Source organism: Wolbachia endosymbiont of Kerria lacca (assembly GCF_051602725.1).
Taxonomy (GTDB): domain Bacteria; phylum Pseudomonadota; class Alphaproteobacteria; order Rickettsiales; family Anaplasmataceae; genus Wolbachia.
Map to the genome: position 1 here is coordinate 749726 of NZ_CP192272.1, position 57671 is coordinate 807396.

At 35.0% G+C, this 57671-nt stretch carries 51 protein-coding genes, 3 tRNA genes and 1 pseudogene (2 of these 55 running past the window's edge); 22 read left to right on the forward strand and 33 right to left on the reverse strand.

The window, feature by feature from the left end; translation table 11 throughout:
- Positions 1-758: the 5' end (the start) of an isoleucine--tRNA ligase gene (gene ileS / locus ACQ4M0_RS03340; protein WP_438456221.1), read on the reverse strand. The gene continues 2413 nt to the left of window position 1, outside the view; 758 of the gene's 3171 nt are visible here — the first part of the coding sequence; the start codon lies at positions 756-758; the stop codon falls past the left edge of the window.
- 138 nt (positions 759-896) lie between these two features.
- On the opposite strand from ileS, the gene ACQ4M0_RS03345 reads away from it, so the two are divergent.
- Complete coding sequence (locus tag ACQ4M0_RS03345; RefSeq protein ID WP_010402600.1) at positions 897-1130, forward strand: hypothetical protein; 234 nt, start codon at positions 897-899, stop codon at positions 1128-1130.
- A 64-nt stretch (positions 1131-1194) separates the two neighbouring features.
- Here the strand turns inward: ACQ4M0_RS03345 and miaB are convergent, their stop codons facing one another.
- Entirely contained in the window at positions 1195-2517 is a 1323-nt protein-coding gene (gene miaB / locus ACQ4M0_RS03350; protein WP_438456222.1) for a tRNA (N6-isopentenyl adenosine(37)-C2)-methylthiotransferase MiaB, read from the reverse strand.
- Positions 2518-3183: 666 nt separating this feature from the next.
- On the opposite strand from miaB, the gene recJ reads away from it, so the two are divergent.
- Positions 3184-4923 carry a single-stranded-DNA-specific exonuclease RecJ gene (gene recJ, locus ACQ4M0_RS03355; protein ID WP_254229516.1) on the forward strand — a complete coding sequence of 580 codons (1740 nt, stop codon included), beginning with the start codon at positions 3184-3186 and terminating at the stop codon, positions 4921-4923.
- 18 nt (positions 4924-4941) lie between these two features.
- Here the strand turns inward: recJ and ACQ4M0_RS03360 are convergent, their stop codons facing one another.
- On the reverse strand, positions 4942-6114 hold the full coding sequence (locus ACQ4M0_RS03360; protein ID WP_438456223.1) for an NADH-quinone oxidoreductase subunit D: 1173 nt from the start codon (positions 6112-6114) through the stop codon (positions 4942-4944).
- A gap of 265 nt (positions 6115-6379) precedes the next feature.
- On the opposite strand from ACQ4M0_RS03360, the gene ACQ4M0_RS03365 reads away from it, so the two are divergent.
- The 6 genes from ACQ4M0_RS03365 (at position 6380) to ACQ4M0_RS03390 (ending at position 15117) form a co-directional block, all read left to right on the forward strand.
- The gene (locus tag ACQ4M0_RS03365) at positions 6380-6901 is read left to right on the forward strand and encodes a cytochrome b (protein ID WP_265024884.1); all 522 of its coding nucleotides are present in this window, start codon (positions 6380-6382) and stop codon (positions 6899-6901) included.
- Between the two features lie 5 nt (positions 6902-6906).
- Positions 6907-7902 (forward strand): NAD(P)H-dependent flavin oxidoreductase, encoded by a 996-nt coding sequence (locus ACQ4M0_RS03370; protein ID WP_438456224.1) that lies wholly within the window; start codon positions 6907-6909, stop codon positions 7900-7902.
- A gap of 132 nt (positions 7903-8034) precedes the next feature.
- Entirely contained in the window at positions 8035-9396 is a 1362-nt protein-coding gene (locus ACQ4M0_RS03375; RefSeq protein ID WP_149168655.1) for a DUF350 domain-containing protein, read from the forward strand.
- A 104-nt stretch (positions 9397-9500) separates the two neighbouring features.
- On the forward strand, positions 9501-9866 hold the full coding sequence (locus ACQ4M0_RS03380) for a hypothetical protein (RefSeq protein WP_007302058.1): 366 nt from the start codon (positions 9501-9503) through the stop codon (positions 9864-9866).
- 51 nt (positions 9867-9917) lie between these two features.
- The gene (locus ACQ4M0_RS03385; RefSeq protein WP_007302059.1) at positions 9918-12272 is read left to right on the forward strand and encodes a type VI secretion protein; all 2355 of its coding nucleotides are present in this window, start codon (positions 9918-9920) and stop codon (positions 12270-12272) included.
- Positions 12253-15117, forward strand: a complete 2865-nt coding sequence (locus tag ACQ4M0_RS03390; RefSeq protein ID WP_438456225.1) for a hypothetical protein — start codon at positions 12253-12255, stop codon at positions 15115-15117. Before ACQ4M0_RS03385 ends, ACQ4M0_RS03390 begins: the two co-directional genes overlap by 20 nt.
- Before the next feature lie 244 nt (positions 15118-15361).
- On the opposite strand, the gene ACQ4M0_RS03395 is transcribed toward ACQ4M0_RS03390, so the two are convergent.
- The 10 genes from ACQ4M0_RS03395 to ACQ4M0_RS03440 all read right to left on the reverse strand — a co-directional run bounded on the left by ACQ4M0_RS03395 (position 15362) and on the right by ACQ4M0_RS03440 (position 24301).
- On the reverse strand, positions 15362-16318 hold the full coding sequence (locus ACQ4M0_RS03395) for an IS5 family transposase (protein ID WP_213863789.1): 957 nt from the start codon (positions 16316-16318) through the stop codon (positions 15362-15364).
- Between the two features lie 16 nt (positions 16319-16334).
- Positions 16335-16460: a hypothetical protein gene (locus tag ACQ4M0_RS03400; RefSeq protein ID WP_438456226.1), complete on the reverse strand. Its 126-nt coding sequence runs from the start codon at positions 16458-16460 to the stop codon at positions 16335-16337.
- Positions 16461-17534 carry an ankyrin repeat domain-containing protein gene (locus tag ACQ4M0_RS03405; protein ID WP_438456227.1) on the reverse strand — a complete coding sequence of 358 codons (1074 nt, stop codon included), beginning with the start codon at positions 17532-17534 and terminating at the stop codon, positions 16461-16463.
- A 90-nt stretch (positions 17535-17624) separates the two neighbouring features.
- On the reverse strand, positions 17625-18404 hold the full coding sequence (locus ACQ4M0_RS03410; RefSeq protein ID WP_438456228.1) for an SDR family oxidoreductase: 780 nt from the start codon (positions 18402-18404) through the stop codon (positions 17625-17627).
- A 5-nt stretch (positions 18405-18409) separates the two neighbouring features.
- Positions 18410-19054, reverse strand: coding sequence for an alpha/beta hydrolase (locus ACQ4M0_RS03415; protein WP_213863965.1), 645 nt, complete (start codon positions 19052-19054; stop codon positions 18410-18412).
- A gap of 97 nt (positions 19055-19151) precedes the next feature.
- Positions 19152-19517: a hypothetical protein gene (locus ACQ4M0_RS03420; protein WP_213863964.1), complete on the reverse strand. Its 366-nt coding sequence runs from the start codon at positions 19515-19517 to the stop codon at positions 19152-19154.
- 94 nt (positions 19518-19611) lie between these two features.
- Positions 19612-21408 (reverse strand): M24 family metallopeptidase, encoded by a 1797-nt coding sequence (locus ACQ4M0_RS03425; protein WP_438456229.1) that lies wholly within the window; start codon positions 21406-21408, stop codon positions 19612-19614.
- A gap of 1 nt (position 21409) precedes the next feature.
- Positions 21410-23458 (reverse strand): tRNA uridine-5-carboxymethylaminomethyl(34) synthesis enzyme MnmG, encoded by a 2049-nt coding sequence (mnmG, locus tag ACQ4M0_RS03430; protein ID WP_019236692.1) that lies wholly within the window; start codon positions 23456-23458, stop codon positions 21410-21412.
- A gap of 89 nt (positions 23459-23547) precedes the next feature.
- Positions 23548-24078 (reverse strand): hypothetical protein, encoded by a 531-nt coding sequence (locus ACQ4M0_RS03435; protein WP_007302066.1) that lies wholly within the window; start codon positions 24076-24078, stop codon positions 23548-23550.
- Positions 24079-24225: 147 nt separating this feature from the next.
- Positions 24226-24301, reverse strand: a tRNA-His gene (locus ACQ4M0_RS03440).
- A 131-nt stretch (positions 24302-24432) separates the two neighbouring features.
- On the opposite strand from ACQ4M0_RS03440, the gene murJ reads away from it, so the two are divergent.
- A complete protein-coding gene (gene murJ, locus ACQ4M0_RS03445) occupies positions 24433-25929 on the forward strand; it encodes a murein biosynthesis integral membrane protein MurJ (protein ID WP_007302067.1) in 1497 nt (498 codons plus the stop codon).
- Positions 25930-26304: 375 nt separating this feature from the next.
- Positions 26305-28788: an AsmA-like C-terminal region-containing protein gene (locus ACQ4M0_RS03450; RefSeq protein ID WP_438456230.1), complete on the forward strand. Its 2484-nt coding sequence runs from the start codon at positions 26305-26307 to the stop codon at positions 28786-28788.
- A gap of 69 nt (positions 28789-28857) precedes the next feature.
- Here the strand turns inward: ACQ4M0_RS03450 and ACQ4M0_RS03455 are convergent, their stop codons facing one another.
- The 3 genes from ACQ4M0_RS03455 to ACQ4M0_RS03465 form a co-directional block, all read right to left on the reverse strand.
- On the reverse strand, positions 28858-29307 hold the full coding sequence (locus ACQ4M0_RS03455; protein WP_438456231.1) for an ankyrin repeat domain-containing protein: 450 nt from the start codon (positions 29305-29307) through the stop codon (positions 28858-28860).
- Between the two features lie 127 nt (positions 29308-29434).
- On the reverse strand, positions 29435-30436 hold the full coding sequence (locus ACQ4M0_RS03460; protein WP_438456232.1) for an ankyrin repeat domain-containing protein: 1002 nt from the start codon (positions 30434-30436) through the stop codon (positions 29435-29437).
- A gap of 51 nt (positions 30437-30487) precedes the next feature.
- On the reverse strand, positions 30488-31663 hold the full coding sequence (locus ACQ4M0_RS03465; RefSeq protein WP_438456233.1) for a phage portal protein: 1176 nt from the start codon (positions 31661-31663) through the stop codon (positions 30488-30490).
- 350 nt (positions 31664-32013) lie between these two features.
- Between ACQ4M0_RS03465 and ACQ4M0_RS03470 the strand changes: the two genes are divergently transcribed.
- The 3 genes from ACQ4M0_RS03470 to ACQ4M0_RS03480 all read left to right on the forward strand — a co-directional run bounded on the left by ACQ4M0_RS03470 (position 32014) and on the right by ACQ4M0_RS03480 (position 34644).
- Complete coding sequence (locus ACQ4M0_RS03470; protein WP_213863789.1) at positions 32014-32970, forward strand: IS5 family transposase; 957 nt, start codon at positions 32014-32016, stop codon at positions 32968-32970.
- Between the two features lie 97 nt (positions 32971-33067).
- Positions 33068-33685, forward strand: a complete 618-nt coding sequence (gene lipB / locus ACQ4M0_RS03475) for a lipoyl(octanoyl) transferase LipB (protein WP_052264792.1) — start codon at positions 33068-33070, stop codon at positions 33683-33685.
- Complete coding sequence (locus ACQ4M0_RS03480; protein ID WP_052264793.1) at positions 33685-34644, forward strand: LD-carboxypeptidase; 960 nt, start codon at positions 33685-33687, stop codon at positions 34642-34644. The genes lipB and ACQ4M0_RS03480 overlap by 1 nt, the downstream gene beginning before the upstream one ends.
- Before the next feature lie 131 nt (positions 34645-34775).
- Here the strand turns inward: ACQ4M0_RS03480 and ACQ4M0_RS03485 are convergent, their stop codons facing one another.
- The 9 genes from ACQ4M0_RS03485 to ACQ4M0_RS03525 all read right to left on the reverse strand — a co-directional run bounded on the left by ACQ4M0_RS03485 (position 34776) and on the right by ACQ4M0_RS03525 (position 44280).
- Positions 34776-35732 (reverse strand): IS5 family transposase, encoded by a 957-nt coding sequence (locus tag ACQ4M0_RS03485; protein WP_213863789.1) that lies wholly within the window; start codon positions 35730-35732, stop codon positions 34776-34778.
- Positions 35733-36230: 498 nt separating this feature from the next.
- Positions 36231-36302: transfer RNA gene (locus ACQ4M0_RS03490), tRNA-Met, on the reverse strand.
- A complete protein-coding gene (gene purB, locus ACQ4M0_RS03495) occupies positions 36293-37594 on the reverse strand; it encodes an adenylosuccinate lyase (RefSeq protein ID WP_007302075.1) in 1302 nt (433 codons plus the stop codon). Before purB ends, ACQ4M0_RS03490 begins: the two co-directional genes overlap by 10 nt.
- Before the next feature lie 130 nt (positions 37595-37724).
- Positions 37725-38279, reverse strand: a complete 555-nt coding sequence (rplI, locus tag ACQ4M0_RS03500; RefSeq protein ID WP_438456234.1) for a 50S ribosomal protein L9 — start codon at positions 38277-38279, stop codon at positions 37725-37727.
- A 3-nt stretch (positions 38280-38282) separates the two neighbouring features.
- The gene (gene rpsR / locus ACQ4M0_RS03505; RefSeq protein WP_015587948.1) at positions 38283-38561 is read right to left on the reverse strand and encodes a 30S ribosomal protein S18; all 279 of its coding nucleotides are present in this window, start codon (positions 38559-38561) and stop codon (positions 38283-38285) included.
- Entirely contained in the window at positions 38561-39334 is a 774-nt protein-coding gene (rpsF, locus tag ACQ4M0_RS03510; protein WP_052264806.1) for a 30S ribosomal protein S6, read from the reverse strand. Before rpsF ends, rpsR begins: the two co-directional genes overlap by 1 nt.
- Positions 39335-39383: 49 nt before the next feature.
- Positions 39384-42704 carry a DNA polymerase III subunit alpha gene (gene dnaE, locus ACQ4M0_RS03515; RefSeq protein ID WP_438456235.1) on the reverse strand — a complete coding sequence of 1107 codons (3321 nt, stop codon included), beginning with the start codon at positions 42702-42704 and terminating at the stop codon, positions 39384-39386.
- Between the two features lie 474 nt (positions 42705-43178).
- Complete coding sequence (locus ACQ4M0_RS03520) at positions 43179-44135, reverse strand: IS5 family transposase (protein WP_213863789.1); 957 nt, start codon at positions 44133-44135, stop codon at positions 43179-43181.
- 16 nt (positions 44136-44151) lie between these two features.
- Positions 44152-44280: a hypothetical protein gene (locus tag ACQ4M0_RS03525; RefSeq protein WP_438456236.1), complete on the reverse strand. Its 129-nt coding sequence runs from the start codon at positions 44278-44280 to the stop codon at positions 44152-44154.
- A gap of 158 nt (positions 44281-44438) precedes the next feature.
- On the opposite strand from ACQ4M0_RS03525, the gene ACQ4M0_RS03530 reads away from it, so the two are divergent.
- The 4 genes from ACQ4M0_RS03530 (at position 44439) to ACQ4M0_RS03545 (ending at position 47400) form a co-directional block, all read left to right on the forward strand.
- The gene (locus ACQ4M0_RS03530; protein ID WP_438456237.1) at positions 44439-44756 is read left to right on the forward strand and encodes a hypothetical protein; all 318 of its coding nucleotides are present in this window, start codon (positions 44439-44441) and stop codon (positions 44754-44756) included.
- Between the two features lie 29 nt (positions 44757-44785).
- Positions 44786-45535, forward strand: a complete 750-nt coding sequence (locus ACQ4M0_RS03535) for an IS5 family transposase (RefSeq protein ID WP_438456238.1) — start codon at positions 44786-44788, stop codon at positions 45533-45535.
- Positions 45523-46245, forward strand: a complete 723-nt coding sequence (locus ACQ4M0_RS03540; protein ID WP_438456239.1) for an ankyrin repeat domain-containing protein — start codon at positions 45523-45525, stop codon at positions 46243-46245. Before ACQ4M0_RS03535 ends, ACQ4M0_RS03540 begins: the two co-directional genes overlap by 13 nt.
- 198 nt (positions 46246-46443) lie before the next feature.
- The gene (locus tag ACQ4M0_RS03545; RefSeq protein ID WP_213863789.1) at positions 46444-47400 is read left to right on the forward strand and encodes an IS5 family transposase; all 957 of its coding nucleotides are present in this window, start codon (positions 46444-46446) and stop codon (positions 47398-47400) included.
- Between the two features lie 192 nt (positions 47401-47592).
- Here the strand turns inward: ACQ4M0_RS03545 and ACQ4M0_RS03550 are convergent, their stop codons facing one another.
- Positions 47593-48840: an iron-containing alcohol dehydrogenase gene (locus ACQ4M0_RS03550; protein ID WP_213863793.1), complete on the reverse strand. Its 1248-nt coding sequence runs from the start codon at positions 48838-48840 to the stop codon at positions 47593-47595.
- A 42-nt stretch (positions 48841-48882) separates the two neighbouring features.
- On the opposite strand from ACQ4M0_RS03550, the gene dapE reads away from it, so the two are divergent.
- The 4 genes from dapE (at position 48883) to ACQ4M0_RS03570 (ending at position 51906) form a co-directional block, all read left to right on the forward strand.
- Positions 48883-50079 carry a succinyl-diaminopimelate desuccinylase gene (gene dapE, locus ACQ4M0_RS03555; protein WP_438456240.1) on the forward strand — a complete coding sequence of 399 codons (1197 nt, stop codon included), beginning with the start codon at positions 48883-48885 and terminating at the stop codon, positions 50077-50079.
- Between the two features lie 201 nt (positions 50080-50280).
- Positions 50281-50418, forward strand: coding sequence for a hypothetical protein (locus tag ACQ4M0_RS03560; protein ID WP_438456241.1), 138 nt, complete (start codon positions 50281-50283; stop codon positions 50416-50418).
- 16 nt (positions 50419-50434) lie between these two features.
- A complete protein-coding gene (locus tag ACQ4M0_RS03565; RefSeq protein WP_213863789.1) occupies positions 50435-51391 on the forward strand; it encodes an IS5 family transposase in 957 nt (318 codons plus the stop codon).
- A gap of 224 nt (positions 51392-51615) precedes the next feature.
- Positions 51616-51906, forward strand: a complete 291-nt coding sequence (locus tag ACQ4M0_RS03570; RefSeq protein ID WP_007301973.1) for a hypothetical protein — start codon at positions 51616-51618, stop codon at positions 51904-51906.
- Here the strand turns inward: ACQ4M0_RS03570 and ACQ4M0_RS03575 are convergent.
- The 4 genes from ACQ4M0_RS03575 to ACQ4M0_RS03590 all read right to left on the reverse strand — a co-directional run bounded on the left by ACQ4M0_RS03575 (position 51903) and on the right by ACQ4M0_RS03590 (position 54101).
- Positions 51903-52331 (reverse strand): hypothetical protein, encoded by a 429-nt coding sequence (locus tag ACQ4M0_RS03575; RefSeq protein ID WP_227738357.1) that lies wholly within the window; start codon positions 52329-52331, stop codon positions 51903-51905. The two genes, ACQ4M0_RS03570 and ACQ4M0_RS03575, sit on opposite strands and share 4 nt — an antisense overlap.
- A gap of 138 nt (positions 52332-52469) precedes the next feature.
- Positions 52470-52541 (reverse strand) — tRNA-Gln (locus ACQ4M0_RS03580).
- Positions 52532-52867 carry a divalent-cation tolerance protein CutA gene (gene cutA, locus ACQ4M0_RS03585; protein WP_082241857.1) on the reverse strand — a complete coding sequence of 112 codons (336 nt, stop codon included), beginning with the start codon at positions 52865-52867 and terminating at the stop codon, positions 52532-52534. Before cutA ends, ACQ4M0_RS03580 begins: the two co-directional genes overlap by 10 nt.
- Positions 52868-53144: 277 nt before the next feature.
- Positions 53145-54101, reverse strand: coding sequence for an IS5 family transposase (locus ACQ4M0_RS03590; protein WP_213863789.1), 957 nt, complete (start codon positions 54099-54101; stop codon positions 53145-53147).
- Positions 54102-54460: 359 nt separating this feature from the next.
- On the opposite strand from ACQ4M0_RS03590, the pseudogene ACQ4M0_RS03595 reads away from it, so the two are divergent.
- Positions 54461-55363, forward strand: a pseudogene (locus ACQ4M0_RS03595) (PGAP1-like alpha/beta domain-containing protein).
- Between the two features lie 278 nt (positions 55364-55641).
- Here ACQ4M0_RS03595 and ACQ4M0_RS03600 read toward each other — a convergent pair.
- The 3 genes in view from ACQ4M0_RS03600 to ACQ4M0_RS03610 are tightly spaced (each overlapping or abutting the next) and all read right to left on the reverse strand, a layout consistent with a single transcriptional unit that may run on beyond the window.
- Positions 55642-56121, reverse strand: a complete 480-nt coding sequence (locus ACQ4M0_RS03600; RefSeq protein WP_007302111.1) for a dihydrofolate reductase — start codon at positions 56119-56121, stop codon at positions 55642-55644.
- Positions 56118-57371: a dihydropteroate synthase gene (gene folP, locus ACQ4M0_RS03605; RefSeq protein WP_438456242.1), complete on the reverse strand. Its 1254-nt coding sequence runs from the start codon at positions 57369-57371 to the stop codon at positions 56118-56120. Before folP ends, ACQ4M0_RS03600 begins: the two co-directional genes overlap by 4 nt.
- Positions 57368-57671, reverse strand: partial view of a dihydroneopterin aldolase gene (locus tag ACQ4M0_RS03610; protein WP_438456243.1) — the 3' portion only. The gene runs 83 nt beyond the window's last position; the window shows 304 of its 387 coding nt (coding positions 84-387); its start codon lies beyond the right edge, outside the window; the stop codon is at positions 57368-57370. The genes folP and ACQ4M0_RS03610 overlap by 4 nt, the downstream gene beginning before the upstream one ends.

Genomic DNA, 57671 nt, shown 5'->3' on the forward strand with positions numbered 1-57671 from the left:
ATATCCTCCCCTACTGCCAGTGCAAGATTGCTCGGCAACGTCCAAGGCGTTGTAGTCCAAGCAAGTAATCTACATTTTTGTTTAAATTGCTTTGGATTTTCTAAAAGTTCAAAAGCAACAGTTACAGCTTTGCTAATTTTTTCTCTATATGCATTATCAAGCCTTGTTTCAAAATTAGAGAGTGGAGTTTCACACGCCCAGCTATAGGGAACAACGCGTATTGATTCATACACCAGACCTTTATCATAAAGCTGCTTAAATGCCCACATGACCGACTCCATGAATGACTTATCCATAGTCTTATAGTCATTGTGAAAATCTACCCATCTTGCTTGTCTATTTACATACTTCTCCCATTCTGATGAAAATTTCATCACAGAAGTACGGCAATTATTATTAAATTTTTCAATGCCAAATTTCTCTATCTCAGTTCTACCAGATATTCTAAGTTCCTTTTCCGCGCCCATCTCAGCCGGTAGCCCATGGCAATCCCAACCAAATCTGCGTTCAACCCTTTTTTGCAGCATAGTTTGATATCTTGCAAATGCATCTTTTATAAAACCAGTAAGCAAGTGTCCGTAATGCGGAAGTCCATTTGCAAACGGAGGCCCATCATAAAATACAAAACAATGATCCTTGGAACGTTTCTCGACTGACTGCTCAAAAATTTTATTTTCCTGCCAAAATTTTATGATTTCCTTTTCTAGCAATGAAAAATCAGGACTGCTGCTTGTATCAGGATAATACTTCATATTCATTTTAACTGGATAAAATCAAAGAATATAGAGCTTTCTGGAAAATTACAAATCCAAAAACTCTGTTTCTATAAACATTGATAGGTATTGACATTATTATACAGCATATTAATAAATCAGACTTATTTACTTAAGTTAAAGATGAATAAAGACAATAACAGTTGGCCTTATCAGAAATTTCACGATGCTAACAAAAATAATAGTAAAAGCAGCGTTATTTGGAGATCGCTTTCTTATGAATATAATAATTCTGGAAAGGTTGAAAAAGTACACTATCAGTGGGAAAAGAAAAAAAATCCCGCAAATCTATTATATCAAGTCTCATATGATTGCGTAACAGAGAGTTGTAGTCCCTTAAGGATTAAATCTAGATAGCTTATAAACTTATAAAAACACACAAAGTGCTTCTACATGAGAGCATAGGAGCACTTTTCTCTAATTAGGCAGCGCATCCCAACAAACTATTTTGCCGAGCTTCCAATATCCTTACATTTACTATTTTATCTTTGTATTTGTCGTCAGGATCATCAACGCATACTGATTGCATGTATGGGCTTTTACCAATAATTTGATTTTGGTGTTTACCTTTTTTATCACTGAATAGAACAGGAATAGTTTTTCCTATCATACTCTGATTAAATTCAAGTTGTTGCTTGCTAATTAATTCCTGTAAACGAAGAAGACGCTCTGTTTTAACCTCTTCTGGTACTTGATCTTTTCTTTCCGCCCCTGGCGTTCCTGGCCTTGGGCTATATTTAAAACTATAAGCCTGAGCGTACTTTACTTTTTCTACTAACTTCATAGTTTCTTCAAAATCTTTTTCAGTTTCTCCAGGAAACCCAACAATAAAATCAGAAGAAAATTCGATTTCAGGTTTCAATTTGCGCAATCTGTCTATTATTTCCAAATACTCCTCTGCAGTGTGTTTCCTGTTCATTGCATGCAATATTTTATTCGAACCTGACTGCACAGGTAGGTGAACAAACGGCATGAGTTTTGATTCCTCCGCATGTACCAAGTAGAGAGATTCGTGCATATCTCTTGGATGAGAAGTTGTGTAGCGGATTCTTTCTAGCTTTTCAATTTTAGCAATGTGACTAATTAATTTTCCTAAATCCCACACCTCTCCTTCGCACTCTCCATGATAAGCATTAACATTTTGACCGAGCAAATTGATTTCCCTTGCCCCATTTGCAACTAACTTCAATGTTTCACGGAATATTTCATTTACTGGTCGTGAATACTCAGCCCCGCGTGTATATGGTACCACACAAAACGTACAAAATTTATCACAACCTTCTTGTATGGCAAGAAACGCAGAAGACCCCTGGCTATTGCCATAGCATTCATCTGGCAATTTATCAAACTTCGCAACTTCTGGAAAATCAGTATTTATTACATGACCTTTACTTCTGCTTGCTTTGACTATCAGCTCCGGTAAAACAGCGATACTCTGCGGACCAACAACAATATCAACAAAAGGAGCCCTTCTGAACACTTCTTCTCCCTCTGCTTGCGCTACACATCCAGCCACCACTATGGTCATTTCCTTATTTTTTTGTGATGAATGGATTCTTCCAAGCTCTGAGTAAAGCTTTTCTGCTGCCTTTTCTCTAATATGACAAGTATTTAATATCACCAAATCAGCTTGTTCTACATCACTAACAACGTTGAACCCTAAAGGCTTAACTATATTCTCCATTAAAATGGAGTCATAAACGTTCATCTGACAGCCGTAAGTTTTAATATATAGGCCTTTCATATTTAAAATTCTTCACACAAATTCTAGCAAATTATACGAAAAACTGAATTCTAGTACAACAGCCAATAAAGATTGCTTGACAAACCTTCTCGCTTTCCTTACTCTAACAGTAGAGGTATTTTAAGAGCTCAAAAATCTATCTTCGTCTGCAGACTTTTCAGTCAATTTTTCAAAAAAAAACGTAGTGTATCTTCTTCAGCACGTGTTCAAATTCTGTTGTATATGCGCTGCATTTTCTTTCTAATCTTTCAGGAGGATTTTATGTCCAGAATTCCAGATACTTAACCTTTATTCTTAAGCTAAAAACCGATTGGTACCTATGGTTTTTATAAAGAAAGTGCAAAAAATACTTTAAAGAATATGAAATAAAGGTAGAAAAGGTTTGAGTAACCAAAAACTGTTTCCAGGCATAAATTTGTTATGTATACCAAAAAGTAATTACACTAATATAATATTCACACTTATATGCTAATATAGATATAATACTAATTAAAGAGCATGTTATGCAAGAAGAAGTATCAGATTTTACAGATGCTCTTTGTCAAAATAAATGTGATTCCTTTCGAGTGACACTCTCCTATATCTTTCTTTAGGTTATACAGAAGTCTAACACAATTATAGAACAAGCGTAAAAGTTCTGGTAAAGTAGTTTTATTTACAAAAAATATGCTACTTGATATTGAAAAACGCAGCATAACAAATGCACTGTGGAAGTTACAAGAAGCAGATCAAAGGGAGATTTTTACTCTTATACAGAGATTTGAGTTGCCAGAAATATTAGCAAGAATATTAGTTGCTCGTGGTGTTAACATAGAAAATGCACATGACTTCTTACACCCACTAATCAGATCGCTATTACCAGATCCCTTTCACCTCCTTGATATGGATAAAGCTGTTTCTCACATAGTAAAAGCAATAAACAATAATGAGAATATTGCAATATTTGGTGATTACGATGTTGATGGTGCAACGTCATCAGCATTGATTAATAGGTACCTAAGAGCGATTGGGACACACTCTATAATCTATATTCCAGATCGTGTTGATGAGGGCTATGGATTGAACACAGATGCTTTATTACAACTTAAAAAGAATGGTATTGATTTATGTATTTCTGTTGATTGCGGTACGCTTGCATATCAACCAATAGAAGATGCAAAAGTCTTTGGACTTGATATTATAGTTGTCGACCATCACCTTGGAACAGAAAAATTACCAAGTGCTGTAGCAGTTGTTAATCCCAACCGCCTTGATGAGAGCTCTCCTTATAATAACTTAGCAGCAGTTGGAGTGTCATTTCTGCTAATTGTTGCTCTTAACAGAATCCTACGTGAGCAAGGATTTTTTACCAACAAAAAAGAACCAGATTTATTTGATCTACTGGATTTGGTTGCTCTTGGAACTGTTTGCGATGTTATGCAGATTACAGGCCTAAATAGGGCTTTTGTTTTACAAGGATTAAAAGTTATGTCAGCAAGAAAAAATGTTGGCTTACGTGTTTTGTTTGACGCTTTGGGAATCCTTGAAAAACCAAGTGTTTCACGATTAGGGTTTAGTATTGGGCCATGTATAAATGCCGGAGGAAGAATTGGAGAAGCATCGCTCGGTGCAAGGTTGCTTTCCACCGATGATGATGATGATGCACATTCAATCGCGCTAAAACTAATAGATTTGAATAATGCAAGAAAAATGCTAGAAAATGAGGCTATTTTGGAAGCCACAACACAAGCGGAAAATTTTGCCCACTTAGGTGTAAATTTTATAATGGTAAGTGGTAATTGGCACCAGGGAATAATTGGTATCATTGCATCAAGACTAAAAGAGCAGTTTCACTTACCAACGATAGTGATATCTTTAAACAATGGAATAGGAAAAGCAAGCTGTAGGTCAATTTCTGGAGTAGATATTGGTGCTGCGGTTCTTTCTGCAAAATTTACCAACCTAATCATTGAAGGTGGTGGTCACAGTATGGCAGCAGGATTTTCGATTGAAGAAGATAAAATAAGTGATCTACATGATTTCTTTACTGAAAGATTTGCAAACTCTACAAATGACAAAATCATAAAGGCTGATGGTATAGTAACAGCTAAAGCAATAAACTTATCCTTGTGGAATCAATTGCAACGCTTAGAGCCATTTGGTGTTGGCAATCCTGAACCGAGATTCATCATTCAAGGAGCAAAGATAAGAAAGCCGGAAGTTATAGGAGTTGACCATATAAAATGTTTTATTGCTGACGATAATGTTATGGTCAAAGCTATTGCGTTTCGCTGTGCAAATACTGAGCTTGGCTCTGCTATTATGCAGGGTAATGTTAAAGCCATTTTGGGTAAAATCTCTATGAATTACTGGAATGGCAATGAATTTGTGCAGTTTTTAATAGAGGATGTATTGACCATTAGTTGAGTTACTATTTTACAATAATTACCTATCAATCTCACCAAAGACTATATCGAGTGAACCGATAATTGCTGCAATGTCAGCAAGCATGTGTCCTTTTGCCATGAAATCTAAGGCCTGTAAATGCGCAAAGCCAGGTGCTCTTATTCGACATCTATAAGGTCTATTGGTACCATCTGAAACTATATATACTCCAAACTCGCCTTTTGGCGCTTCAACAGCCACATAAGCCTCACCTTCTGGCACATGATATCCTTCTGAATAAAGCTTAAAATGATGAATCATAGCCTCCATGGATTCTTTCATTTCTGCTCTTGGCGGTGGAGAAATTTTTCTATCTTCAGTTTTTATTGACCCTTCAGGCATCTTCTCTATGCATTGCTTCACCAAGCTAACAGACTGCCTAATCTCTGCCATTCTTACTAAATAACGATCATAACAGTCACCATTTTGGCCGATAGGTATATCAAAATCTAACTGATCATATATCTCATATGGCTGGCTTTTTCGCAAGTCCCAAGCAAGTCCAGCAGCACGGAGCATTGGTCCACTAAAGCCCCAATCAAGCGCCTGTTTTATTGATATTTCACTAATTCCTACAGTGCGTTGCTTCCATATCCTATTTTCCGTTAAAAGTTCATCAACATCATCTATATACTTTGGAAATTGCGCTATAAATTTTGCAATATCCTCAATCAAACCTTCTGGGATATCTGCTGCAAGTCCACCTGGCCTTATATAAGCTGCGTGAAATCTTGCACCTGAGGCCCTTTCATAGAACTCGAGTATTTTTTCTCTCTCTTCAAAGAGCCATAAAAGAGGAGTCATCGCCCCAACATCAAGCGCTTGGGAAGAGATATTTAGTAAATGATTTAGTATTCTTGTCAGCTCACAAAATAGAACACGCAAATATTTTGCCCTAATCGGAACTTCGCACTGCAATAATTTCTCTACACATAACGAATATGCATGCTCTTGTGACATTGGTGACACATAATCAAGGCGGTCAAAATAAGGCAGAGCTTGAAGATATGTTTTATGTTCTATCAATTTTTCAGTGCCACGGTGCAAAAGCCCAATATGGGGGTCTGCTCTCTCGATCACTTCACCATCCATCTCTAAAACAAGTCGTAGCACCCCATGTGCAGCTGGGTGCTGAGGACCAAAATTTAGCATCATTGTCTTTAGATCAGGCATGCTTTGGTAGCTTAAGGTATTGGAATTGTATAGGGTAAAATGTGCTTAAAGTCAATAGGCTTCTTGTACAAGCTATAACTCATCGTTACAATAGAAAAACTCTCAAAAACTTCACCACTTCTTCATGATCTGATAGACAATGTTTATGTGTCACATACAATTATTGCACTTATGTTGATCAAGGCAGCGAAATTATGTATAGATAATTTTGATTGAGAAATAGTTTTTCTACTATATAAATTCTACTTTAGAGTAATCAAAATTAATGAAAGACAATAAATATAGTTTAGGTTTAAGGATCATTCATTGGTTAATGTCTGCTTTTATTATTGGCATGCTTTGTTCTGGACTATACATGAAAAATTTGCCGATTAGCAGTGAAATTAAATTCAGCATATACGCTATTCATAAGGCTTGTGGTATCACCGTTCTTGGATTAATTATAGTACGTATATTTTTTCGCGTCTTTACTTATGTTCCGCCATTACCAGCCAATTTTTCTCGATTTGTAATCAATGCGAGCAAAACGATACACTTTGGTTTATATGCTTTGATGGTGCTAATGCCACTATCTGGTTATGTCATGTCTTCTGCTTCTAGCAAAGAGATCAAATATTTTTTTCATATCCCTTTATTAATTAACCATAATGAAGATCTAGCTAGTGCAGCTAATCAGTTACACTCGATACTTGCATATTTTATGATACTCTTTATAGCCTTGCATATAATTGGTGCTTTAAAACACACATTTATAGATAAACAAAACATTTTTAAACGTATGATATAGGTTGTATGTTAAGTAGCCTCTGGAAAAAAGGAACAAATTTTCTCGGTAGTGAGTTTGCCATAATGGGTGGCGCTATGAGCTGGGTTTCAGAGAGAAATTTAGTTTCAGCAATCTCAAATGCTGGTGGATTTGGCGTGATTGCTTGCGGTGCAATGTTTCCAGACTTACTGAAAAAAGAAATCATAGAGACACAGAAATTAACTAACAAACCATTTGGTGTAAATCTAATTACTATGCACCCAAAGTTGAGTGAGTTGATAGATGTGTGCATTGAAACGAAAGTAAGCCATATAGTGCTTGCAGGTGGACTACCAACGAAGCCTAATATAGAAAAAATCAAGAGTGCGGGCATTGAAGTTATGTGTTTTGCACCAGCATTAAGCCTCGCGAAAAGGTTAGTAAAAATGGGAGTAGATGCGTTAATAATAGAAGGTATGGAAGCAGGAGGACATATCGGTCCTGTTAGCACTTCTGTTCTCGCACAAGAGATATTACCTCATTTTAAAAATGAGAAAACACCGGTGTTTGTTGCAGGTGGAATAGGAAGAGGCGAAATGATAGTGAACTACCTAGAAATAGGAGCAAGTGGCTGTCAAATAGGTACATTATTTGTCTGCACGAATGAGTCAATCGCTCACAAAAATTTTAAAGAAGTATTCATCAAATCAGCTGCGCGTAATGCTGTATCTTCTGTGCAGATTAGTGCTGATTTCCCTGTAATTCCAGTAAGGGCTATAGTTAACAAAGCAAGTGACGATTTTATGGAGCATCAAAGAGACATTATTGATAAATATCAAAATGGAGAAATCTCAAAAGAAGATGGGCAGCTTGAAATAGAAAAGTTCTGGGCTGGAGCTTTAAGAAGGGCAGTAATTGATGGAGATGTTGAAACAGGATCTTTAATGGCCGGTCAAAGTGTTGGCATGGTTGATAGAGAAAAGCCTGTAAAAGAAGTGATAGATATGTTAGTTCAACAGGCAAGCAATTATGTTGAAATGTAAAATCAGTAATCAGCAAAGAAAATAGTTAGCAAATTGCTATAATTATCCGCAATAAGGCATAACTGCCCAGTTTTAATGTAAAATTAACGCTAAAGAGGTATTCATACATTTTGTTATGTATGGAGAAATGTTATGCTAAGTCGTTTTGCAAAACATCAGAAGAGTGAAGATATTAATCAACAATTGTACAATGCTATATACAAAAAGGTCACAAAAAAAACACATAATCATGGAAATCTAAAAAAGGGAGATGGAACTATCGCAAAATGCATAGAGTTGTTTAACAAAGGAGCTGATCCCAACGTATTAATTGAATTAGAAAAGTCATTGAGAAAACAAGAAGAATATTATAAATATTATATTGACAACTTCCTTCCAGCATTGAAAACAAAAGTGATAGAGTCAGAGGAATTAATGAAATCTTCAGTACTTAACAATGAAGAAAAATCATCACAAAGATCACCAACAAGAAGAGGAAAAATATTAGAAATAATTTTAGAGATTACAGGGATTACTAATAAAAGTAGTGACAAAGATCATTCTAGTAGCACTATTCAAAATCAGAAAAGTCTTAGAAGTAATCAAGCAAATAGACAAAATAATACTATGGAACTATTTAACAAAAAAAGTCTTTCTGGTGAAGTTGAAATTCCCAAAAATTCAGGTATTAATCCTCTGGAAAAGGATTCTTTAGCTAAGGGTGTAAGTGGAAAAGGAACCCCTGGAAAATACAATACCTTGAGAAATTCAGGTTATTATGGTGCTTCAGCACATCCTACATCAAAACAATCGCAAGCAAGAAAGGAGATCGCACAATCACAATTGAATAGTCAATCTGATCTTTCGATTGATAGTAAAGATTTAAAAAATGAAAAGCCTAATATAACTGTGAATGCTGTAGAAGTGCCAAGCGGTGCAAATACTTCTAAACTCAGTAGTAGCAGTGACTTAGATAGTGGAATAAATTCATCTAGCTTGGCATCAAGTAGCAGAAGGAACAGCTTAACTTCAGTAACAAGCATTTCATCTGAGGAAAGTGTACACTTAAAATTAAACCCTGCTGAGAAAGATAATAGTTTGCAACTAGAAGATGAAGGAAAAACAAAATTAGCACATCCGAACAAAACAAGGCCCAAAGGCCCAAGCGGAAGAATATCCCCTTCTAAACATTATAAGAAGACTGAAGAAGGGCCTCATTGTGTGATCTCAGTGACAGGCAGTAAGGTAAAAGATACAATGCAATCCAATAATTATGAAAATAATAGTAAAAACAAAAATCTTCACGTCGCACTTGTAACAAGTTCTGCTCTCTTAGCAATAGGGTGCATTGTTGCAGGAGCAATGACATCAGGATTAGTAGGAGCAGGACTGTTTGTGGTGGCTGCTGTGTTTGCTACAGCAGCTGCTGCTGAATTGTGTTCAAACTTTCTGTCAAGTAAATTGACATCCATTAGTGTGAGTCCTCTTGTTGATAATAAAGAGCTAACACGGTGATAAAAGTTAAATATGAGTTACTTATGGTGAGCAAGTGAATTCGGTTCTTGCCTATTGATGTAAAAATTGTTACATTTGAGGAGTATCTTAAAGGTATTTAGCTGATGCGTATTCAATTGGGTAGAGTTTTTGCTATTGTAGCCCTGTTAAGTTTTATCTTCATGTCATGTTCTAGCAAAGCAAGTGATGAATTGAAAAATATACCAGGAACGTTGAAAGAACTTATTTCTTCATTTTCAGTTAAAGATACTGTAGAAAATATGAATCCTTCGACAATTATAGGGTTATGTATAGCTACAGTGATACTTGCAGTAGTGTTCAGAGGCCTAATTTTTTTCATGATAATATTTGGCGTACTGATCATGATGTTTGGAAGCACAGAAAAGGCAACAGATTACCTGAAAGAAAAATTCAACTTTGCAAAGGACATACAGTTACAATCCAATAACAAAAAAGAAGATAAGGATTAAGTAAGATAGATGATTCTTTATTATCTTTTTATTGAATACGCATGATATTGTATGCAACCAAAAGTACCAGCCACTAGATCTAATTCTGAAAAAAAGAACAATTTAGCGTTACTAGAAAGTATTAATTTAGATTTTATCCCTTATGCTTGCCACTACGATGAAGAAACTATACTAACAAAACAGGGGGAATTATTAAAAATAATCAAATTAGAAGACTATTCTTCAGTTGATAACTATGGTGATCTTAGAACTGAAATTAGAAAAAGTATATCAAAAAATATCAAGAGTTTATATTTTACCGTTTGGATTCACACTGTCCGTAAGCGCAATAAACTGAGCTTACAGTGGAATAAAACTTCAGACTTTTCCGATCAGCTACACTCAACGTGGTTTAATAAACTAGTTGATAGTAAACTACAGTATATAAATGAGTTATACATTGTGGTGTTACTTAGTGATTTTGGCAAACATATTAATAATGCATTTTTTTTTGGCAGGATAAAGAATAGGCACAAGTTATTTTTACAAAAAAATCATCAAGAATTACAAAAAATAACTGACCTGATTCAAAAAGATTTAGAACCTTTTGGAGCTAAAAAACTGGGCCTTAGGTCTAGTGAAGGCAAAATATATTCTCAAATGATGGAATTTCTCCATTACATTATTACATTAACGCACAAAGATTATCCAATATGTGAAAGGGATCTATCGCAGCATGTTAAAAATTTAAAAGTAGCTTTTGGTTTCAATAAATTTCAAACATCGTTTGAAGGTCAACAGAAGTTTGGTTCTATTTTTTGCATAAAGGAATATCGAGAAATCCCCTTAGAAAATATAGATAGGTGTTTGCAACTTGACTCTGAGCTTATCATCACAGAAATAATAATATTTACTAGTAATAATAAAGCAGTAAAAGAATTCAAAAAACAAATTAATATACTGCAAATCAGTGAGGACAATACCTTACTTCAAAACTCAGGAATAAATGAAATAATAGAGCTTGAAAAAATTTCTGCTATGGATTTTTGTCAACAGAAAATTATTGTTACAATCTTTGCAGATGATAAGAATAGGTTAGCTAAAAATATCAGTGATTTATCCTCTGTAATGTCGTTAATCGGGTTGATGATGTTTAGAACTGATCTGCACATGGAAAATCATTTTTGGGCACAGCTTCCTGGAAACTTTGCTTTTGTTACACAACCAAAAAATATATTAGAAAAATATGCTTGCAGCTTTGCTATGTTGCATGATTTTACATCAGGTACGTTAAAAGGAGGAAGATGGAAAGAAGCAGTAACAGTTTTTTTTTCAAAAAAAGGCAGTCCTTACTTTTTTAACTTTCATGGAAAGAAAAATAATGGTCATACCACAATACTTGGAGCTCCAAATTCAGGTAGAACCTCACTGATCAATTTCTTACTTTCGGAATCAAGAAAATTTAACCCTAGGATTGTTATATTGGATAATACTGGAAAATCAATAATATTTACTAAAGCAGTAAGCGGCCAATATTACATAATTGATCCAAAATATAAAGATAAAAGTCTAAAATTTAACCCACTGAACATTGAAGATAGTGCTTCTAATCGCAATATGCTTGTTGAATTGATCAAAAGGATGGTTGCAGATGCAAGTTTGGTAGACGTAGAAGAAAAGACAAAAAAAATTGTAGATTCTATATTTGCTATACCAAGAGAATCGCGATCTATTTCTCAAATTTCTGAAGTGCTTTTACTTCTTGGAGGCAAAATAAGTAAATGGTGTGGTGAAGGTGAATTTGCTTACTTATTCCAAGATGGTGATGAGTCAGACATTGACTGGGGAACAAAAACTATATCCCTCAATACTGCAAATCTCACTAAGCAAAAAGAATGTATGTCCGTGATACTTTACTATTTCTTATACTCTTTCGAAGCAAAATGTGATGGCTCACCTGCAATACTTGTTTTGGATGAAGCATGGGAGATAAGTAATATTTTTCCTACAGAGGGAGAGTTTGACGACTGGATGCAAAGAATGACAAAGTTAAATGTTGTAGTAATTCTAAGTACTGAAAACTTAAACCTAGCATTTGCTAGCAAGTTTACTCAATATTTAGATAAGCATGTCGATACGAGAATCCTGATGCCGAACATCAATGCAAACAGATTATACATGAAGGCATTTTCTCTGTCGAAAGAGGAACTGAATGTCATTTTGCAAACACCAACACAGGAAGGTTTATTTTTGATAAAGCAATACAAAGGTTTAGTAACTTTAAATCTAGATTTGAAGAATATGAAAGAAATACATGTACTTTCAGCTAATAAAGAGACTATAAAGTATATGTATGAAGCAATAAAGGAAAAAGGCGAAAAAGTGAGTAAGTGGTTACCGGCGTTCTATGAAAAATGTAAAGCTTAATTTTTTATTGATATTCTCCTTGATATTTTGTCTTTCTTATCAAGGATATGCTGATTGTCCAACATTTGTAAAAAGTAATACTGAAATTGAAGCTACAGGAAGTAAAGCAGGAAAAGGTATTGCGAATTTTTTTAAAGGCAAGTGGAGCGATTTAGATTTTGACGAAAAATTATTGCAATTTATTAAAGTTACAGCAGTAAATAATCAGGAACCAGAAGGTTACTTCGATCCAAAGATTAAGGTCTGCGATTACGAAGGGAACGACAACTGTTATATATTATCCAGTGGAACATTCTGCCGCCAGATATATGGAACGCAGAGTACAGGAGCTGGAGTTTCTGCAGCAGCTTTTATAGATTGGGAAGGAGATAAAACAAAAGCTGGAGGAGAAATTGCCCAAGGTCTTGGATGGAAATGGGCAGATGGTGTTACTGATGAAGAAAAAGTAAAATTTGCTAATTCTCCTAAGATATGTGCTTGTAGTCAAAAAGGGGCTTGTATGTCAGGAATTTCTTCATGGGGCTCTAGAGTATTTTCTGGGGAAAATATTTTTCGTCCTGGAGAGATGGAAAAAGTTTGTGATACATGCTATCAAACAAAAGTAAAGTGTGCCCCTGTGCAACTTGCACCTGGCCCACCTGCATTTTGTGAACAACTTGCAATGTCACCACCACAAGTTAGAATTGTCCCTATAACAAATGAAGAAAATGATTATTTCCATCCAAGAGTTGGAGTCATTATTGGTGAGCTGAAGGAAAGAAGAGAGCTACCTTTTCCACGCGTTATTTCAAGTAATAAAAACATTCAAAGTGCTACATACTCTATTCCAGATAAAGATACCCACCATCACTTTAAAACTTATAGAAAAAAAGGTCAGCTCTGCACTGAATATTATGGTACTGAGAGAGAAGAGTCCAAAAGAAAATTACAATTTCCTGCTCGCTGCTTCCCAGCGCCACCTGCTCCAAAGATTGAAGAAGTGAGCATACCAAAGCCTAATGAGGGTAAAGGCGAAAATACGCTAAAAGTAAAAATGAAGATGAGTGAGAACGTTTGTACTTATGACGCACGTGGAACTCACAGTAATGGCATCTGTACTTTTTATGTTAATAAAAATTCTCCTACATATGTTGGCCATCTACCTTTAAAAGTAGTAAAGCCAGCAATAGTGGCAAAAACAACTGATAGCAGTAACAGTAAAAGCGACATCGATAGCGTAATAGAAGTTATATTAAAAAATAATTCGCAATTTGAAGTTCTAGAAAAATATGGGTATGTTCCCGATATCGAAGCAGAATGTAAAGAGCTTCAGAATGGTAAGTGTAAACTAGATGGCTCAGGATATCCAAAAGTAGAAATAAAATATAAAGAAAATTCTAAAAGTAAAATGCTCTGCCTTTCTGGGTGGCAACCAGAACCAGAGGAGTTTGTTCTTAAAAAAGAAAGTAAGCTAATATCGCTAAAATCAATGGGGGCAAGATACAATAAATACAATACTGTTTATTCAAAGGAGTCTGATCAGCTTTATTATTTTCCCTGTAACGAAACAATTGAGGTTTTAGCAAAGCCACAAGATGCACTGAATGAAATAATATTTAATAAAAAAGGATATATTTCCATTCCTGCTGAAAATAAGTCTAGAGATAACTGCATGGCAAAAGAGGATAAAGAGGTAGATACAAAACAAAATTGTGACAAATGCAAAATAGTATATGAGTTAACAGATGGAAAGTATGAAGAAAAAAACTGTAATCACGGTGATGATGGTTGCCTCTGCTTTGATGGAGTATGTAGTCGCTCAACACAGTATGTAGATAAGAATGATAAACTATTTTACTTAAGATATGAGGAAGTGGATTGCAAGGATAAGGATGGTAAAACAGTAAAAAACGAGAAAGGTGAAATACAAAAGTGCACACAATTAAAAAATCAACCGATTAAAGCAAATAGAACAGAAGTTTTTTATGCTGATAAATTGTGTAGGTTCGATTTAGAGGGTTTAAAAAAGAGATTACGTGAAATAATAATAGCACAATTGAAACATAAGAAGCAGATTATTGAAAACAGGGATCAAAAACTTTATGAGCTTGGAGATGGCTCTACAGATGATCTGTCAATGTATGATTACGTTGAAATAGAAGCATGGGGAGGTGGTGAAGCTGGTCATATAGATGGTAAAGCTCAGTCTACTGTAAGTAGACTAGGAATGCCAGGTGATTACATTAAAGCTAAACTGAGAGTCAACCCTAGTTATCCATATATTAAAGTAAAAGTAACAGAAGGAGGTGGTGGACAAGAAAATGATAAATCTAACAAGGATGGGGGACCTACTTTAATAAAAATGTGCAGAGACTCTTCAGAAACAATTTGTAAAGATTTAATTACTGTTGCAGGAGGAGGTACATACAGAACCTATGGGGGAAAGAATTACAAAGATACAATAATTCATGAACAAAGTTTAAAATTAAAAGAAGAAATTAAGAAAGGGGACAAGCTAAACTCTAGTAAAGATAATAAAATAGCATATATAGAAAATGGTGAGATTGGGTATAAAGATGTAACAAAATGTAGTAAAAACTACGTGAATAAAACATATGGTGCTGGTGGTTGTATCAACGAAAGCAGCAAAAGTTATAGCAAGGGCGCTCCTGGTTATGTGAAAATTAAACCTATATTTGAGGAAATTAATGAAAAAAGAGTAAAAAAAATAGATGATGCTATTGAAAAAATGATACAAAATCCAGATGACATCACAGGTATTGATGATTCCTTAATAAATAAACTTGATAAAAAGATTATTGATACAATTAAAGAAGAAATTAGAAAAGAATTGTTAGGTCTATAGTCAAAGAACCCTGATGGTTGCAAATGGGGTAAAGTCGAATTTACATCACTGAGACAGATGCATGTCAAACCAGTGTTTCTTTTCTTGTATCTCAGTTCCCATAATGTCATCCCAGTGCGTGACACCCATTTCTTTCTAGTGCTTCCTTCCTTGTCATCACAGCTTCCATAATGTCATTCGAGTAGCTGACACTGGAATGGCTTTGTTGCACAGCTCTTCGGATAGTGGGTAATGTATAATAAATTCATGAAGCTATATCAAACTTAGCCATGCCTATTTCAGTAAATTTGTTAAGCAAATAACACTTGAGTAGCAGTTCCTTCTCACGATTAATCTCAGATTTATTCCTAAAACTAAATCCAAATATTTGCTTCAGTCGCGAGAAAAAACTTTCTATATAAGATCTCTTCCAATAATTTATCTCTTTTTTCCACCTCTTCATACCATCTTCATCATATGACTTTATGAGCTTGATTGTAGAATTTCTCTCATTCATATAATCCAACTTTGGATGCTCTACTGCATTATTTTGCGGAGGAATCCTTGTCTTTATGTCAAGCTCATCGCACAGTTTGTATAACTTCTTTCGATTATATGCCCTATCTGCATATATCGTGCTTATGTTATACTTGGTATCCACTCTTTCAATAAGATCACAGGCTCCATAGTGGTCGGAATAAACTCCACTACTGTATTTTGCAGCTATAACTTTTTTACTACCTATCTCTAGCATTACATGTAGCTTTCTTGTTTGCTCATAGCGGCGATACTTTCTATCTGTACCATTTGCCTTACTATGGCCTGGAATATTATTGTAGATGCTGATACCTGTACTATCTATAGCAATTTCAATATCTTCCATATCGTTCTTATCAACTCTGCAGTCGTTGATTTTGATATTAAGCTTTTTAAACCTTCTTGAAGCCTGCGAATAGCTGATAATTTGCAAAATTTTCCCTATTTGCTCAAGATATTTCTCTATAAATCCCACTGTTTGCCTAAGACCAATCCTGAATAGATAGGTTATTATGTGAATTAGAATCACTACTTTGTCGCTGTAGACATTGTTGCCACCTGCTACTTTTGGACTATTTTCGTACCAATTTTCAATGGCATCGTTGATATAATGAAAAACATTTCCCCTTTCTTGAAGAAATTTGTTATATTCATTGCAGTTACTGACTTTCATTCTTATTGGCATATTTTTCCTTTGTCGGCTAAATATCTATTTTATAACAAATTCCATCAGTAACTGCCTGTTCTTTCCTTGAGTGGTGCAACAAAGCCCACTGGCATCCATGTAAATTTAACTGGACACCAATGTCACAAACTAGTTTTCTCATCTATCTTATTTTGCTACTCTGCTGAACAGATACGTCAATTTCATCTACTGATGAGCTAGGTCTGCTGTCCTTTATATGTTGTACCAAAAGCTCCATAATTTTTTTTTGCTCATAAAATTGCTGAAATGAATATATTCCATTCGAGCCAACTAACACGAAGAATCCTCCTTGTACATTTGGAGGATTATCATGCCAGCTAATTTTTCTTACGTATTCAGCAGCTTGTAAGGAAGTATCTCCTGAAAGGTTTTTAATATTAGGATCAGCACCTTTTTCTAGCAGTAATCTTGCCATTTTTTCATTACCTTTCATAGCTGCTATATGTAGAGGTGTATTGCCAAGCTGATTGCCAATATTGACATCCACCCCTTCTACACTAAGTAATAATTGAGCTACCTCGTCATGGCCATTATCAATAGCTACACACAAAGGATTCATACTGGTATCACAGCCATTGACTTTAGCACCATTATCAAGAAGCAACTTAACTACTGCTGCATGCCCATTCTGAGCAGCTAGATACAAGGGTGTGACATTATTTTTTTTATCTACTATGTTAACATCAGCATTTTTTGTGCTAATTAATAGTTCAACTATTTCAGTATGTCCGTTCTGAGAGGCTAAGTACAGAGCTGTTATACCAAATTCATTGTCTTTAGCATCAATCTCAATTTCTTGAGTATTAAGTAACACCTTTACAACTTCTACAAGTCCATTTTGAGCAGCAATATGTAAAGGTGTCTTACCATCAGTACAGTCTTTTATATTGGGATCAGCTCCCGCTTTAATTAACTCCTCTACTATAGCTTTGCTTTTAGCTACAACAGCAAAGTGTAAAACTGTACTGCCTTTAGTAGTTCTTGCATGAATATTAGCTTCTTTACTGATTAGTAACTTTACTACGTCTAAATGTCCTGAATAAACAGCAAAATTCAAGGCTGTAAATCCTTTTTTATCCTTGATATTGATATCAGTTTTTACATTAAGTAATAACCTAACTTCATTTATGTTACCATTATAAGCGGCTTGATGTAATAGAATATTTTCAACCGGGAGCGATTGAGTGCTGAACATATTTACCTCTATATAATAGTATGCCTAGTGGTATTACATCAAAACAAGGAACATTCAAGAAAAATTTTTGCATCTGGCAATCTATTTTCTCTATTCTGATATATACAAACTCTTTAAACCCACCTTGTAATCAGGATAAACTAGAGAGACACCAAGATCTTTTTTAATTTTAGTATTGCTTACTTTTTTTGACCCTAAATAAAAACCCCGTGCGTAATTTGGTACGGAAGAAATCTCAACTGGCTCTGGAGGGCTAATATTGAGAAGCTCGGCTGCATACGTAACCACTTCAGATTGCGTAGCAGGTAAATCATCTGCACAATTGTATATCTCATAAGGCTTTATATTTTGCATGGAAGAAAATAAAATATTCGATATATCTTCAACATGAACACGAGAAAAAATTTTTTTCACATTTCTTGCTTTGTCAAGCTGCAGGTCAATTAGCGCATTTCTACCAGGACCATATATCCCAGCCAAACGAAAAATATGTACAGGCAATTTGCTACTTAGCCACTTCTTTTCAGACTCAAGGCGCTTTTCTCCTCTAATTTCTATAGGCTTTGTTTCAGATTCCTCATTCACCCAATTACCACAGTGGTCACCATAAACATTAGTTGCAGACAGATAACCAAGCCATTTAATATTCTCCAGACAATGACCGTATCTCTCCATAACATCATCGCCGTCTGGAGGAATAGAAACTAAAACATGCGTTACGCTTTTAAGCAGATCTTGATCAACCTTTTCATAATCAAAAGGTTGTATATCTTTATTTCTTGATGTACCGTTAACTTTCCAGCCTAAATTTAGCAATTTTTTCGATAGAAATTTGGCTACATATCCGTAACCAAAGCAAAACAAGTGCATGGAAATTAATTTCCAAAATTCTTCTTGATAAACTCAACCCCTAACCTTATTCCTTCTTCATTAATAATATGGCCTAATCCATGAATTGGGTATCCTTGAGCGTTTACTCCATTTTCTTTCAGAGCTTTAACCGCTAAATCAAGGGACGAAAAAGGTACCACATCATCAGCGTCACCATGAATAATACATATGTTGGGTTTTGATTTTATCTGCGGTGCAGTTTTTGAAGGCGAAAGAAATCTACCAGAATATGCAACAACCGATGCACAAGACTGAAGCCGGGTAAGAGCCACATGTATTGCAAGCATTGCCCCTTGAGAAAATCCAACTAAAGAAAGCTGAGTATCTTTTAAATTAAGCTCCTTTAATTTTGTATCAATAAAATGATTTACAATTGATGCAGCATTTTTCACCCCATTATATAGTGCTTCTTCACTACGATCCTCTAAACTAAACCACTGATAACCATCACCTATTTCCCTCTCAAACGGAGCATTCGGTACCACAAAACATGAATCAGGCAAAAACTTGCTCATAACTTTAGCAAGATGCACGAAATTATCGCCACTTGAGCCCCAACCATGAAAAAAAATAATCAAATTTTTCTTATTTCCATTTGGACAAATTTCTTGGCTTTTAAGTTCAATCATCTCTTCATCCCTTTATGTTTATATTTAACTTTATGGTAATACTAAATTTGAGGAACAAGACCTCACTACTGCTATAGCTCTTTGATATGAATAAATACTACTTAGCTTCAATTTTCTCTATCAATTTCTTGACCAAGCCTCTCAATCTTCTGCTGGAATCATCAAGCTCTTGAATTTGTGAAGCATCTTTTCCCATGAGCTCTTTGTGATTACTCTTTATGTAATCATACATTTCCTTCATCTGAGCAATCATCTTGTTGATATCCATACCACCCATATCAGGTATCATGCTAGGCATATTTCCTTCTAGCATACCACCAGCCATAAGTTGCTGAGACATTTGCATGAATGGCTTTAAGGTCTGTTGAAGCAAATTAGGGTCGCTTGCCAATTTTTCTATTTGCTCTTTGCAAGTATCCATGTACTGCTTCATAAATTCATCATCTTGCACTTTATCTGTCATAATTACACCTATTTGAAACTAATATTATATATTGTTTTTAATTAAAAACAATACAAGAACAACTATATTAATACTTGATTAAATGACAAATTAACTATTTTAAAGGTTCACATACTCTCTTTAACCATTCCTTATCTTTTATGCCATTTTCTATATTTTTATAAACAAATTGGTGATAGCTATTTATCCATTTAACTTCATCTTCAGTAAGCATTTGTATATCTATTAGCTTTTTATCATAAGGAACAGAGGTCAATTGTTTAAAGCTTAAAAAGACGTTTTCTCGCCTTTCAATATACATCAGATTCTCAATTCTTATTCCATACTTTCCTGGAATATAATAACCAGGCTCGTTAGAAAGTATCATGCCTGGAATGGGTTCCACTTTATTTCCTCTTGATATTGCTTGCGGTCCTTCGTGTACCGAAAGGTAACTTCCTACTCCATGTCCTGTACCGTGCATGTAATCCATTCCAAATTTCCATAAATGTATACGCGCTAATATGTCCAATTCTCCACCAGTAGTGCCAGAAGGAAAGACCGCACTTGCTATCGCAATGTGAGCTTTTAATACTATTGTGTAGTGAGCTCGTTGCTCATTGGTTGGACTACCAATTGCTATAGTTCTTGTAACATCGGTTGTGCCATCAAGGTACTGACCACCAGAGTCAATTAAATACAGCCCATCTTCTTGAATGACTTTATTTGTCTTATTGCTTGCACGGTAATGAATGATTGCTCCATTCTCGTTGAATGCTGAAATTGTTGGAAAACTCGGTTGCTTAAACAAATTCTGCTCTTTTCTGTATTCTAAAACTTTTTCTTCAGCTTCAAGCTCAGTAATTTCACTGTCAATATTGTTTTCAAGCCAATATAGAAAATTTATAACTGCTACTCCATCTTTGATGTGCGCACTTATAGCTCCAGTTATTTCAGTTTGATTTTTTACTGCTTTGTGAATCAAACAAGGATCCTCCTTCTCAATTATCTGCTTATTTTCTATTAGACCTCTTTCATTACTTATTGTCATCCCAGTGCTTGACACTGGGATCCATGCTTTTTTATTTCTGGTCAAGCACTGGAATGACACCGAAGCTGATTTTTCATTTAAATAATGGTTATACAAGGGATCTATTGCATTCATAATGCTCATTGGAGTCGTGCTTGGATCTATCACCACCAAATTTAACTTATGTAGTGAATTTTCTAGCTCACTAATATCAAAAACATTTATATGGTTATCAAAATTTGCTTCTATAGTTGAATGTTCTTTATCTTGAATAAATAAATCAACATTGGCATTTTTATACAATATAGCACGACCCAATATACAAGGAGTATATTCAGCACTTTCATTTCTTAAATTTAATAACCACGAAATTGAATTTGGATCAGTCAGAAGCACTGCTTCAGCCTCTATGTTTTTAGCTACTCTTTCACATTTATCCTTACCACTCTCACCAGATACATGTGAGACTATTGTTTGTGCTTTATGACTACTATCTTTTTTAATTAAGTATGGTACTAGTTTACAAATGCCTTCATATTTTCTTATGTCCTTCATAGTAAAATATTGCGGATAGTAACCCAGTGAGGTAGTCAATGTTAAGTTTGCTTTTACCCATTTGTGTGGATCCTCTTCTTGTATATTATATACTCGAAAACTGCCCTGATCGAGCTGACTGCGAGCTTGTGTGATATAGCGTCCATCTGTAAAAAATGGGCACTTATTACTCTTTGTAACGATAAGTAGCCCATTTGTTCCCGTGAAGCCACATAACTCTGCTAACTCTTTTGAATATTCATTTAAATACTCGTCTTTAGTATTCAACATAAATGTATCAACATTTATTTCGTGCATAAAAGAGCGAAATTCTTCGATTTTTGACATGTTACGCAGAATTAGCAGCTATTTTCGTTTTCTTATTCCTAAGGTACACTAATATGCTAACTATCGCTGCTGGAGTGATACCTTGTATTTGCTTCGCAATACCAATTGTTGCTGGCTTTATTGACTGCAACTTTTCTATCACTTCAGTTGACAAGCCTTTAATCTGTGAGTAGTTGAAATTAGTTGGAATTTGAGTATTAACTTCCTCTTGTAGAAACTTCATATCTGCTTCTTGTCTTACTAAATAAGGCTTGTATTTTGCTTCAATTGCAACTGCTTCATATATTTCATTCTTGGCTATGCTATCAGTTATAGTGTTATTCCAGCACATGACGCTGGAATCTACATTTTTTTCAGTGTCAACTGCATCCATTCCATCATCATTCAAGTACTGGATCCCAGTGTCAGCTACTTGGATGACAGGAAGAGGTGCTTTGGCGTTATGCAAGTAGCTGACACTGGAACCCATGTTTAACTCTGGCCATATTTCTCGTAATTTATTCCAGTCAATATTTGGATAACCGAGCAAATCTAATGCTGTTTTTCTTATTCCATCATAAGATATTTTAATGCCATAGGACCTGAGCTGCTCAGGAGTAATTGTTAGGCTCTCTAATTTCTCCTCAAGTTGCTTAATGGATTTAAGTTTACCCTGCAAAACAGAGTATCTCTCATGCGACACAAGAGAGATGTCATAACCTTTTTGTGTCAATCTTCTATCTGCATTATCTGACCTGATTGACAGTCTATATTCTGCACGCGAGGTAAATAATCTGTAAGGCTCGGTAATTCCCTTAGTGACCAAGTCGTCTATCATTACACCGATATATGAGTCTGTACGATGAAGAACAAAACTTTTTTGAGATAAAGAGAGTGCTGCATTGATTCCGGCAATAATTCCCTGCCCAGCTGCTTCTTCATATCCAGTGGTACCATTAATTTGACCAGCAAAATATAGTCCTTTAACTTTCTTAGTTTCGAGAGTATGAAATAGCTCTCGTGGATCGATATAATCGTATTCAACTGCATATCCAGGTCTTAATATTTCTGCATTTTCAAGCCCTTTTATACTCTTTATCATTTCGTACTGCACTTCGATGGGCAATGAATTTGAAATTCCATTTGGATATATAGTGTTATCATCAATCCCTTCTGGTTCTAGAAATATTTGGTGATTATTTTTTTCTGCAAATTTTTTAACTTTAGTTTCAATTGATGGGCAGTATCTTGGTGCAATAACGTTATCTAAATATGAAGAAGCTGATCTGTGAAGATTCTCTCGAATTACTCTGTGTGTATGTTCATTAGTATGAGTAATAAAACATGAAACCTGAGGCTGGTTAATTTTCTCTGTAAGATAAGAAAATGGTGTAGGTGGATTGTCACCCACTTGTTCTTGTAATACCGACCAGTTTATAGTGCCACGATCAAGCCTCGGTGGAGTTCCGGTACGTAACCTGCCCAGTTTAAAATCATACTTCTTTAGCGTGTTTGCAAGCTCTATTGCAGGTTTATCTCCTATTCTTCCAGAAGGAGTTGTTTGCTCTCCTATATGAATCACACCACGTAAAAAAGTCCCTGTAGTCAAAACAACTCTGCTTGTCAGTATACGTTCACCTGAGTCTGTTATTACAGCTTTTATATAAGATTCTCCATTGCTATCACTTTCGATAAGAAAATCGTCAACTGACTCTTCTTTTACTGTCAAGTTGTTATAATTTAGAATAATTTCCTGTATTGCTTTTTTGTATAATTTTCGGTCTGCTTGTGCACGTGGGCCCCATACTGCTGCGCCTCTGCTGCCATTTAAAACGACCGAGTGTATGCTTGCTCGGTCGATAGCTCTCCCCATTATTCCATCAAGGGCGTCTACTTCTCTAACTACAACACCCTTTGCAACTCCTCCAATTGCTGGATTACAAGACATCTCTCCTATAGTTGAAATTTTGTGAGTTATAAGTAGCGTGCTTGCACCAAGACGTGCTGCAGCTGTAGCTGCTTCACACCCGGCATGACCGCCACCTACTACCACTACGTCGTACTTATGCATCTTCTTGAGTAATTCCTAATCTATAATATTCCAACTATCAGTGATTGATGTCAAATTTTACAGATTCCAGTGTTACAAACTAACTTAGCTCAAATTATCGTCTCTTTTACAGAAGAAACTTTTTCAACTGTAGGAGAGGTAATACGCTCATCCACTTCTTCTTCCTGAGATATTCTAACAAATGTAGAATCTGTAATCGAAGTTGCACTTGCTGCAAATGTAATTGCTGCTTCATCTGCACAATGCACTAAAGATGTGGCTACATAAACCCCCATAATTGTTGCTATTAGCCCTGTTATTGCACTTACTAAGATAATCACTGTTACTACTGGGTTAGGAAGAACAGCAATCACACTTGCATTAAGCACTGCCCCAATCATAGTACTTATAGGTATAGCCATACCCAAAAAAATTGCTATTTTTCCATGATCTTCCTCAATAGGATCTCTTTTGCAAAACTTATATAGCAAACATCCTACGTGCAAAACCGCAATCAATGCTAGAGCCATAGAACCAGCAATTGCACCTATGGCTAAAGGTGATGAAGTGTCAAAACTCAACCACCAAGCTAATATTCCTAGTGCTGACACTATACTATAAGCTAACAAACAAATATACATACAATCCCTCTCACTAATTAATAGGCATCATTTTTACTCTAAATTGCAAACTTCCCCTCCACCATCTAAATACTAGAGCAACAAGGAATGCTAACGGCCGTGCAAAAATATCTAATGTTTATATTTATGTAAAGTGAAAATTTTGAGTGGGGCGAGCGACCAGGATTGAACTGGCGACATTCAGTACCACAAACTGACGCTCTACCAACTGAGCTACGCCCGCCAAGATATAAAATTTTTAACATACGAGCACAAATAGTCAATTAATTATTTAAGTTACCTCCTTTTGCAGAGGGTTTTAAATATTTTCATTCATGCTTTTATCATTATACTCAATCGTATTGACACCATGATATGTTTAAAAGTATTTTCACATTTAGTTTTTTTACAGCTATTTCAAGAATCTTAGGGCTAATAAGAGATGTATTGATTGCTACGGTTATTGGTGCAACCTCTCTTGCAGATATATTCTTTTCCTCGTTTCGCTTTGCTAATTTATTTCGATCGTTTTTTGCAGAGGGGGCATTTACTACCTCATTCATACCATTATACTCTGCAGAGTCATATGATAATAAAAAGGCATTTAATTTCGCAAGTAGTGTAATATCCATTACGTTTATTATTCTAGTAATTTTTTGCCTTATCACACAAACCTTCTTCCCTTACATGATCAAAATCTTCACTCCTGGATTTGACCAAAATAAATTTACCTTTACTGTAACTTTGTCGAAAATTATGATGCCCTACATAATCTTCGTGTCAATCGCATCACTTATTGGTGGAATGTTGCAAGTAAAACAGCATTTTGCTTCAACAGCTATTTCACCAATCATTTTGAACCTCTGTTTAATCATCAGTTTGTTTTTACCTTACATTGAAACACCGGCTCATAACCTTTCTATAGCCGTCCTGATTGGAGGGATTTTGCAGCTACTTTTAATAATATTTAGTGCATACAAATTAAAGGCTTTCTTTTCTTTTAGTTTAGAATTAAGTAACGAAGTGAAGTTGTTTTTCAAGCGTGTAATACCTGCAATTATCAACAATTGTGTAATACAAATAAGTGTATGGATTGACACAATCATGGCGAGTTTTATACCAAATGCAGTTTCTTATATATATTATGCCGATAGACTAAATCAACTACCGCAAGGAGTAATTGGCACTGCAATTGGTACAGTACTTCTTCCTATGATTTCAAAACGAATAAATGATACTGAGAATATAGTCAAAATACAGAACAAGGCCCTTAATATAGGGTTAATATTAATTATGCCAATAACTGCTGCTTTTATCATTATTCCTGACATGATTTTACTTACGCTTTTTTCTTACGGCCGATTTGATTATTATGCAGTGCAGCAAACTGTTCCTACATTAGTAGCATTTTCTCTTTCTTTACCCGCATTTATTATAAATAAAGTATTGCTACCCACATTCTTTGCTAGGGGAAAGCTAAAAATACCAACTATGTTCTCATTAACGTGCCTTGGAATTAACGTAATACTAAATCTCCTATTAATGAACAAATACCAACATATAGGAATTGCTATTGCTACTTCCATTTCCACTTGGATAAATTCTATTTTATTGATTAATTATTTAACAATAAATAAGATGTATAAGCTTAGCCAAGCATTATTACTAAATATTGTAAAAATTCTCACTGCAACATTGGTTATGTCAATAGTTCTTTATCTCTCTAATTACTTATCAGCAGGGTTGTTTTTCGATAGAGGGCTAGCTCGTATTGTTTATTTAGTAACTTTAATAGCTTTGAGTGTTATTATTTATTCTAGCACTCTTTACCTGATTTTTAGAGGAAATTTGAATAATTTGAAATATGTGTAAATTACACCCTTTGTATTGCTATATGTCATTTCAGCTACTATTCCAATATCCACTTCTTTCATCCCATAACCTATTCCTGTCATCCCAGTGTCAAGCACTGGGATCCAGAAATTTTGTTGATTATATAATCTGGAAAACCTTATTTAAGTCACACTGGATCACAGTGTCACACACACAACTGTATAAGTGTTGTGGTTTGAGAGCAATTTCCACTGGGAACCCAGTGCTCATCAGACCAGCTTCTCATGTAAAAATGCTGTGCTTTAACATAAGAATAGCTACTTTTTTGCTAATTAACTTAATGTCTAATCAAATTTCCTGGATCCCAAACTGGGATGACAAGAAGAGAAGGGATGCTGGAATGAGAGGTCTATTATGAAACTTTCTTTATACGCCATATTATCAATCTCGTTGCTATTAATTCTCATGCACGTTGCTGCAACTTTTAAGGATTGGAGTGGCTACAGAGAATATATCGTAAAAGAGTTAGAGAAGACGTATGATGCTAAAGTACATGTTGGAGGAAAAATTGAAGTTTCGCTCATTACTCCAAAACTTACTATTCACAATGTATATGTACAATACAACAAAAACAAGGAGCAAAAATTATCAGATTTAATTAGTGCAAAAAAAATTGAAATAAGGCCATCGTTGTTTTCATTTTCATTGCAACCAAAGTCAATCTCATTTTTGGGCATGAAAAGCAACAAAGAAAATTTACTTAATATTATAAATACGAAAGCCAATGATAATATAGTTGATATATTAATAAAGGACAGCCAAATAAGTTTTAACGCCGATACTATTAACATCAAGGAAGTTGCTATAAAAAAAAATAAGCAGTTTTTTGGTGAAGTACAGATTGGTGACAACAATTACGATTTTTCTGGAAAGGTTAATGTCACAAAAAATAATGTACACATTAGTGTTGATTCAAATTTTGCAAATTTGCTATTTAAAGGTAATAGAAATCAACAGGGTAATTTAATACTGACAATCAATAACAGTTCCGGTTCTGTGAGCAATTTAGCAAAAATCATTAATCTTAGCTTCCTTTCTTATGTGATTCCCAGCGAAAATATTGAGATATCATCCAATATCAATCTCAATGAAAGCGAGTTTACGGCAACTGATTTAAAAATTGAGTCCAAAAGCATGCAAGGCACTGGTATAATACAAAATGATAGAAAAAGTGATCATACTAATATCAATATTAGTTTTAGTAAAGTCGACCTAAAAAACGGCTCACACAAAACAACAGATATGAAGGGTCTTTTAGAATCTTTTAGAGAGGTTGTGCCAAAGAACCTGAGCTTGGATTTTAATATGGAAGCTTCAAATATTCAATATCAAAACAGGATATTGGACAAATTTCATGCTACGCTAAAATTTGCTAATGGCGAAATAAACGTTGATACTCTTCTTCAGTTTCCTGGAACCAATAATATATCTCGCTTATCAGGAAAAGTTTCAAACAATGGCAACTTGTCTGAATTTAATGGTGATATATTGATAAAGGGTGAGTCGTTCATTTCACATATTTTACCTTCTATCAAGATGCAAGAAAGAGAGAAAAGTCAATTTACAGCAAGTTCTAAACTATATTTAGCACCTAGAATATTATCTCTTTCAGATATCAGATTGCTAAATAACAAAGAATCTTGGCAAGGATCAATTAAGGTAAATCACACAAAAAAACACAATATGATCGATAGCAAATTTAGCATACATAACATTAATATAGATAAATATGACTATTCATTATTCAGCAAAGTGCAATGGCTGAAAAATCTTAAGTATGATGTAAATATAAGAACTAGTGTTAAAGATTCTATATTCAATGGTACAAAAATTGAAGATTTGGATTTTTCATTAAAAATACAAGAGAACAAGCTAGTTGCAGATAAAATAAAGTTATTCGGAGAAGATTTCGACATTACCGGTAGTGTAAAAATATTAGTGGATCAAAAATACACTAAGCCTTTATTAGACGTAAACCTTACAGGTAATAAATTTAATGGAAATATCTTTAAATTACCAAAACTATTAGAGGTAAAAAGAAACTCAAGAAATGAAATAAATCAAATTCAATGGTCAACAAAGCAGCTTAATTTTTTAGATGAGAAAGGAGATTTTGATGCAAACGTGCAAATCAAAACTACAGAATTTAAAATTGGGCAAAACGTCTTAAAAGATTTTAACTTGGATACAGTGATAAGAAACAACACTATCACTATCAAACAGATAAGTTACATACTAAAACATGGACAAATGTTTTTTCAGGGTTATCTAAAAGCAGGCTCAATTCACACAAAATTTTCTATTGCAAATTTGGACACCAAGGAAGTTATAGGAGTTAATAACATAAATGGCAAGATAAGCTTAAGTGGTGAAATCAAAACTCAAGGGACAAGCTTTGATGATTGGGCTAGTAACTTATCAGGAAATGTAAACTTTCAAGCACAGAAAATAGAGTTTACAAATGTGGATTTTAATTCATTCATCACTAAGTTGTTAAGCAGTAAGAATAAACCTGAAATTTCCAAGCTTGCTTACGTTGATATATATAATGGCAGTACGCTTTTTGAAAATATTAATGGAAAAGTAAGTATTAACAGTGGTGTATGTTCAACTAGCTCACAGTTTAGTATCGATCAAGCATCAGGTTCTATCTCTTCTAATTTAATCTTATCTAATTTCTCCTTAACTTCTATATTCAGACTCTTTTTCATACTACCAAATCATAATAGTCCTCTTTATATCGAGGCACACTTAGATGGCCCTATTTGGCACCCTAAGATGAGTTTTGATGTAGATCAAATCTTTACCACTTTATTAGTTAGCAAGAAAAATAGTTAACTCATTTAGATATAGGATTTAAGGGACCATCTATCTTTAAGTTAGACCTTAGTAAAAGATGTTCTACTCTCACCAATGATAAGACTGATTGATTGTTTGTACATTCTCAATGCTTGCGTCGCTGCAGCTTGTGCTTGGACTCTCTGTCTCTCCAAGCAATAAACGTGTTATCTCCCTATAGTCTTCGCGAACAGATAAATGTAAAACAGTAACATAAAAATTACTTGATGTATTAATATCTGCTCCTTTTTCAAGCAATAATTTTACCATACTTGTGTGGCCTGAACGAACAGCACAGTATAAAGGAGTATAACCGAAACGATTTTTTATATCAATAACTGCTCCTTTTTCAAGCAATAATTTCACTTGCTCTAAGCGATTTCTTTTAGCAGCGTAATGTAAAGGAGTTTCACCATTACGATCTGCTGCATTAACATTCGCTTTGCATGTCGATAACAATTCTATATGAGGAAGAGTAAATCGAGAATTACTTACTGAATTTTCTTGTTCTTGATACATAAAATACCTCTAATTTCTTACAGCTTAGTATAAATATCTACACTATATAAACATCAATTCAACTTATCATCAGGGTAATGGTAAAACTTTCTCCTTTTATAATGAGCATAGGCCTGTGTACATTACTCTAATTATGAGCTTGAGCAGCTGCTTGAAGTTGTTCAGCACTTGGATTATCCAAATTCCGACTTGGAATACTAAAAGGTGCTCTAATAACATTTCTTAACTCTTCATTTGTTAAGCAATTAGTGATTTTACTTTTCACTTCTTGTGGAAAATCTTTCAAATCAACAGAATGATTCATAACTATGTCACTTCTATATAATAAATCCTTTCTTTTCATTGCCTTATGAAGTTGGCCTGTTATAATATTAGCATATGTAGGAAAATCCTTTTCATATTGCTTTTCTTCTAAATATCTTTTTACATCATAGTTTTGGTCAAATAAGTACCCTGCTAATTTATTCTTATCATTCTCCCGCAAAAACTGATATAAAGATATAGTGCTGTTACTAAGCCTACCACTCACCTTATTCTTACACAAATCCCAAAATTCGGACAATTCACTATTGTTAACAATACACTCTGGTTTCATTGTGATACCACTATGTAACACAGCATATACAATTATAGTTCTTACTAGCATCGGTTTATCGCAGTACCCTTGGTAACAACCAGTAGCTACAATAGATAAAGGGGTCCTTCCTTTCTTGTCTACTGCATTAACACTTGCCCCTTTCTCAAGCAGCAACTTTACTAATTCCTCCTGAACATACTTAACTGCAAAATGTAAAGGAGTCATATCAATATTATCTACTGCATTAACATTTGCTCCTCTATCAAGCAGCAATTCTGCTACCTCCACCTTGCCACTTTTAACTGCAGTATGTAAAGGAGTCCACTTTCGCCTTTCTACTGCATTAACATTTGCCCCTTTATTAAGCAGCAACTCTGCTACTTCCTTATGAACATACCTAACTGCAATATGTAAAGGAGTCTCCTTTTGCACAGTTGTTACTGCATTAATATTTGCTCCAGCTTCTATCAACTCCGTAATCTGCTGTATATTCTCTCCTTTAGAAGAATTCATTAATAGTTCATCCAATTCTCTTTGTTCCCTTTCATTCATAATTTACCCCACAATTTCATTGTAGTTAATTTAATATGTAAAAAAATAATATCAACCCAATTTATCACCACCGGGTAACGGTGGCAAGCCAAAAGCTTCTCTTTTTTCATTAAGTGTCATGAAGCTTGCGTTTTCCACGTATTTCCACATCTTTTGTCTTTTTTCCATTAGAATTTCTATCGCGTCTTTATCATATGACAAACATAAATCTTTACCAAACTTGGGCACTAGCCAAGAATTCAGGTGACAGATAATATTTTCTAGCGTTGGTAAAATCGTCTGTTCCCAAAGGGAAAGACGTGCTTCGATCAAATTGCTATAAGTATTATCACCTGGTATGCCAAGCAACTGCGGCGGAACGCCAAAAGCTAGCGCAATATCGCGAGCTGAGCTATGCTTGGATTCAATAAAATCCATATCCCTTGGTGATAAGCTCATCTCCTTCCACTCTAAGCCTCCTTCAAGCAATATAGGTCTCCCAGCGTTGACAGGACCTGAATAATGATCATTTATCTGCGCTTTTAAGCGTTGGTACTGCTCTTGACTTAAGTTTCCACCGCTTCCATCCTTTTCTGATTTCACAACTATTGCACCACTTGGTCTTGCTCCATTTTGCAGCATTGCCTGATTCCAAGCTCCCGCTTGGTTATGCTGATCTATACTATATGCAGCTGCCTCAATTGGTGATAGTCCATACCAATCATTCAAAGGGTTAAAGGTTCTAAGATGCAGTACTGTTGAACGCCCAGTCAATTTATCAACTCTAAAGTCATAACTGTTGTTATTTACGGTATAACGATAGACATAAGGAACGTTATTTCTTCCTGGAATAATTTCAACTCTATCGGGGCGCAGAAGATAAAGCTCTGTTGGTTTGTTCTGCGCCTCAATCATCAATACATAAGAATTGCCATTAACTAATCGATAAGTCACAATCCCTTCAATAAATTCCGATTTTGATGTCATTGGATTAGGAGAATAAAGTAACTTCAGTAATGGATGCGCTTTTAGTTGTGATTTTCCCTGGTCAGTAAGCTGGCAGAGAGTAAAAGGTACCGAAGATGCAGCACTTGCGATCATATTAATTGCTCGAAAGGCAATGACATTTTTTATGTAGCCTTCCTCAGCAAAACTTGCATAATCGCGCCTACTCCAACTTGGTTCCATCATTAGTTGCAAAGCAGAGTATTCACTGCTTTTCTTTCTTTGAAAAATGTTAAAATTCATATGTGCCTCCTGAAAATTTTGTTAAAAATTTGAAATTATAGTTGAATTATATCAATTGGTGTTACAAGAATGATATCATCTGAGTAGCTGACACTAGTTCGTTTGCGATAGTGCCATTCAAGTAGCCCATATTTGTCATCCAAGTAGCTTGACACTAGGATCCATCTTTTTATACAATTTAGTCAAATACGTTCCTTTTAGCGTAAAGCAACTATGCTCACCAGTTCAGTGTGCTATCTACAATTAAATTTCTGGATGCCAGTGGGCTTTGTTGCACCACTCAAGGAAAGAACAGGCAGTTACTGATGGAATTTGTTATAAAATAGATATTTAGCCGACAAAGGAAAAATATGCCAATAAGAATGAAAGTCAGTAACTGCAATGAATATAACAAATTTCTTCAAGAAAGGGGAAATGTTTTTCATTATATCAACGATGCCATTGAAAATTGGTACGAAAATAGTCCAAAAGTAGCAGGTGGCAACAATGTCTACAGCGACAAAGTAGTGATTCTAATTCACATAATAACCTATCTATTCAGGATTGGTCTTAGGCAAACAGTGGGATTTATAGAGAAATATCTTGAGCAAATAGGGAAAATTTTGCAAATTATCAGCTATTCGCAGGCTTCAAGAAGGTTTAAAAAGCTTAATATCAAAATCAACGACTGCAGAGTTGATAAGAACGATATGGAAGATATTGAAATTGCTATAGATAGTACAGGTATCAGCATCTACAATAATATTCCAGGCCATAGTAAGGCAAATGGTACAGATAGAAAGTATCGCCGCTATGAGCAAACAAGAAAGCTACATGTAATGCTAGAGATAGGTAGTAAAAAAGTTATAGCTGCAAAATACAGTAGTGGAGTTTATTCCGACCACTATGGAGCCTGTGATCTTATTGAAAGAGTGGATACCAAGTATAACATAAGCACGATATATGCAGATAGGGCATATAATCGAAAGAAGTTATACAAACTGTGCGATGAGCTTGACATAAAGACAAGGATTCCTCCGCAAAATAATGCAGTAGAGCATCCAAAGTTGGATTATATGAATGAGAGAAATTCTACAATCAAGCTCATAAAGTCATATGATGAAGATGGTATGAAGAGGTGGAAAAAAGAGATAAATTATTGGAAGAGATCTTATATAGAAAGTTTTTTCTCGCGACTGAAGCAAATATTTGGATTTAGTTTTAGGAATAAATCTGAGATTAATCGTGAGAAGGAACTGCTACTCAAGTGTTATTTGCTTAACAAATTTACTGAAATAGGCATGGCTAAGTTTGATATAGCTTCATGAATTTATTATACATTACCCACTATCCGAAGAGCTGTGCAACAAAGCCATTCCAGTGTCAAGCGCTGGAATGACATTGATAGACCTAAAGAAATAGAACATGACAGAATGGCTAATCTCTAACCAATTTACTGATTATAACCATGCTATAAAATTCATGGAAGCAAAAATTCAACAAATTTACAATAATTTGTCTGATGAGCTAGTATGGCTGCTCCAGCACCCTCCACTTTACACAGCAGGAATCGGTGCAACAGATGATGACATTATTGAAAAATTATTTCCTATATATAAAACAGGTAGGGGTGGTAAATATACATATCACGGACCAGGGCAGCGCATTATATATTTAATGCTAAATCTTAAAAAAAGAAACAAATGTGACATAAAACTATATATCAGAGACCTAAGTAATTGGATCATAAATGTTTTAAAACACTTTAATATACTTGGGGAATTTAAGGAAGATAGAATAGGCATTTGGGTGAACAACAACGGAGTAGAAGAAAAAATAGCAGCTTTTGGCATTCGCTTGAGAAAATGGGTAACTTATCACGGCATAGCGCTTAATGTCTCTCCAAACCTTTCCCACTATGAGGGTATTATTCCTTGTGGACTAAAAGATTACGGCGTTACATCAATGGAAAAACTAGGAGTAAAAGTTTCTCTTTGCGAATTAGATGATATATTAAAGCAAGAGTTTCATAAGATATTTTAATGTATTCCTTTATTCTTTATTTTCTATGCCTTTTACTCACTAATCCTGCAAATCAAGTTGATATTATTGCTCCTTCTTCGAAGGGAAAAGAATCGGATCTGCCCACTATAAAAGAATCCGTAAAAACTTTGGGTTTTAATCCTCACATTTCGGAGAAAATATACAGTAATGACAACCCATTTTATTCTAACTCTGATGAGTTTAGAGCGAATGATTTGGTTAATGCGCTCACTGATGATAGCAAAATAATTTGGTGTATCAGAGGAGGAGAAGGGGCTTCTCGGCTAATTCCCTATCTAGAAAAGTTACCCAATGATAAAAAAGAAAGAATTGCTCAAAACAAAAAAATTCTTATAGGCTATAGTGATATCACTGCTTTACATATTTATCTGCAAGTTAAATATGACTGGCAAACTCTTCACGGTACCATGTTGGAAATGATAGTAAATAACTCTGTTGCTGAAACCTCTGTTGAAAAATTAAAAGAGTTAATTCTTAAGCAACGCAACTCTATCAGATTTGATAACCTAAAAATGATCGACAATGGCATTAGACTAAAAAATGGCAAATTAGAGTCTAAAATCATCGGTGGTAATATGACTTTGGTTGAAAATAGCATAGGAACTGCTTGGCAAATAAACGCAAAAAACAAAATTCTATTTTTAGAAGACATAAAAGTTTATCCATATTCAATTGAGCGAAGTCTAGATCACCTAAAACAAGCTCATATTTTTGATGGAGTAGATGCAGTAATATTCGGTGACTTTGTTAACTGTTATAATGATAATCTTGTTGAAATTGTAAAAGAAAGGTTTGCAAAAAGTGTTAACTTTCCAGTATTTACAATAAAAGGGGTAGGACATGGACATAGAAATGACCCTTTACCTCTCAACACTCACACTATCATCAGCATGCAAGACGAGAAAGAGTTTATGGATGTGCAACAGTTATACAAGTAGCTTTATCTCACACTCCTTTCATTCCAGCACCTTCGTTGTCATCCTAGTATCCCCCCTTGTCATCCCAGTGCCTAGACACTGGGATGGCTTTGTTGCACAGCTCTTCGGATAGTGGGTAATGTATAATAAATTCATGAAGCTATATCAAACTTAGCCATGCCTATTTCAGTAAATTTGTTAAGCAAATAACACTTGAGTAGCAGTTCCTTCTCACGATTAATCTCAGATTTATTCCTAAAACTAAATCCAAATATTTGCTTCAGTCGCGAGAAAAAACTTTCTATATAAGATCTCTTCCAATAATTTATCTCTTTTTTCCACCTCTTCATACCATCTTCATCATATGACTTTATGAGCTTGATTGTAGAATTTCTCTCATTCATATAATCCAACTTTGGATGCTCTACTGCATTATTTTGCGGAGGAATCCTTGTCTTTATGTCAAGCTCATCGCACAGTTTGTATAACTTCTTTCGATTATATGCCCTATCTGCATATATCGTGCTTATGTTATACTTGGTATCCACTCTTTCAATAAGATCACAGGCTCCATAGTGGTCGGAATAAACTCCACTACTGTATTTTGCAGCTATAACTTTTTTACTACCTATCTCTAGCATTACATGTAGCTTTCTTGTTTGCTCATAGCGGCGATACTTTCTATCTGTACCATTTGCCTTACTATGGCCTGGAATATTATTGTAGATGCTGATACCTGTACTATCTATAGCAATTTCAATATCTTCCATATCGTTCTTATCAACTCTGCAGTCGTTGATTTTGATATTAAGCTTTTTAAACCTTCTTGAAGCCTGCGAATAGCTGATAATTTGCAAAATTTTCCCTATTTGCTCAAGATATTTCTCTATAAATCCCACTGTTTGCCTAAGACCAATCCTGAATAGATAGGTTATTATGTGAATTAGAATCACTACTTTGTCGCTGTAGACATTGTTGCCACCTGCTACTTTTGGACTATTTTCGTACCAATTTTCAATGGCATCGTTGATATAATGAAAAACATTTCCCCTTTCTTGAAGAAATTTGTTATATTCATTGCAGTTACTGACTTTCATTCTTATTGGCATATTTTTCCTTTGTCGGCTAAATATCTATTTTATAACAAATTCCATCAGTAACTGCCTGTTCTTTCCTTGAGTGGTGCAACAAAGCCATTCCAGCATCAAGTGCTGGAATGACATGGTGAAATATTATTCAAGTAGCCTCTGTCCCAGTACCTATTCGGTGTCATTCAAGTCAACTCTTTTCATCCCAGTGCCTAGACACTGGGATCCAGAAAACTTCACTTTAAATGAGTGCATTAGATTGTCTTTATATAGATGTCAGTGTCAGCTACTCGGATGAAATTCATTTAGTTGTCTTTTCTCATCTACCTTACCACTTTCTTGAACGGATACCATTAGCCATTCCCCTGAATAGATACAACAAATGTTGTATCTTTATCACTTCACATACATTATTCCATATACTATATGAACAACTGAAAAAAGACTTCAGTTAATTGACAATGAATCACGTTATTTTGTCAAATGCGCTGCTATCGCCAAACCATAGCTTAGCTTGAGTGGCTGAGGAGGGATTTGAACCCCCGACCAAGAGATTATGATCCTCCTGCTCTACCACTGAGCTACTCAGCCTCATTAAAAACCTTGCTATATATATGATCTACATGCTTCGTATAATACTTCAAATCAAACAAAGATTCAAGTTTTTTAGAGTTAATAACTTCAAGTAAGGATTTATCTTGTTTCAGTTCGGCCAGAAAATCACTATTGTTTTGTTTCACTTTCATTGCATTGCTCTGAACAATTTTATACGCCTCTTCCCTCGCCAAACCACTATTTACCAACTCGAGTAATACTCGTTGTGAAAAAACCAAGCCTTTTGAAGAATTTAAGTTCTTTTCAATATTTTCCTTATTGATCACCAATTTATCTATCAAATCTGTTAATCGTACTAAAGCAAAATCCATTGCTATACAAGCATCAGGAGCAATGCACCTTTCCACAGACGAGTGCGATATATCTCGTTCGTGCCATAATGCAACATTTTCTAATGCAGGAAAAACGTAGCTGCGTACTAAGCGTGAGAGCCCAGTCAAATTCTCACTTAAAATAGGATTACACTTATGCGGCATAGCAGAACTTCCCTTCTGTCCAGTGGAAAAATATTCAGAGATTTCGCCGACTTCAGTTCTTTGCAAATGACGAATCTCAATTGCAATATTTTCTATTGAGCTTGCAATTACTCCCAAAATTGAAAAGAACATGGCATGTCTATCACGAGGGATGACTTGAGACGATATGGTTTCAGGTATGAGTCCCATTTCTTTCGCTACATACTCTTCAACAAATGGATTAATATTTGTAAAATTACCTACTGCACCTGATATTTTACAAATTGAGATCTCTTTTTGCGCGCTAATTAATCTCTGATAATTGCGTTTAAATTCAGCATAAAATCTAGCAAATTTTAATCCAAGAGTTATTGGTTCTGCATGCATTCCATGACTGCGCCCAACACAAACAATATCTTTATAGTCCTCAGCTTTTTTTTTCAATACTATAAGTAAATTTTTTAGATTCTTGAGTAAAATATCACATGACTCTTTCAACTGCACTGCAAAGCATGTATCTAAAACATCAGAACTTGTCATTCCGTAATGGAGATAACGAACATCAACTCCCGCTTTTTCAGCAATATATGTCAAAAAGGCTATAACATCATGTTTTACAATGGATTCAATTTCGTTAATACGCTCAATATCAAATTCAATAGCACCAGAGAGCTTTTCAGCAACATCATTTGGAATAACTTTTAATTTTGCTTGAGCTTCACATGCTAATTTTTCTATTTTGAGCCATATGTTGAACTTATTTTTTTCTTCCCAAATAGAAGAGATTTCTTTGCGGCTATAGCGTGGAATCATTTTTGATTTATTCCAATAATGGTGTCATTCCAGTGTCATGCACTGGAATGACATGAGGGAAGCACTGGGATGATACCAGCTTAGCAATGGAAGACATTTCTTTACGACTATAACAAGGGATCATCTTTGATCAGCTATCATCAGCATCAGTAGCTTCTTTACTCGCATCTTGCTCTGCCTCTTGTTGCTCAGATTTCTGATTTTGCAACTTTGCTTGCCTTAATTCATGTGCATCTTTCTCAGATCTGACAACGTATATAGTAATTGGCAATATCACTTTACTATGTAATTCTATATTCACTTGATACTCGCCCAAATTTTTGATGCTTATTCCACCCAAAGATAAACTATGATGACTTATATCATATCCTTCTTGTAATAAAGTTTTTGCAATTTCACGTGTGGTTACAGAGCCAAAAATCTTCCCATCCTCTGAAGCTTGCTTTATTAATATAATAAATTTATCATGCAGTGATGATGCAAGCACTTTTGCTGCATTTAATTTTTTGGTATTTTCTTCTTCCAATAATAAACGCTGTTCCTCTAACTTTATTAAATTTTCCTTAGAGGCTTTCATCGCCTTTTTTTGTGGAAAAAGAAAATTACGTGCATAACCTGGCTTAACTTTGACAACTTCACCAAGCTTACCTAAAGTTGTTATATTTTCCTTTAAAATTATTAACATAAATTACCTAACTTTTTTAGTACAGTAAGGAGCAAGAGCTAAAAAGCGTGCTCTTATAATTGCTAAGCGCAACTTTCTTTGTTTTCTTGCGCACACACCTGTTAACCTTCTAGGTAATATTCTACCATAGTCAGAGGTGAATTTGGACAATAAATCTATATTCTTATAGTCTATGTCCTCATCTTTAGATGCAGCAAGAGGACAGACCTTAGGACGCCTAAAGCCAGTTCTGTTATTTACAGACACGTAAGAATTATTAAAACTATTTCGTCTTTTCATCATTATGCACTTTTCTCCTCAATTTGTTTATCCATCATGTAAGATTTACCTTTAAAAAACTCATTAACCCGTACAGACAAGTGGCGAATAATATTCTCATTCAGTTTTACTCTACGCTCAAATTCATCCATAATGCTTGAAGTAAAACTTATACACATCATACAGTAATGACCACTTTTCATCTTATTTATTGGGTATGCAAAATCCAATAGACCCCAATATTCATATTTTATCAATCCTGAAGCTTCAATATTTTTCAAAAGCACTTCCAGCGTTTTATTCAATTGATTTGAGTCTACTATTTTAAAACTTTTTAAAACCTCTTGAAGGGGCTTTATTAGATGTTGTGAAATATTTTCCTTAAAAGCATTTACTACATTATAGATAAATGCACTTTTAGTGTTAGCTCCTGGAAGGTCCATAAAATTTTGTTTTATTCCCGTATCACTTAGTTCATTTTTCAATTCTTTATCGATTCTTGACTTTATTTCTTTTAAATTTGAAAAATCTTCTTCCAATTCAACCCACAAAATTTTTGTCAGAGTTTCCAAAAAATCAGAGTAAACAATCAGACTTTTTTTAATGCTTTCGGTACTTGCCTCTAGCTCTTGTTTTATAACTGTGCTATGTTCTCTTTCTATGAGACCTTTAACCTCCTGAGAAATAACATCTGCTTTAATATTTTTCAACAAAATAGCCAATTCTTGGACCATTTCTTCTACTTCTTGCTGCAATAAGTTCGGTTGTGCTATAAAAGTAAATTCATAGAGATTCACTATATCTTCCTTTAATATCAATTAAACACTTTAATTATATAAAACTTTTTTATATAAGCAAGTTATTTGTATTAATTTCTACGTCTTCAATCCAACTTAAGTGAGATATTTCATAAATAGCTTTGGGGGTGATTGAATATGTACCTGGCAACAAGATGCTGACTTTATGTTTTTCGAGAAGAAACTTTAGCATTATTTTGGTTTTGCCTCCATTTTTCAACACTGCATTCAACTCCTCAGCAACTTTTTGCGAGTCTGAACATACAGCAGTTAAAACTAATCCTTTCATTAGAGAAGTAACCTTTTCTGTAAATTCAGATATGTCCTTTCCTGATAGTCTCGTTGTGTTTTCTGAAATTTCAAGATCAATTATCACAAATGCTCCAGGTGAAAATAGATTCCTTTTTTCTTCTATTATTTCATTATTGTAGAATGCTATTTCAGAAACATTGTGGGGATCAGAAAGTGTTAGTATAACAAATCTTCCACGTTCTGAGGTTCTCATACGCACATTTAATATTACACCAGCAGTTTTTATCGTTTTACTCTCTCCGATAAACCCAATATTTAATTTTTTCAAGAGAGTTCTAAACTTTTCAAGTGGATGATTAGTTAAGTAAAATCCCAATGAAAATAACTCATGCTCTAATTTTTCCTCTTCATTAAAATCTTCCACGTTCTCAAGTTTTGGCTTCAGAATATCAAGATTACCAAATAAAGCAGCTTGATTTGACTGCCTATTTTTATTTGCAAAGTAAATCAATGTGTCTATTGACTCGTATAACTGCTTTCTATTTTTGTGCACACTATCGAATGTTCCAGATTTAATTAAACTTTCTAATGCCCTTTTATTTATTATATGCCCCAAATTTTGAATGAATTCCCATATGTCCTTATAAGAACTTGAGCGTGCATTTACTATTCCTTCTGCTATAGCAAAACCAACATTACGCAAAGCAGCAATTCCGTAGCGTATGTGCTCACCCTCTATTGAAAATTCAGCCTTAGATTTGCTGATATCAGGCGAAAGAACAGCAACTCCACTGAATTTTGCAGCATGATAAAACAAATTCAGTTTGTCTCTATCATCAATGTTGAGATTCATCAAGGCCGTAAAAAATTCTAGCAGGTAGTTAGCCTTAAGGTAAGCTGTTTGGTAAGATATAATCGCATATGCTGCAGCGTGGGATTTATTAAATCCATAACCAGCAAATTTTGCAACAAGATCAAAAATATAACTTGCCCTGTCGTAATCAACACCGTTTTTTGTTGCTCCTTGAACAAAAAGTTCACGTTGTTTATCCATCTCTGCCTTAATTTTCTTACCCATGGCACGTCTGAGTAAATCCGCCTCTGCTAAGCTATATCCAGAGAGAATACGCGCTATTTCCATTACCTGTTCTTGGTAGATTATTACTCCGAATGTTTCTTTTAACACCTCCTCAAGCAATGGATGAATGTAATCTGGCTTTTCAAGTCCATGCTTTCTTGCAACATAAGTTGGAATGTTATCCATAGGCCCTGGGCGATAAAGAGAAATTAAAGCGATGATATCTTCAATGCAGTCTGGCTTTAGTTTTATTAAAGCTTCTCTCATTCCCGAACTTTCAAGCTGAAACACTCCGATTGAATCACCTCTTGAGAGCATTTCATAGGTTCTTTGATCAATCAAAGAAACTGAGGAAATATCAAATTTTTTTTTATCACGATTAATTAAACGACATACATGATCTATTAGTGTTAGCGTACCAAGTCCAAGAAAATCAAATTTTATTAACCCAGCTTTCTCTACATATTTCATGCTGTATTGAGTGATTGGCAGAGCCGAATTTGGATCATAATAGACGGGAACAAAATTTTCTAATTTTTGATCGCATATTACAATTCCAGCAGCATGAGTTGAAACGTGACGATATATTCCTTCGAGCTTTAGAGATATATCAAGAAGTTTGGCAATTACTTCATCACTATCCCTTTCTTTCTGAAGATTTTGATCAAACTCTATCGCTTGCGATAAAGTTACAGGATTTACTGGATTAAATGGAACCATTTTAGATATTTTATCCACTTGAGAGTAAGGCATTTGCAATACTCTACCAACATCACGCAATACTGCCCTTGCTTGCAATTTTCCAAAAGTGATTATTTGAGCAACATAACCGTACTTTTTCTGAACATAATCAATAACCAGGTCCCTTTTCTCTTGGCAGAAATCGATATCAAAGTCAGGCATCGATACACGATCAGGATTTAAAAATCTTTCAAAGATCAGACCAAATTTTATTGGATCAAGATCTGTAATCTGCAAGCTCCAAGCAACAATTGATCCAGCACCAGAACCTCTTCCCGGTCCAACTGGAATGCCATTTGCTTTGCTCCAACGAATGAAATCAGAAACTATCAAAAAGTAGCCAGCGTAGTTCATCGAAGTTATTACGCTTAGTTCGTAATTCAGCCGATCGTAGTATTGTTTAAGGTCTATGTCCGTTTCATTTGCAATGCGGAATTCTAATCCTGCAACTGCCTGCTCCCTCAGTTCTTCATTCTCAGTTTTATTTTCTCGACAAGGAAATTTAGGCAAGATAGGCTGCCTGCTTCTTGGCATGTAAGAGCACCGCTTAGCTATCACTAAAGTGTTATAAATTGCTTCGGGAATGTCGCTGAACAGTTCCTCCATTTCTGCCACAGATTTGAAGTAATGCTCGGTAGTTAACTTCTTTCTGTTATTCTCCAGGGCATAACTGCCCTCCGATATGCACGTTAATATATCATAAGCTTCATAATCAGATCTATTTGAAAAAAACACATCATTCGTTGCCACTAGTGGTATATTGCGCTGGTAAGCAAAATCTATTAAAGCTTCTTCAAGCTCTAGCTCTTTATTCAGCCCATGACGCTGCAATTCAACATATAAATGACCATCGAATGCTGAAAGCAGTTTTTCAACCGTTTCTTTGTCTTGCTCCAATAACAGTTGAGCCAAACATCCACCAGTTAAGGCGATTAGACCTGTATTAAAACTTAATAGCTCATCAAAATCAACGCAGGGAATATCGCTGCTATTTTTGCGCTTTTTAAAAGACTCACTCACCAAAGTGACTAAATTAGTGTACCCTTGTTCATTTTTTGCAAGTAGGAGTATTGATAAATTTTGTTCTAAGTGTCGAACGATAATATTGCATCCTACTATTAGCTGTATTCCCTTATTTGCTGCATATTCTGCAAATTCAAGTGAGCCAAATAAGTTGCCTGAATCAGTAACTGCAACTGCCGGCATTTTGTTCTGCAAACAAAGACCAATCAGCTCCTCAATTTTAACCGAACTCTCAAGCAGAGAATAAACGCTATGAACACGTAAGTGTATGAACATAAAAAATTTTAGATTAGCAATAGTTAAGGATAACATTAATTTACTTATAAGGATATGCAATAGAGTCAACTTGACAAACCTCATCAGTCTTCTTATCATGACAATAAGAGTATTTATCCTTGTTTTTAATCTCTGCAGATTTAACAACAAAAATTCAGTAAAAAACTCAGGTATATATTGGCAGATTACATAAAATTATAGCGGCTGCATGTCTTTTTTATTTTTTCTACATTCAGCCAAAACGCGCTTTAAATAAGCGTTAGCACATTATTACAATGCCGATTTACATTATTATAGGGTTAAAACTCACTACTGGGGGATTCTTTTGCCTTTTTTTGCTTGGTAAATTTCTTAATATTTTTGATTGGTTAGGAGTTCTATAGAGATGTCATTTCAGTGCTTCTTATTACCTGTTCTGGATTCCAGTGGGCTTTGTTGCACAGCTCTTCGGATAGTGGGTAATGTATAATAAATTCATGAAGCTATATCAAACTTAGCCATGCCTATTTCAGTAAATTTGTTAAGCAAATAACACTTGAGTAGCAGTTCCTTCTCACGATTAATCTCAGATTTATTCCTAAAACTAAATCCAAATATTTGCTTCAGTCGCGAGAAAAAACTTTCTATATAAGATCTCTTCCAATAATTTATCTCTTTTTTCCACCTCTTCATACCATCTTCATCATATGACTTTATGAGCTTGATTGTAGAATTTCTCTCATTCATATAATCCAACTTTGGATGCTCTACTGCATTATTTTGCGGAGGAATCCTTGTCTTTATGTCAAGCTCATCGCACAGTTTGTATAACTTCTTTCGATTATATGCCCTATCTGCATATATCGTGCTTATGTTATACTTGGTATCCACTCTTTCAATAAGATCACAGGCTCCATAGTGGTCGGAATAAACTCCACTACTGTATTTTGCAGCTATAACTTTTTTACTACCTATCTCTAGCATTACATGTAGCTTTCTTGTTTGCTCATAGCGGCGATACTTTCTATCTGTACCATTTGCCTTACTATGGCCTGGAATATTATTGTAGATGCTGATACCTGTACTATCTATAGCAATTTCAATATCTTCCATATCGTTCTTATCAACTCTGCAGTCGTTGATTTTGATATTAAGCTTTTTAAACCTTCTTGAAGCCTGCGAATAGCTGATAATTTGCAAAATTTTCCCTATTTGCTCAAGATATTTCTCTATAAATCCCACTGTTTGCCTAAGACCAATCCTGAATAGATAGGTTATTATGTGAATTAGAATCACTACTTTGTCGCTGTAGACATTGTTGCCACCTGCTACTTTTGGACTATTTTCGTACCAATTTTCAATGGCATCGTTGATATAATGAAAAACATTTCCCCTTTCTTGAAGAAATTTGTTATATTCATTGCAGTTACTGACTTTCATTCTTATTGGCATATTTTTCCTTTGTCGGCTAAATATCTATTTTATAACAAATTCCATCAGTAACTGCCTGTTCTTTCCTTGAGTGGTGCAACAAAGCCCACTGGCATCCAGTTTTTTTGTGCAATTCCGTCAAAAAAAGCGCTTTCGTGTTTACCAACTTAGTTAGATTCCAGTGTCAAGCTACTCGGATGACACCAAAGAGGCTATTTGAATCTAATTTACTATTCACAATCCCGGTTATTAGCTTATTTGAGTTGACTTTTCATCATAATTATGTAATAATTAAACATATTATTTAATATTGAAGGTAGAATTATGACAGGAGGATATGAGTCACTGGAAAAAGTACTAAAGACGATTGAGGCTGAGAAAGATTTAAATCTCAATAATATAATTGAGAAAATAAAAACAGAACTAGAGGAACGGGATCAAGGTCTATATAAAAATTGGGAGGAAGGTAAATTTGATGTAAATTATGTATTTTCTCTCTTCTTCTGTGAGTGTACGTTATTAACGATAGCTGCTGAGAATGGTTACACAAATATAGTAAATGTTTTACTAGGCTCTGTGAACAAAATTTTTCTGCGAGAAAAAAGTAGAGAAGAAGTAGGAGAGAAGAGGAAAAAGAGGTAGTTTAACTGTGAATAACAGAGAAACTACCAATGGTATATTACATACAAGAAACAAAATGGAAACAAATTTTTGAATTCTTAAAAGGAATCAAAGGAATACACAGCAAAAATGAAAAAAGGTTGAGAATATTTGTGGAAGCAGTTTGGTACATAGTTCGCAGTGGTTGTCAGTGGAGACTTTTGGCAGAGATTTACGGCAATTACAGGAGCATACATAGAAGGTTTAAAAAGTGGTGTGAAAAGGGAATTTGGAAAAGGCTGTACAAATATACACAAGATCCAGATTTAGAAGTGCACATGATAGATGGAACGATTATTCGTGCTCACGCTTGTTCGGCTGGATATAAGAAAAACTCCGGAGGTCAAGAGGCTTTAGGACGCAGTAGAGGTGGCTTTTCTACAAAAATTCATGCACTTGTCGATGCGCTGGGAAATCCTTTGAAATTTATGCTTACTCCTGGACAAAGAAACGACATTACACAAGCTGAAGCTTTAACAGAAAATATCTCAAACTCGACTATAGTGGCAGATAAAGGCTATGACAGTAATACTTTTATTACCAATCTTAAAAGTAAAGGTTGCAAAGTTGTGATTCCACCAAAACGAAACCGAAAAATGCAGAGAGAGTATGACAAACATGTCTATAAAGAGCGCCATCTGATTGAGTGTTTCTTTGGTAAAATAAAGCATTTTAGGAGCATCTTCTCTCGCTTTGACAAGACTGCTGTAGTATTTATGGGATTTTTAAATTTTGTTGGAGCACTTATATGGCTGGTCTAAAATTTTGTTCACAGAGCCTAGAAAAAGGAGCAAATGTTGATGAGAAAGGTTGGCGTGATGCGACTCCTTTGCATTTCGCTGCTGGGAATGGTCACAAAAAGACAGTAGAGGTTTTAATCCAAGAAGGAGCAAATGTTAACGCAGTAGATATTGAAGGGTGGACTCCTTTACATGTCGCTGCTCTTCATGGTCGAGCAAATATAGTAGGGGTTTTACTCGAAAAAGGAGCAAATGTTAATGAGAAAGGTTGGCGTGATGCGACTCCTTTGCATTTCGCTGCTAGGAATGGTCACAAAAAGACAGTAGAGGTTTTAATCCAAGAAGGAGCAAATGTTAACGCAGTAGATCGATATGGAAAGACTCCTTTAGATTATGCTGAAGGTTATGCTAAGAATCAAGACGTAGTAAAAGCTCTATTAGACGCAAGAGGAGGTTCTTTTGTGAAAGCACGTAATAAGGCAATGATTGCTGGTGGAGTGAATACATTATTAGGCACTGCTATAGCAGTGGCACTTTTTACAACTGGAACAATTACAGCTCAGTTGATACCTATCGTTATAGCAGTGGTTGCAGTTACAGCAGCAGCACTGGTAGTTGGTTGTGCTACATATGAATTACTAAAGCCTAGTACTAAAGTTGATGGAGCAGAAAAACCAATTGTCAACTCAATAAATGAACAGCAGGGAGTTACTAGCATTTCTTCATATTAGAGCGCGTGACGCAGGTTCCTGGATCCCAGTACTGGGATGACAATGAAGGGGCTGCTTGAATAACAACGAAGGGTTATTTGGATAATAGCCGCACTTGATCTGGATGCCAGTGGGCTTTGTTGCACCACTCAAGGAAAGAACAGGCAGTTACTGATGGAATTTGTTATAAAATAGATATTTAGCCGACAAAGGAAAAATATGCCAATAAGAATGAAAGTCAGTAACTGCAATGAATATAACAAATTTCTTCAAGAAAGGGGAAATGTTTTTCATTATATCAACGATGCCATTGAAAATTGGTACGAAAATAGTCCAAAAGTAGCAGGTGGCAACAATGTCTACAGCGACAAAGTAGTGATTCTAATTCACATAATAACCTATCTATTCAGGATTGGTCTTAGGCAAACAGTGGGATTTATAGAGAAATATCTTGAGCAAATAGGGAAAATTTTGCAAATTATCAGCTATTCGCAGGCTTCAAGAAGGTTTAAAAAGCTTAATATCAAAATCAACGACTGCAGAGTTGATAAGAACGATATGGAAGATATTGAAATTGCTATAGATAGTACAGGTATCAGCATCTACAATAATATTCCAGGCCATAGTAAGGCAAATGGTACAGATAGAAAGTATCGCCGCTATGAGCAAACAAGAAAGCTACATGTAATGCTAGAGATAGGTAGTAAAAAAGTTATAGCTGCAAAATACAGTAGTGGAGTTTATTCCGACCACTATGGAGCCTGTGATCTTATTGAAAGAGTGGATACCAAGTATAACATAAGCACGATATATGCAGATAGGGCATATAATCGAAAGAAGTTATACAAACTGTGCGATGAGCTTGACATAAAGACAAGGATTCCTCCGCAAAATAATGCAGTAGAGCATCCAAAGTTGGATTATATGAATGAGAGAAATTCTACAATCAAGCTCATAAAGTCATATGATGAAGATGGTATGAAGAGGTGGAAAAAAGAGATAAATTATTGGAAGAGATCTTATATAGAAAGTTTTTTCTCGCGACTGAAGCAAATATTTGGATTTAGTTTTAGGAATAAATCTGAGATTAATCGTGAGAAGGAACTGCTACTCAAGTGTTATTTGCTTAACAAATTTACTGAAATAGGCATGGCTAAGTTTGATATAGCTTCATGAATTTATTATACATTACCCACTATCCGAAGAGCTGTGCAACAAAGCCTGCTGGAATCCAGAAGTTTTTTGAGCACAAAAGTCATGCTAAGTTTTTGTTGTTAAGAAAGGCTGGATAGCTACTTGAATGACACCATTTGTTACTGTGTTTTTGTCTATCTTATTTTGCTACCCTACTGAACGAATACACAAAATCTAACTTTTTTCTATACAACCAGCTAGGTCAAGAAAGGTGAATCTATCTCTTGTTGCAAATGTAAGATTGACTACCTTGCAATATTGCTCTTTGTTCCAATTAAGATGCTCCGGTAAGTACGGAATTGATAGATCTTCAAATACTTTCTGCAGGTGTTTTGCAGATAGTAAATTTTGCTTAATTAAACTAGAAATATTACTCCATTCTTTGTAAATAATCTCTTGAATTTTTTGCTGCATAATTTGCTTCTGCTTTAGAATTTTTATAAATTCGGTATTACCAAAGCACTGAGTTATATGTTTTACATCTAAAGTGATCGGTTTGGTAATCGGGTTTTGTATTGACAATATCTCCTCTTGCAAGTTAGCCATAGTAATCGTCGTAACAGCAATTTTTTCGCCATGTAACGAGGAGGAATAATCTTTTGTTACCGTCTCCATTGCATGAGCTATCATATGTTCTCCTTGGCTTGCAGAGTAGCTGCCTTTTGACATCACCATTCCAAGTCCTGAAATCAATAAGGCTTCCATAAGTAATAAAACTACTCTTTTATCTTTTTTAGCAAGTGCCAAGTGTTCTCTGAGCAAAATTTCCTCCAGATTGCGAACAAGTTTAAAGGGGAGTTCATTATATTCTGTGCCAAGTAATAGATGAGATAATAGCCAATCGGCTTGTACTGTTGAACGGCAGATGAAATCTGCAAATCCACTTAATGTGAGGCGTGGTGGTGCGTTGGCAATTATATCGTTATCAATGTATATTGCCTTTGGAAGATGTGCTCCGAACGATTTTTTATATCCATCAACTAATATTGAAGCGTTTGCAGAGCTATACCCATTCATGGAAGCGGCTGTTGGGAACGATATATAATCTTTTTTCTCGAGGTAGCTTGCATATTTGCAGATATCATTAACAGTGCCACTACCAAATGCAACCATTAAGTCACTATCTTTTGCTTTATTTCTAACTAGGTTTACAGTTTGGAGGGAAGCAGCGCTGTTCAGTCTATTTGGTGTCATCCAAGTAGCGTGACACTGCGATCCATCATAGTCACGCGCTGGAATAATTAAATGAGAAACTTTATTAAGTATGTTTTTGTTTAAAAGTTTTGCTGTATTTTCATCTGCAATCAGAAAAATGTCATTTCCGTATTGTCTACATATTTCATAGATATTATCAGCAAGTACTGTTACTTCCCTAATAAGAACTTGTTCTGTGTGCTGTAATATTTGTTTTAAATATCGCATAGAATGTTTACAATACGGTAATGTTAGTATTTCAAGATTGATATGAAGATTGACCCTGTAGAACTAACTAAGAAATTAATTTCTTTTAAAAGTATAACACCAAAAGACGATGGGGCAATAGAGCATATAGCAGCCATTCTTAAGAAAAGTGGTTTTGAATGTGAGATTTTAGAGTTTGGTGATAAAGTTAAAAATCTTTATGCGAAATATATAAATGGAGTACCAAACTTGTGTTTTGCTGGACATGTTGATGTTGTACCACCAGGTGAGTTAAAAGATTGGATATCTGATCCATTTAAGCCAGAAGTTAGAAATGGAATGCTATACGGAAGAGGAGCAGCTGATATGAAAGGCGGAGTAGCTGCATTTATTGCTGCTATCGTAGATTCAGTTGCAGGTAAGTTTCGATTCAGTGGTTCAATCAGTGCATTGATTACCGGTGCTGAAGAAAGCACGGAAGAACATGGAACAAAGGCCGTTTTGGAATGGATGAAAAGTAAGCAAAAAAAGATAGATTTTTGTATAGTTGGAGAACCAACGAGTAGTGAGAAATTAGGTGATACCATAAAAATAGGTAGAAGAGGTTCTGCAACATTTAAATTGATTTGCCATGGTAAACAAGGGCACGTTGCCTACCCAGATCTAGCAGATAATCCAATATATAAAATGGTATCGATACTAAGTAAGATAAAAGATACCACTTTTGATACTGGTACTAAATACTTTCAGCCTTCACATTGCGAAATTACTACTATCGACGTTGGAAATAATACTAATAATCTAATACCTAGTTCAATAGCAGCAGGTTTTAATGTTCGATATAACAATACACAAACACCGGACGTTTTATATAAGATGATTGATGCAATATGCACCAATGTGACTAACGATTATAAACTGTCTATGCAGAGCAGCAGGGACGTTTTTCTCTCTACTCCTGATAGAAATACTGATATTATGCTTGATGCGATAAATAAAATTACCGGTATTGATGCTGTGCTGAGTACAAATGGTGGCACATCTGATGCTGCGTTTATTAAGGATATTTGTCCAGTAATTGAATTTGGTATGATCAACAAAACCGCACATCAGGTAAATGAATGCGTATCAATAGACGATATACATAAATTAACAGCTATATATAAGGAGTTTATAAAAAATTATTTTTACCCCACTAATAAAATATTAAACCAAATCAATGTAATTGGTAATACGCCTGATGGTCCATTATTAGCTTGAGGTGCAGTTGCATAGAGAAGAAACTTACTAGACACATTTTACCAACCCCTTATTATAATATTAAGGGTATTTTTGACTCAAAACTTGTCTTTGATCTGTGCGAGCTTAATAACAAAAATTCAGTAGAAAGCTTATTGGCGAAAATTATCTGTTCAGCAGAGTGACAAAATAAGATAGACAAAAAGGGTGTAAGAACAAATAGTGTCATGCAACACTGGCTTTTGTACACAAAACGTTGTAAAGCGCTTTTGTCAACCTGGATCCCAGCTGGCTTTGTTGCACCACTCAAGGAAAGAACAGGCAGTTACTGATGGAATTTGTTATAAAATAGATATTTAGCCGACAAAGGAAAAATATGCCAATAAGAATGAAAGTCAGTAACTGCAATGAATATAACAAATTTCTTCAAGAAAGGGGAAATGTTTTTCATTATATCAACGATGCCATTGAAAATTGGTACGAAAATAGTCCAAAAGTAGCAGGTGGCAACAATGTCTACAGCGACAAAGTAGTGATTCTAATTCACATAATAACCTATCTATTCAGGATTGGTCTTAGGCAAACAGTGGGATTTATAGAGAAATATCTTGAGCAAATAGGGAAAATTTTGCAAATTATCAGCTATTCGCAGGCTTCAAGAAGGTTTAAAAAGCTTAATATCAAAATCAACGACTGCAGAGTTGATAAGAACGATATGGAAGATATTGAAATTGCTATAGATAGTACAGGTATCAGCATCTACAATAATATTCCAGGCCATAGTAAGGCAAATGGTACAGATAGAAAGTATCGCCGCTATGAGCAAACAAGAAAGCTACATGTAATGCTAGAGATAGGTAGTAAAAAAGTTATAGCTGCAAAATACAGTAGTGGAGTTTATTCCGACCACTATGGAGCCTGTGATCTTATTGAAAGAGTGGATACCAAGTATAACATAAGCACGATATATGCAGATAGGGCATATAATCGAAAGAAGTTATACAAACTGTGCGATGAGCTTGACATAAAGACAAGGATTCCTCCGCAAAATAATGCAGTAGAGCATCCAAAGTTGGATTATATGAATGAGAGAAATTCTACAATCAAGCTCATAAAGTCATATGATGAAGATGGTATGAAGAGGTGGAAAAAAGAGATAAATTATTGGAAGAGATCTTATATAGAAAGTTTTTTCTCGCGACTGAAGCAAATATTTGGATTTAGTTTTAGGAATAAATCTGAGATTAATCGTGAGAAGGAACTGCTACTCAAGTGTTATTTGCTTAACAAATTTACTGAAATAGGCATGGCTAAGTTTGATATAGCTTCATGAATTTATTATACATTACCCACTATCCGAAGAGCTGTGCAACAAAGCCATCCCAGCTCGGATAACAAGAAAAGAAGCACTGGTTTCACATAGATCTGAACAGATATAATTTCTTAAACATTTATAGCTCACATAAAACCCGGTCTGACTGTCATAAAGGCTACTCATTGCAGCAGACAACTTTCGCACTACTTCAAATTCTAATTTTCAACTTAAAGAGGTACGTAATGTCAAATAACTTCAATTTCAAAGAATTTTTTCACCATCACGAAGCAAATAGCACTTTAGATGATATACAAAGGTACTGCATACTGTGGCAATCAGTGATATCACAGGCAATGATTGATGCAGCAAGTAACTGTAAAAAAACAGAAAGCTTGGTAGAGAAACGTAAAGCAATTTCCTGGCTATCAGACTTCAGTCAAGATTTTGTTGAAACATGTATACTGGCTGATTGCGATCCATTATACGTAAAAAACAAAATACAGCCAATTCTAAAAAAGATAAAGCCCTTTTAATGAGGTTTACCCCTCTCACCAAGAAAAATATCATTTAATCTTTTTTCTATAGCTTCATCTATATCTTGGATTAATAGCTGCTTTATCATATTCACTTTCCGTTCTGCCTCTTGAAGATTATTGTTACCGTAACTGTTCTTATTACTATAACCATAACTACTGCCATTTGGTTTATTACTCATTTTTCTTCTTGTGCTGAGTATCTGAACTATCTTCTCCTTGAAAAAAGACTTCCAGCCTGTGCCAGAAAATAATTTGTAGAGAAAATGCGGAGTAAGAAACGCTACTAATATTCTAATAGAAACTCCATAACCCAAATCATCTCTATTTTCATAATACCATTTTAAATATTGATACAAATGGTAAAATGCATTTTTGAAAGAGCTAAACTCTACAGCATACCAAAAGCCACTGGTGAGAAACATGAGCATAATGCTCGATGTATAAAGATACAGAGTGAAAAGAAATAGCTTGACAACTATATCTTTCAAGCTGCCCAGTATATAATTAAATAACCTTAATTTATAAAAAAGTGATATCATTTCACGCACACTTTAATAAAGCTGGGGTGGAAGGATTCGAACCTTCGCGTGGCGGTATCAAAAACCGCTGCCTTACCACTTGGCTACACCCCAATATTGTTTATATCAATAACATTATTAACCCAATTAGTAAAAGATTTATTCGCTTTTCCTATGGGTATTATCACAACGGCTGGTTGATCATAAGAATGCATTGCCTCGATTTTTTCTACAATCTTATCAGTCTGATCATTCCTGCTCTTCATAATTGCCACTATTTCACAATTACTATTAATTTTACCTTCCCATAAATACAGAGAATTTACTTCGGGAAATATATTTACACATGCAATTAACTTCTCGTTTAACAATTCTTCAGAAATAGTCTTAGCCTCTTTCAGGTTTGAAAAAGTTATATAGACTAAAACTAAGTTGCTCATTAATCGCTACATAAATGCATTTTTACTATACTCTACTTAGATTTATTCATCAAGAGAAAATAGGAGAGACCTCTTCAGTGCTTGACACATAGAAATTGAAGATGTCATTTAGTAGCTCTCCCCTTGTCATCCCAGTAGTTCTCCTCTTGTCATGCAAGTAGCTGTCCAGCCTTTCTTAACAACAAAAACTTAGCATGACTTTTGTGCTAAAAAAACTTCTGGATTCCAGCAGGCTTTGTTGCACAGCTCTTCGGATAGTGGGTAATGTATAATAAATTCATGAAGCTATATCAAACTTAGCCATGCCTATTTCAGTAAATTTGTTAAGCAAATAACACTTGAGTAGCAGTTCCTTCTCACGATTAATCTCAGATTTATTCCTAAAACTAAATCCAAATATTTGCTTCAGTCGCGAGAAAAAACTTTCTATATAAGATCTCTTCCAATAATTTATCTCTTTTTTCCACCTCTTCATACCATCTTCATCATATGACTTTATGAGCTTGATTGTAGAATTTCTCTCATTCATATAATCCAACTTTGGATGCTCTACTGCATTATTTTGCGGAGGAATCCTTGTCTTTATGTCAAGCTCATCGCACAGTTTGTATAACTTCTTTCGATTATATGCCCTATCTGCATATATCGTGCTTATGTTATACTTGGTATCCACTCTTTCAATAAGATCACAGGCTCCATAGTGGTCGGAATAAACTCCACTACTGTATTTTGCAGCTATAACTTTTTTACTACCTATCTCTAGCATTACATGTAGCTTTCTTGTTTGCTCATAGCGGCGATACTTTCTATCTGTACCATTTGCCTTACTATGGCCTGGAATATTATTGTAGATGCTGATACCTGTACTATCTATAGCAATTTCAATATCTTCCATATCGTTCTTATCAACTCTGCAGTCGTTGATTTTGATATTAAGCTTTTTAAACCTTCTTGAAGCCTGCGAATAGCTGATAATTTGCAAAATTTTCCCTATTTGCTCAAGATATTTCTCTATAAATCCCACTGTTTGCCTAAGACCAATCCTGAATAGATAGGTTATTATGTGAATTAGAATCACTACTTTGTCGCTGTAGACATTGTTGCCACCTGCTACTTTTGGACTATTTTCGTACCAATTTTCAATGGCATCGTTGATATAATGAAAAACATTTCCCCTTTCTTGAAGAAATTTGTTATATTCATTGCAGTTACTGACTTTCATTCTTATTGGCATATTTTTCCTTTGTCGGCTAAATATCTATTTTATAACAAATTCCATCAGTAACTGCCTGTTCTTTCCTTGAGTGGTGCAACAAAGCCCACTGGCATCCAGAAAACTTCACTTTAAATGAGTGCATTAGATTGTCTTTATATAGATGTCAGTGTCAGCTACTCGGATGAAATTCATTTAGTCTTCTTTTCTCTTTTTCTTATTTTACTACTCTGATGAACGGATACAAAAAAAACTCATGCACCTTGATGTAAGTAGATCTTGCAAGCATTTTAAGATTGCCGGTTCACTAGTTAACATAGAAAAAGCTCAACAAAGTTATAAGAATAGTATATAATTGAAAATATTTAATAGTGAAAATAATGCCTAACACTAAAGAAAAAGAAATACATCTTATATTCTTTCATGGGTGAGGGGATAATTATAAAAATGCAACTACATTCTGTAAAGATATGCAATCTGAGCTCATGCACCACCATGATATACCTAATTTTCACACTCATGCACACAAATACCCGGCTGCATTTCAAAATTATATAACTTATGCCTTAACCAGCTTCGTATGCTTACTAGCATCAATATTGCCACCTACTGTCATACTGCTCACTAATCCAATAACAGCTAGAACAGCTGGATTGGCAGTCTTATCAGCTTCAGCTTGTGTTTTTTTATCTATATTGCTACTCATGATTCCGTTTCTAAATAAGAATCAAAACTTATTCAAGTCTTCAATAGAGAAAATTAATCAACTAATAAATCAAGGTGTAAAACCCGAAAATATTATACTTTTCGGTCATTCTTTTGGAGGAGCAGTTGCATCAGAAGTATCAAGGCATTTTGCGAATAGAGATGTTAAACTTGGAGGAATTGTCTTCACTAGCACTTTTAGTTCTTTTCATACAGCAATAGAGCATTTTCCAATACCTCAGACGAAAATTTTGAGTATACTGCCCTCATTCCTACTAAAAAGAATACTAAAAGCCTTCGATTTAGACTTTGATATAGTAGATAATTTACAAAAGTCACAAAATGAAAAAACGCCAATAGTAATTATTAATCACGCAAGAGACAAATTAATACCACTTCCTGCACAGTTGGCAAATGCAATGAGAGATGATCGATTATTAAATGGTAATCCGATCAAGATTCGTGATGATCTGTGTATATATGGAGATGATCCTCATAACAGTGTTTTGGATAGTGGCACACTGACTGAAGAATTAAGAGAAATGGTACTTAGTAAAGTTACGTCTAGAACGCGTTAACTTTTTTGCTGCTTTTTTTTGGCTAAGGTCACACTTCATTATGCATTAAATTGTATGCATCTATTCAGGGAATTTGCTAATGTGAAAGCCAGTGCTTCCTTTCTTGCGATGTAGCTGTACAGAAATTGAAGATGTCATTTAGTAGCTCTCCCCTGTTATTTAAGTAGCTAACACTGAGATCCATAAATTTAACTGGATGCCAGTTTCTGGGCACTGACCATCATAAAGGAGCCAGTGTCATGCACTGATAGTTGTCTTTTCTCGCCTACCTTATTTTACTACTCTGCTGAACGGACACAATTGCATATAGTATAGTCTTTAGTTTTAGTGAGAATAGTTTTATTCCACTGATCAAGGAGTGCTAAATTGAAATACGTATCACCTTTATAAGTTTTATGCATTTCAGTCATAATAAATTCTGAGATTAGGTTATGCTCTAAAAAAAGGTGTACTATTTGTGCCCCACCAATCACAAAGACTTGAGAACTACTTTGAATTGACAGAAATTCTTGCATGGAAGAGACAACAGTACATTTTGGGCCTCTATTAAAACACTTGTTACGGGAGAAAACAATAGGTGTACGATTCTTTAGTATACTCTGAGGCACGGTTTCAAATGTCTTTCTTCCCATCACAATAACTTGCTTGTCGGTTACTTGACAAAAATGTTTAAACTCACTTGGATAACGCCAGGGCAAATCATTATTTATTCCAATTACCCCATTAGGGTCAACAGCCATAATTCCAATAATCTTCATCCCTTTAAGACAGCTTGGGCTACAAAAAATCTCATGTGGTCGCGTACATTATGCACTCTAAGGAAATCAACCTTATTTTGCAGTATAGCAGATATAGCAATTGTTTCTAAATCTCTATTAGAGGGAGATTCTATGGAAAAAGAGGAAATAAATGACTTTCTGGAATGGCCAACTAAAACCTTGCAGCCAAAATTTTGTAAAGTTTCTATACTGCGTAAAATCTGAATATTCTGATACATAGATTTGCCAAAACCAATACCAGGATCAATAATTATTGAATTTTCATCAAAACCAAGGTCAAGTAACCTATTAATGCTCTCCTCTGCCCAATTATTTATGATATCAATTGGGTCAATATCATGTGGAATAATATTGTCCTTATGTGGTGGTATCGAAAGTGAATGCATAATAACGACACTACACCCACTGCTAGCAACTTCTTTTAAGGTATTACTACTCAGATCTCCCTTCTGATCATTTACCCAGGCAATATTGTAATGCTTCAAAACGTTTAAAATAACGTCTGGCCAAAAACTATCAATGCTGACTTCAATATCACCATTTTTCATATAGTCGCTAAGATTATCAAGTACTGGTTTTAGACGTTCATACTCTTCCTCTGGCGTCTTTATTGAAGCTCCAGGCCTTGTTGATTGAGCTCCAAGATCAACTATGCTTGCACCATCTGATACCAGCTGCAATGCCTGCTTGGTTGCTCGATTCGCATCATAATAAAGACCACCATCTGAAAATGAATCAGGGGTAATGTTGACGATACCCATAAGCTTTGGTGAAAGCGTAAAACTCTTTGAAAAACAGTCTTGAACATTGAAAGCAAAGGTTTTGTTAACCATTGCCATCAAGTGGAGCAAAAATGGTCTATTTACTAATTCTGGGTGAGGAATTTTAAGGTCAGGTATATCAAGCGTTAGATCATCCCATAACAAAACATCTAAATCAATAACACGAGGTGCCCATTTTTCGTAGACTTGTGGACGACCAATATCATATTCGATTTGTTTTAAGCCTTTTAGTAGCTCCTCAGGAGAAGAAGAACAACTTCCATAGACAATCATGTTGAGAAATGGCTTGTTCCAATCAGGTGGAGCACCATTTGGTAAAATAGCCTTAGTTTCTAGAATGATTGAAGACTTTAAGTCTTTTAAATAGCGCTTCTTTAGTAACTCAGTAGCCTTTTGTAAATGGGAAAGACGATTCCCTATGTTTGAGCCAATAGAAATATAGATCATTCTTGCAATTCATTACAGTAAGTAAAGAAAACGCCCCCATGCACACCTGGAACTGGTGGTGCGATTTTGTGAGTAGTCAACCTGACAGAAGAAATAATATGCTTCTTTCGCAGCAAAAGGTTATTAATGGCTCTGTATATCTCATGAGTTAAATGCTCGATTAAATTAAATTGCTTGCCCTGAACAAGAGATTGAATATTTTGCACTACTTCCAAATAGCAGATAGTATCTTTAAGTTGATCAGTTGTAAGCCCTGAAGGAGGAGATTTAAAAGTGAAATCAACGTCAATACTCACCAAT

What these genes read in the sequence shown, in the direction of transcription:
- cutA (WP_082241857.1), bottom strand. Translation starts at nt 52,867, where the DNA reads ATGAGCAACTTAGTTTTAGTCTATATAACTTTTTCAAACCTGAAAGAG.
- ACQ4M0_RS03565 (WP_213863789.1), top strand. Translation starts at nt 50,435, where the DNA reads ATGCCAATAAGAATGAAAGTCAGTAACTGCAATGAATATAACAAATTT.
- ACQ4M0_RS03470 (WP_213863789.1), top strand. Translation starts at nt 32,014, where the DNA reads ATGCCAATAAGAATGAAAGTCAGTAACTGCAATGAATATAACAAATTT.
- ACQ4M0_RS03390 (WP_438456225.1), top strand. Translation starts at nt 12,253, where the DNA reads ATGAAAAATGTAAAGCTTAATTTTTTATTGATATTCTCCTTGATATTT.
- ACQ4M0_RS03420 (WP_213863964.1), bottom strand. Translation starts at nt 19,517, where the DNA reads ATGACAGATAAAGTGCAAGATGATGAATTTATGAAGCAGTACATGGAT.
- ACQ4M0_RS03550 (WP_213863793.1), bottom strand. Translation starts at nt 48,840, where the DNA reads ATGCGATATTTAAAACAAATATTACAGCACACAGAACAAGTTCTTATT.
- ACQ4M0_RS03395 (WP_213863789.1), bottom strand. Translation starts at nt 16,318, where the DNA reads ATGCCAATAAGAATGAAAGTCAGTAACTGCAATGAATATAACAAATTT.
- ACQ4M0_RS03480 (WP_052264793.1), top strand. Translation starts at nt 33,685, where the DNA reads ATGTATTCCTTTATTCTTTATTTTCTATGCCTTTTACTCACTAATCCT.
- ACQ4M0_RS03450 (WP_438456230.1), top strand. Translation starts at nt 26,305, where the DNA reads ATGAAACTTTCTTTATACGCCATATTATCAATCTCGTTGCTATTAATT.
- ACQ4M0_RS03485 (WP_213863789.1), bottom strand. Translation starts at nt 35,732, where the DNA reads ATGCCAATAAGAATGAAAGTCAGTAACTGCAATGAATATAACAAATTT.
- ACQ4M0_RS03365 (WP_265024884.1), top strand. Translation starts at nt 6,380, where the DNA reads ATGAAAGACAATAAATATAGTTTAGGTTTAAGGATCATTCATTGGTTA.
- purB (WP_007302075.1), bottom strand. Translation starts at nt 37,594, where the DNA reads ATGATTCCACGCTATAGCCGCAAAGAAATCTCTTCTATTTGGGAAGAA.
- ACQ4M0_RS03415 (WP_213863965.1), bottom strand. Translation starts at nt 19,054, where the DNA reads ATGATTGAACTTAAAAGCCAAGAAATTTGTCCAAATGGAAATAAGAAA.
- ACQ4M0_RS03385 (WP_007302059.1), top strand. Translation starts at nt 9,918, where the DNA reads ATGCAACCAAAAGTACCAGCCACTAGATCTAATTCTGAAAAAAAGAAC.
- ACQ4M0_RS03380 (WP_007302058.1), top strand. Translation starts at nt 9,501, where the DNA reads ATGCGTATTCAATTGGGTAGAGTTTTTGCTATTGTAGCCCTGTTAAGT.
- ACQ4M0_RS03455 (WP_438456231.1), bottom strand. Translation starts at nt 29,307, where the DNA reads ATGTATCAAGAACAAGAAAATTCAGTAAGTAATTCTCGATTTACTCTT.
- ACQ4M0_RS03460 (WP_438456232.1), bottom strand. Translation starts at nt 30,436, where the DNA reads ATGAATGAAAGGGAACAAAGAGAATTGGATGAACTATTAATGAATTCT.
- ACQ4M0_RS03520 (WP_213863789.1), bottom strand. Translation starts at nt 44,135, where the DNA reads ATGCCAATAAGAATGAAAGTCAGTAACTGCAATGAATATAACAAATTT.
- ACQ4M0_RS03590 (WP_213863789.1), bottom strand. Translation starts at nt 54,101, where the DNA reads ATGCCAATAAGAATGAAAGTCAGTAACTGCAATGAATATAACAAATTT.
- ACQ4M0_RS03425 (WP_438456229.1), bottom strand. Translation starts at nt 21,408, where the DNA reads ATGTCAAAAATCGAAGAATTTCGCTCTTTTATGCACGAAATAAATGTT.
- dnaE (WP_438456235.1), bottom strand. Translation starts at nt 42,704, where the DNA reads ATGTTCATACACTTACGTGTTCATAGCGTTTATTCTCTGCTTGAGAGT.
- ACQ4M0_RS03405 (WP_438456227.1), bottom strand. Translation starts at nt 17,534, where the DNA reads ATGTTCAGCACTCAATCGCTCCCGGTTGAAAATATTCTATTACATCAA.
- dapE (WP_438456240.1), top strand. Translation starts at nt 48,883, where the DNA reads ATGAAGATTGACCCTGTAGAACTAACTAAGAAATTAATTTCTTTTAAA.
- ACQ4M0_RS03540 (WP_438456239.1), top strand. Translation starts at nt 45,523, where the DNA reads ATGGCTGGTCTAAAATTTTGTTCACAGAGCCTAGAAAAAGGAGCAAAT.
- ACQ4M0_RS03345 (WP_010402600.1), top strand. Translation starts at nt 897, where the DNA reads ATGAATAAAGACAATAACAGTTGGCCTTATCAGAAATTTCACGATGCT.
- ACQ4M0_RS03400 (WP_438456226.1), bottom strand. Translation starts at nt 16,460, where the DNA reads ATGAGAAAACTAGTTTGTGACATTGGTGTCCAGTTAAATTTACATGGA.
- miaB (WP_438456222.1), bottom strand. Translation starts at nt 2,517, where the DNA reads ATGAAAGGCCTATATATTAAAACTTACGGCTGTCAGATGAACGTTTAT.
- ACQ4M0_RS03570 (WP_007301973.1), top strand. Translation starts at nt 51,616, where the DNA reads ATGTCAAATAACTTCAATTTCAAAGAATTTTTTCACCATCACGAAGCA.
- ACQ4M0_RS03360 (WP_438456223.1), bottom strand. Translation starts at nt 6,114, where the DNA reads ATGCCTGATCTAAAGACAATGATGCTAAATTTTGGTCCTCAGCACCCA.
- ACQ4M0_RS03600 (WP_007302111.1), bottom strand. Translation starts at nt 56,121, where the DNA reads ATGAAGATTATTGGAATTATGGCTGTTGACCCTAATGGGGTAATTGGA.
- recJ (WP_254229516.1), top strand. Translation starts at nt 3,184, where the DNA reads ATGCTACTTGATATTGAAAAACGCAGCATAACAAATGCACTGTGGAAG.
- ACQ4M0_RS03410 (WP_438456228.1), bottom strand. Translation starts at nt 18,404, where the DNA reads ATGCACTTGTTTTGCTTTGGTTACGGATATGTAGCCAAATTTCTATCG.
- ACQ4M0_RS03530 (WP_438456237.1), top strand. Translation starts at nt 44,439, where the DNA reads ATGACAGGAGGATATGAGTCACTGGAAAAAGTACTAAAGACGATTGAG.
- lipB (WP_052264792.1), top strand. Translation starts at nt 33,068, where the DNA reads ATGACAGAATGGCTAATCTCTAACCAATTTACTGATTATAACCATGCT.
- ACQ4M0_RS03370 (WP_438456224.1), top strand. Translation starts at nt 6,907, where the DNA reads ATGTTAAGTAGCCTCTGGAAAAAAGGAACAAATTTTCTCGGTAGTGAG.
- rpsR (WP_015587948.1), bottom strand. Translation starts at nt 38,561, where the DNA reads ATGATGAAAAGACGAAATAGTTTTAATAATTCTTACGTGTCTGTAAAT.
- ACQ4M0_RS03465 (WP_438456233.1), bottom strand. Translation starts at nt 31,663, where the DNA reads ATGAATTTTAACATTTTTCAAAGAAAGAAAAGCAGTGAATACTCTGCT.
- ACQ4M0_RS03535 (WP_438456238.1), top strand. Translation starts at nt 44,786, where the DNA reads ATGGTATATTACATACAAGAAACAAAATGGAAACAAATTTTTGAATTC.
- ACQ4M0_RS03575 (WP_227738357.1), bottom strand. Translation starts at nt 52,331, where the DNA reads ATGTTTCTCACCAGTGGCTTTTGGTATGCTGTAGAGTTTAGCTCTTTC.
- ACQ4M0_RS03545 (WP_213863789.1), top strand. Translation starts at nt 46,444, where the DNA reads ATGCCAATAAGAATGAAAGTCAGTAACTGCAATGAATATAACAAATTT.
- ACQ4M0_RS03435 (WP_007302066.1), bottom strand. Translation starts at nt 24,078, where the DNA reads ATGTATATTTGTTTGTTAGCTTATAGTATAGTGTCAGCACTAGGAATA.
- mnmG (WP_019236692.1), bottom strand. Translation starts at nt 23,458, where the DNA reads ATGCATAAGTACGACGTAGTGGTAGTAGGTGGCGGTCATGCCGGGTGT.
- murJ (WP_007302067.1), top strand. Translation starts at nt 24,433, where the DNA reads ATGTTTAAAAGTATTTTCACATTTAGTTTTTTTACAGCTATTTCAAGA.
- rplI (WP_438456234.1), bottom strand. Translation starts at nt 38,279, where the DNA reads ATGTTAATAATTTTAAAGGAAAATATAACAACTTTAGGTAAGCTTGGT.
- ACQ4M0_RS03375 (WP_149168655.1), top strand. Translation starts at nt 8,035, where the DNA reads ATGCTAAGTCGTTTTGCAAAACATCAGAAGAGTGAAGATATTAATCAA.
- folP (WP_438456242.1), bottom strand. Translation starts at nt 57,371, where the DNA reads ATGATCTATATTTCTATTGGCTCAAACATAGGGAATCGTCTTTCCCAT.